The organism is Kiritimatiellia bacterium, assembly GCA_018001225.1.
Lineage (GTDB): Bacteria > Verrucomicrobiota > Kiritimatiellia > CAIQIC01 > JAGNIJ01 > JAGNIJ01.
Map to the genome: position 1 here is coordinate 1 of JAGNIJ010000007.1, position 57671 is coordinate 57671.

At 68.8% G+C, this 57671-nt stretch carries 41 protein-coding genes and 2 tRNA genes (1 of these 43 running past the window's edge); 19 read left to right on the forward strand and 24 right to left on the reverse strand.

Features of this window, described 5'->3' with window-relative positions; all coding sequences use genetic code 11:
* The 5 genes from KA248_03705 to KA248_03725 form a co-directional block, all read right to left on the reverse strand.
* Positions 1-788, reverse strand: a 788-nt coding sequence (locus tag KA248_03705; protein MBP7829003.1) for a hypothetical protein, incomplete at its 3' end; no start/stop codon positions are given.
* On the reverse strand, positions 757-2172 hold the full coding sequence (locus KA248_03710) for an MBOAT family protein (GenBank protein ID MBP7829004.1): 1416 nt from the start codon (positions 2170-2172) through the stop codon (positions 757-759). The genes KA248_03710 and KA248_03705, both read right to left, overlap by 32 nt.
* 5 nt (positions 2173-2177) lie before the next feature.
* Positions 2178-3326, reverse strand: a complete 1149-nt coding sequence (locus KA248_03715; protein ID MBP7829005.1) for a glycosyltransferase family 4 protein — start codon at positions 3324-3326, stop codon at positions 2178-2180.
* 43 nt (positions 3327-3369) lie between these two features.
* Positions 3370-6171 carry a TIGR03790 family protein gene (locus KA248_03720; GenBank protein MBP7829006.1) on the reverse strand — a complete coding sequence of 934 codons (2802 nt, stop codon included), beginning with the start codon at positions 6169-6171 and terminating at the stop codon, positions 3370-3372.
* A gap of 69 nt (positions 6172-6240) precedes the next feature.
* A complete protein-coding gene (locus tag KA248_03725; protein ID MBP7829007.1) occupies positions 6241-8319 on the reverse strand; it encodes a TIGR03790 family protein in 2079 nt (692 codons plus the stop codon).
* A 107-nt stretch (positions 8320-8426) separates the two neighbouring features.
* Here KA248_03725 and KA248_03730 point away from each other — a divergent pair, with 107 nt between their 5' ends.
* The 8 genes from KA248_03730 (at position 8427) to KA248_03765 (ending at position 19011) form a co-directional block, all read left to right on the forward strand.
* Positions 8427-9443 carry a radical SAM protein gene (locus tag KA248_03730; GenBank protein ID MBP7829008.1) on the forward strand — a complete coding sequence of 339 codons (1017 nt, stop codon included), beginning with the start codon at positions 8427-8429 and terminating at the stop codon, positions 9441-9443.
* 1 nt (position 9444) lies between these two features.
* Positions 9445-10575, forward strand: a complete 1131-nt coding sequence (locus KA248_03735) for a glycosyltransferase family 4 protein (protein ID MBP7829009.1) — start codon at positions 9445-9447, stop codon at positions 10573-10575.
* Between the two features lie 46 nt (positions 10576-10621).
* A complete protein-coding gene (locus KA248_03740) occupies positions 10622-11674 on the forward strand; it encodes a radical SAM protein (GenBank protein MBP7829010.1) in 1053 nt (350 codons plus the stop codon).
* A 59-nt stretch (positions 11675-11733) separates the two neighbouring features.
* The gene (locus KA248_03745) at positions 11734-13143 is read left to right on the forward strand and encodes a sugar transferase (protein ID MBP7829011.1); all 1410 of its coding nucleotides are present in this window, start codon (positions 11734-11736) and stop codon (positions 13141-13143) included.
* 69 nt (positions 13144-13212) lie between these two features.
* Complete coding sequence (locus tag KA248_03750; protein ID MBP7829012.1) at positions 13213-14202, forward strand: exosortase/archaeosortase family protein; 990 nt, start codon at positions 13213-13215, stop codon at positions 14200-14202.
* Positions 14166-14927: an exosortase-associated EpsI family protein gene (locus KA248_03755; protein MBP7829013.1), complete on the forward strand. Its 762-nt coding sequence runs from the start codon at positions 14166-14168 to the stop codon at positions 14925-14927. The genes KA248_03750 and KA248_03755 overlap by 37 nt, the downstream gene beginning before the upstream one ends.
* A 120-nt stretch (positions 14928-15047) precedes the next feature.
* Positions 15048-18074, forward strand: a complete 3027-nt coding sequence (locus KA248_03760) for a DUF2723 domain-containing protein (protein MBP7829014.1) — start codon at positions 15048-15050, stop codon at positions 18072-18074.
* A gap of 76 nt (positions 18075-18150) precedes the next feature.
* On the forward strand, positions 18151-19011 hold the full coding sequence (locus tag KA248_03765; protein MBP7829015.1) for a hypothetical protein: 861 nt from the start codon (positions 18151-18153) through the stop codon (positions 19009-19011).
* 29 nt (positions 19012-19040) lie between these two features.
* Here KA248_03765 and KA248_03770 read toward each other — a convergent pair whose 3' ends face one another.
* Positions 19041-19403, reverse strand: coding sequence for a hypothetical protein (locus KA248_03770; protein ID MBP7829016.1), 363 nt, complete (start codon positions 19401-19403; stop codon positions 19041-19043).
* A 97-nt stretch (positions 19404-19500) separates the two neighbouring features.
* Between KA248_03770 and KA248_03775 the strand changes: the two genes are divergently transcribed.
* Positions 19501-19593 (forward strand) — tRNA-Ser (locus tag KA248_03775).
* 511 nt (positions 19594-20104) lie between these two features.
* Here the strand turns inward: KA248_03775 and KA248_03780 are convergent.
* The gene (locus KA248_03780; protein ID MBP7829017.1) at positions 20105-23380 is read right to left on the reverse strand and encodes a hypothetical protein; all 3276 of its coding nucleotides are present in this window, start codon (positions 23378-23380) and stop codon (positions 20105-20107) included.
* A 156-nt stretch (positions 23381-23536) separates the two neighbouring features.
* On the opposite strand from KA248_03780, the gene KA248_03785 reads away from it, so the two are divergent.
* Genes KA248_03785 through KA248_03795 form a run of 3 tightly spaced genes read left to right on the forward strand, consistent with a single transcriptional unit; the run spans position 23537 to position 31679 of the window.
* On the forward strand, positions 23537-24559 hold the full coding sequence (locus KA248_03785; protein MBP7829018.1) for a LacI family DNA-binding transcriptional regulator: 1023 nt from the start codon (positions 23537-23539) through the stop codon (positions 24557-24559).
* A complete protein-coding gene (locus KA248_03790; GenBank protein MBP7829019.1) occupies positions 24556-26523 on the forward strand; it encodes a glycoside hydrolase family 31 protein in 1968 nt (655 codons plus the stop codon). Before KA248_03785 ends, KA248_03790 begins: the two co-directional genes overlap by 4 nt.
* Positions 26520-31679 carry a hypothetical protein gene (locus tag KA248_03795; protein ID MBP7829020.1) on the forward strand — a complete coding sequence of 1720 codons (5160 nt, stop codon included), beginning with the start codon at positions 26520-26522 and terminating at the stop codon, positions 31677-31679. Before KA248_03790 ends, KA248_03795 begins: the two co-directional genes overlap by 4 nt.
* Here KA248_03795 and KA248_03800 read toward each other — a convergent pair.
* The 6 genes from KA248_03800 to KA248_03825 form a co-directional block, all read right to left on the reverse strand.
* Positions 31654-32400, reverse strand: a complete 747-nt coding sequence (locus tag KA248_03800) for a 16S rRNA (uracil(1498)-N(3))-methyltransferase (GenBank protein MBP7829021.1) — start codon at positions 32398-32400, stop codon at positions 31654-31656. The genes KA248_03795 and KA248_03800 overlap by 26 nt on opposite strands.
* Before the next feature lie 90 nt (positions 32401-32490).
* Entirely contained in the window at positions 32491-33324 is an 834-nt protein-coding gene (larE, locus tag KA248_03805; GenBank protein MBP7829022.1) for an ATP-dependent sacrificial sulfur transferase LarE, read from the reverse strand.
* Positions 33321-34394 (reverse strand): tRNA 2-thiouridine(34) synthase MnmA, encoded by a 1074-nt coding sequence (mnmA, locus tag KA248_03810; protein ID MBP7829023.1) that lies wholly within the window; start codon positions 34392-34394, stop codon positions 33321-33323. Before mnmA ends, larE begins: the two co-directional genes overlap by 4 nt.
* Before the next feature lie 127 nt (positions 34395-34521).
* Positions 34522-35667, reverse strand: a complete 1146-nt coding sequence (locus tag KA248_03815) for a cystathionine gamma-synthase (protein MBP7829024.1) — start codon at positions 35665-35667, stop codon at positions 34522-34524.
* Positions 35668-35858: 191 nt separating this feature from the next.
* Complete coding sequence (locus KA248_03820) at positions 35859-37154, reverse strand: O-acetylhomoserine aminocarboxypropyltransferase/cysteine synthase (GenBank protein MBP7829025.1); 1296 nt, start codon at positions 37152-37154, stop codon at positions 35859-35861.
* 137 nt (positions 37155-37291) lie between these two features.
* Positions 37292-37367: transfer RNA gene (locus KA248_03825), tRNA-Met, on the reverse strand.
* 58 nt (positions 37368-37425) lie between these two features.
* Between KA248_03825 and KA248_03830 the strand changes: the two genes are divergently transcribed.
* Positions 37426-38361, forward strand: coding sequence for a M28 family peptidase (locus tag KA248_03830; GenBank protein ID MBP7829026.1), 936 nt, complete (start codon positions 37426-37428; stop codon positions 38359-38361).
* 44 nt (positions 38362-38405) lie between these two features.
* Here KA248_03830 and KA248_03835 read toward each other — a convergent pair whose 3' ends face one another.
* Genes KA248_03835 through KA248_03850 form a run of 4 tightly spaced genes read right to left on the reverse strand, consistent with a single transcriptional unit; the run spans position 38406 to position 41018 of the window.
* Positions 38406-38840, reverse strand: coding sequence for a DoxX family protein (locus tag KA248_03835; GenBank protein MBP7829027.1), 435 nt, complete (start codon positions 38838-38840; stop codon positions 38406-38408).
* Positions 38837-39343, reverse strand: coding sequence for a rhodanese-like domain-containing protein (locus KA248_03840; protein MBP7829028.1), 507 nt, complete (start codon positions 39341-39343; stop codon positions 38837-38839). The genes KA248_03835 and KA248_03840 overlap by 4 nt, the downstream gene beginning before the upstream one ends.
* On the reverse strand, positions 39340-40332 hold the full coding sequence (locus tag KA248_03845; GenBank protein MBP7829029.1) for a DUF1573 domain-containing protein: 993 nt from the start codon (positions 40330-40332) through the stop codon (positions 39340-39342). Before KA248_03845 ends, KA248_03840 begins: the two co-directional genes overlap by 4 nt.
* Positions 40329-41018 carry a hypothetical protein gene (locus KA248_03850; protein MBP7829030.1) on the reverse strand — a complete coding sequence of 230 codons (690 nt, stop codon included), beginning with the start codon at positions 41016-41018 and terminating at the stop codon, positions 40329-40331. Before KA248_03850 ends, KA248_03845 begins: the two co-directional genes overlap by 4 nt.
* Before the next feature lie 152 nt (positions 41019-41170).
* On the opposite strand from KA248_03850, the gene KA248_03855 reads away from it, so the two are divergent.
* Complete coding sequence (locus tag KA248_03855; protein MBP7829031.1) at positions 41171-41854, forward strand: protein kinase; 684 nt, start codon at positions 41171-41173, stop codon at positions 41852-41854.
* Between the two features lie 63 nt (positions 41855-41917).
* Here the strand turns inward: KA248_03855 and KA248_03860 are convergent, their stop codons facing one another.
* Both KA248_03860 and KA248_03865 read right to left on the reverse strand, forming a co-directional pair.
* Positions 41918-42907, reverse strand: a complete 990-nt coding sequence (locus KA248_03860) for a DUF1573 domain-containing protein (protein MBP7829032.1) — start codon at positions 42905-42907, stop codon at positions 41918-41920.
* A 5-nt stretch (positions 42908-42912) separates the two neighbouring features.
* Positions 42913-43593, reverse strand: a complete 681-nt coding sequence (locus tag KA248_03865) for a hypothetical protein (protein ID MBP7829033.1) — start codon at positions 43591-43593, stop codon at positions 42913-42915.
* A 279-nt stretch (positions 43594-43872) separates the two neighbouring features.
* On the opposite strand from KA248_03865, the gene KA248_03870 reads away from it, so the two are divergent.
* The gene (locus tag KA248_03870; GenBank protein ID MBP7829034.1) at positions 43873-45429 is read left to right on the forward strand and encodes a serine/threonine protein kinase; all 1557 of its coding nucleotides are present in this window, start codon (positions 43873-43875) and stop codon (positions 45427-45429) included.
* Here KA248_03870 and pcnB read toward each other — a convergent pair.
* Entirely contained in the window at positions 45372-46658 is a 1287-nt protein-coding gene (pcnB, locus tag KA248_03875) for a polynucleotide adenylyltransferase PcnB (protein ID MBP7829035.1), read from the reverse strand. The two genes, KA248_03870 and pcnB, sit on opposite strands and share 58 nt — an antisense overlap.
* Positions 46659-46768: 110 nt before the next feature.
* Between pcnB and KA248_03880 the strand changes: the two genes are divergently transcribed.
* On the forward strand, positions 46769-47386 hold the full coding sequence (locus tag KA248_03880; protein ID MBP7829036.1) for a CvpA family protein: 618 nt from the start codon (positions 46769-46771) through the stop codon (positions 47384-47386).
* Complete coding sequence (dnaG, locus tag KA248_03885) at positions 47383-49185, forward strand: DNA primase (protein MBP7829037.1); 1803 nt, start codon at positions 47383-47385, stop codon at positions 49183-49185. The genes KA248_03880 and dnaG overlap by 4 nt, the downstream gene beginning before the upstream one ends.
* Positions 49186-49226: 41 nt before the next feature.
* Here dnaG and smc read toward each other — a convergent pair whose 3' ends face one another.
* On the reverse strand, positions 49227-52853 hold the full coding sequence (smc, locus tag KA248_03890) for a chromosome segregation protein SMC (GenBank protein MBP7829038.1): 3627 nt from the start codon (positions 52851-52853) through the stop codon (positions 49227-49229).
* A 213-nt stretch (positions 52854-53066) separates the two neighbouring features.
* Here smc and KA248_03895 point away from each other — a divergent pair, with 213 nt between their 5' ends.
* A complete protein-coding gene (locus KA248_03895; GenBank protein MBP7829039.1) occupies positions 53067-53360 on the forward strand; it encodes an antibiotic biosynthesis monooxygenase in 294 nt (97 codons plus the stop codon).
* 1 nt (position 53361) lies between these two features.
* A complete protein-coding gene (locus KA248_03900; GenBank protein MBP7829040.1) occupies positions 53362-54480 on the forward strand; it encodes a glycerate kinase in 1119 nt (372 codons plus the stop codon).
* Here the strand turns inward: KA248_03900 and KA248_03905 are convergent.
* From KA248_03905 to KA248_03915, 3 genes are all read right to left on the reverse strand, one after another.
* Positions 54477-55526, reverse strand: a complete 1050-nt coding sequence (locus tag KA248_03905; GenBank protein MBP7829041.1) for a hypothetical protein — start codon at positions 55524-55526, stop codon at positions 54477-54479. The two genes, KA248_03900 and KA248_03905, sit on opposite strands and share 4 nt — an antisense overlap.
* 7 nt (positions 55527-55533) lie before the next feature.
* Positions 55534-56601, reverse strand: coding sequence for a sigma-70 family RNA polymerase sigma factor (locus KA248_03910; GenBank protein MBP7829042.1), 1068 nt, complete (start codon positions 56599-56601; stop codon positions 55534-55536).
* A gap of 71 nt (positions 56602-56672) precedes the next feature.
* Positions 56673-57671 carry the 3' portion of a phosphotransferase gene (locus KA248_03915; protein MBP7829043.1) on the reverse strand. It continues 906 nt past the right edge of the window, so the window shows 999 of its 1905 coding nt (coding positions 907-1905); its start codon lies beyond the right edge, outside the window; its stop codon occupies positions 56673-56675.

Genomic DNA, 57671 nt, shown 5'->3' on the forward strand with positions numbered 1-57671 from the left:
TGGAACCGGCGGTACTCGGGCGTGACGGGCAGCCAGACCAGCACCGGCCGGAACCCCTCCCGCCGCGCCCGCGCGGCGATCCGGTCCAGCCCGCTCCAGTCCGGGCTGAAGGACCACGCCAGTTGCTCCAGCCAGCGAGCCTCGCGCTCGTCGATCGTCCCCTCGAACACGGTCGTTCCGCCCGCTCCCTCTTCCCGGGTCTCTCCGGCGTCCGCCGGGGCCGAGGCCGCCGATCCCCCGCCGCCCTTTCGCCACGCGCGAGCCTTGTCCTTGAGCGACTCCCGCGCCGCGCTCACGCGGCTGATCCGGTCCAGGGACAGGTCGTACCAGCGGCCGTACCAGCGGTACACCCCGGACATGCTCGCGCGGTAGCCGCGGAGGTTGAAGTCGTCCTTCGTGACGCAGAGCGCGACCAGGTCCGGCCGGAATCCGGCCTCGTCCAGGTAATGCTCCAGCATGGAGGCCGAGCCGGCCGCCGTGCAGGAACCGTGCCGCAGCGACGCCACGCCGCGGCCCAGTTCCGCGGCGAGCCGGTCCGGGTCGACGCCGTAGGCCAGCGCGCTGTTGCCGAGCAGCCAGACCGGCGCCCGGGACTCCCGGAGCGTGCGGCGCTGTCCCTCCACCAGTTGCTCCAGCGCGCGCCCGTCGGCCAGGCGCCCCGTGCGCAGGCCCCAACCCACCGCGAGCTCGAGGGCGAGCAGGATTCCCGCGCCCAGCAGGACCGCGCGGGACAGCCGCGGGCGCTCCGCGAGGGTGCTAAAACTGAAAATAGATAAAAGGCGTTTCATTGAGCGGTCTCAAGAACAGGATGGCCGCGGCCAGGGCCGCGTAGGCCAGGCCGCGCGCGATCCACGGCCATTGCAGCAGGCGCTCGTGCGCCCGGGCCCGGTACTGGGGCAGGTCCACGAAAAGCATCAGCGTCGAGAAGAAGGCCACGCGGAACACGGGCCCGAGGTGGAAGGCGGCCCACCCGCCGCGCCCGCCGAGGATGCCGGCGAGATACGACCAGGCCGTCCCGAAATCCCGGGCGCGGAAGAAAACCCACGTCAGCAGCACCAGGTGGAAGGTGAAGACCATGCCCGCGAGCCGCTTCCCGAGCGGCGCCGGCGCGGCGGGGCGGGCCCGGCCCCGGAGGCCCAGCCAGAACTTGTGCGCCGCCAGGTAGAGGCCGTGCAGGCCGCCCCAGACCACGAAGGTCCAGTTGGCCCCGTGCCAGAGCCCGCCCAGCAGCATGGTGAGCATCAGGTTGCGGTAGGTCTTCCGCGTGCCGCCCCGGTTCCCGCCCAGCGGGATGTACAGGTAGTCCCGCAGCCACGTGGAGAGCGAGATGTGCCAGCGGCGCCAGAACTCCGTGATGCTGGCGGACAGGTAGGGCTGGTTGAAGTTCTCCATCAGCTCGATGCCCATGATCCGCGAGATGCCGCGGGCGATGTCGCTGTACCCGCAGAAATCCCCGTAGATCTGGATCGCGAACAGCCACACGCCGGCGAGCAGCTCGATCCACGTGCGCTGCGCGGGCTCGGCGAAGCACCACTCGACGTAGGGCGCCGCCGCGTCCGCGATCGCGATCTTCCGGAAAAATCCCAGCAGGACCAGCAGGGCGCCCGAGGCGAGCATCCGGCGGGTCACGCGGCGCGGGGCCGCGAACTGCCCCAGCAGGTTCTGGGCGCGCTCGATCGGCCCCGCCACGAGCTGCGGGAAGTAGCAGACGTACAGGGCGAAATCCAGCAGGCTGCGCGTGGCCCGGATCTGGCCCCGGTACACGTCGATCGTGTAGGCCATCGTCTGGAACGTGTAGAACGAGATGCCCACCGGCAGGATGATCTTCAGGGTCGGCAGGTGCGCCTGGAAGCCCAGCGCCGCCAGGAGCGCGGCGGCGGAGTCCACAAAGAAGTTGGCGTACTTGAAGAAACCCAGGATGCCTAGGTTCCCCGCGAGGCTGGCGAGAAGGAAGACGCGGCGCCGGGCCGGGTGGCGCTCCATCCCCAGGGAGCAGAAGAAATCGAGGAACGTCGAGATCGCCAGCAGGCTGCAGAAGCGCCAGTCCCACCACCCGTAGAAGAAGTAGCTGGCGACCAGCAGCATGCCGTTCTGCGCCCGGCGCTCCAGGCTGAAGTAGAGCGCCAGTACGATCGGCAGGAAGATGAAAAAAGCCCCGCTGGTGAAGAGCATCGGCGCTATCCTTGCGGGCCCCGCCCGGCAACCCGGAGGAAGAGCGCAATGTATTTGCGCGCGGTCTCCTCCCAGGAATACTCCCGGCAGCGCCGGCGGCCCTTGAGGACCAGGTCCTCCCGCAGGGCCGGGTCCCGGTGAAGCCGGACCATCGCTTCCTCCAGGCGCGCGGCGTCCCCGCTGGGAAAGATCAGGGCCGCGCCGCCCGCCACCTCCGGCAGAGAGCCGGCATCCGAGCAGATCACCGGCACGCCGCGGGCCATGGCCTCGAGCAGGGGAAAGCCGAAGCCCTCGATGCGCGACGGCATGATCATGGCCCCGCTGACCCCGTACAGGGCCTGGATGCAGGCGTCGCTGACCCGGCCCGGCCAGACCGCGTGGCCTTCCAGGCCCAGCGTCGCGATGTCCCGCATGACCTGGTCATGGAACTCGCCCTGGGGGCCCGGCATGAGAAGCGGCCAGGGGTCGGGCACCTGCCGGCGATACCCGGCGTAGGCCCGCAGGAGGATGTCCCGGCCCTTGCCCCGGTAGTCCGTGCGGGCGGGGGAGAAAAAGATCCGGTCGACCTTCAGGCCGATTTCCTGCTCGACCACTTCCGCGGGACGGTCCATGGGCGGGGCCGGCGGCAGCGGGGAAGGGCCGGGGTGGATGACCTCGGGGTTTTTCACGCGGGGGAACAGCCGCACGAGATCGTCCACCGTGGTCCGGGAGATGCCGGTGAAGGCCGCGCCCCGGCGCAGGGAGAGGGGCGTCGCGAGGTACTTGCGGTAGACCGTGCGCTTGAAATCGTACTGGTTCCTGACCAGGAAGGCGCCCATGTCGAGGAACGTCACCACGGCCGGCACGTTCCACCGGCCCGGGAAATGGGCCCCGCCGCTGGGGATCCAGAACGCGTCGAAACGCCCCCGGTGGATGGCGCGCGCGGATAGGAACTCCAGCCAGAAGGCCTTCTTGAACTGGTTGTTCAGCCAGGGGACCGGTTCCACCCGGGCGGCCGGCAGGACCTCCCGCAGGACCGCCTCCGCCTCGGTGTTGCACAGGACGGTCAGTTCCCAGCCGGGGGCCAGCCGCAGGATCGCCTCGAGAGTCTTCTCGACAAACAGTTCGGCCCCGGCCCGCCGCCCGTAGAGGGTATAGATGGCGCCCAAGCGCATGGGAGCGTTTATAGCCGAACCCCCGGCCCGCCACAAGGGAGGATCAGGGCAGGGCGACGCGGACCTTGTACAGGCGCTGGGTGACGTCCGCCGGGGGCGGCTCGGTTTCGCTGCCGTCGTCCACCCAGTTGGTCACCCCGCCGTGCCCGGGGAAGGGCGTCGGGGTCGCGACCTCCCAGGCGTTGAAGTTGGTCAGGTACCCGGTGTTGTAGAGCACCTCGTACACGCGGCCGGTGTCGGCGAAGAAGGACAGCCGCCCGAATTCAAACAAGCCGGGCGTGGGTTCCGCGAAGAAGAAGCTGGCCGGCGAATTGGGATCGGTGGCCGCCACGTACTCGCGGTAGTTGTCCACGCCGTCCGCGTCGGGATCGTTCGTGGCGTTGTACACGTACAGCCCGCCGAACGATTGCTGTTCCCAGGCGTCCGCCACGCCGTCCCCGTCGCTGTCCACCCAGGGGGACCGCCCGATGGCGATCGCGGCCGGGTCCGACAGCGCCTGCGCGCCCGTCGAGTCGCGGGCGAGGGCGCGGACGGTGACGCTGCCGACGCCGTAGGCGAGGGTGTCGGCCGCCGCGACGTAGGGAGCGTTGGTCAAGGCGGCGAAGGGGCGGCCCTCGACCAGGAACACGACCTGCGTGACCGTGCCCGGCGCGTGGCTGGCCGCGGCCTCCAGGAAGACGTTGCTTCCGAGGACGAAGGCGGCCCCGCCCGTGGGCGAGAGCAGGTGGCACGTGAACGGCGAGTTGCTGACGACGACCGGCACGAGGGCGTGGCCCTGGGTTTCCGTGGCGGCGCCGTCGCGGGCCACGAGGCGCAGTGTGTGCCGGCCGTTCGGGAGGCCGGCCGTGTCCCACGCGTATTCCGCCTCCAGCGGGTCCCGGCCCGTCCAGAACGTCAGGGTGCCCTGCGCGGTCAGGACCCGGTAGGAGCGCACGGCATCGTTGAAGACGTATTCTTCGGCGTCGTCAAACTGGTCCGAGAACGACACTCCGGTGTCGAGGCCGCTGGGGGGGAAGGCGCGGGTGACCTGGTAATCCACGAACAGGTTATAGCCCTCCGGGCCGGGCGTCCGGGCCTCGAGCGCCATTTCCGTCGGCAGGTAGGTGGTAAACGTCACCGCGCGCACCCCGTTGGTGGCCTGCAGGGCGGCGTTGGAGTTGATCAGGTTCTGCAACTGGGCGAGCACGGAGGCGGCGGTCTGCCCCTGCGCCGCGATGACCCGGTTGGTGACGATGACGCCGTTGGTGAGCGTGATCTTGCAGGTCACCGTGTCGCCCGTGTTGGCCGTGCCGGACACGGATACGTACTCGCGCGCGGGATACGCGCATTCCAGCAGGTTCGGAGACAAGGCCTGGCCCCACACCGACAGCACGGCGGCCGTGCCGATCGCCGTCTCCGCGCCGCAGGCGATCGCGGAGCCGGCCTGGCCGTAATTGGTGTAGATGAGCTGGAGGCGATCCCCATAGGCCTCGGCCCGGGCGGCCGTCTGGCTGGCGTTGACGGCGGCGGCGAGCCCGGCCACGGCGGAGTACAGCGTGTCGCCGGCGACGGCGGTGTAGGCGCAGGTCACCCCGCCCACCATCGCCCGCAGGACGTTGCCGGGCGCCGGCCCGACGTTGGTCAGGGCCGCGGTCCAGAGATCGTCCACGTACAACTCCAGGGCGCGCGCGGGGATCCCCGCGGCGTTGGTGGCGGCGGTGACCTGGACGGTGACCACGCCCGAGACCACGGCGTTGCTCGCCGGCGCGCCGACGGACACCCCCGGCGGCCGGGCGTACGGCGCCGCCAGCGGGTCGCCGACGAACAGGCCCTGGTAGGGATTGGCCACGCTCATCCAGTAGCTCTCCGCCAGGTTGAAGCCTCGGAAATACCAGAAGTACACCAGGGGATCCGGGAACTTCTCCACGTAGGCGCACGGCTCCGCCACGGTCCCGTAGCTGGCCGCGGCCCCGGCGCGGATCCAGTCCGTGATGGGCGACTGCCCGCCGCCCGGCTCGGGCAGGCGCCCGCCGAACGAGGTCAGGTGATCCGCAATCGCGCCCGGCCGGTACACGTTGGTGGTCCAGAACCATTCGGGGTAATTGGAAATGCCGGTCAGGTAGCCCAGCACGTCCTTCCGGTTCGACAGCGCGTTGCTGTAGAACTCGCGGACCTGCGGGAACCCGGTCCAGAACCGGCTTAAGAAGTTGAGACGGCTGAAGAGCTTGTAGCGGATGTTCCGCGCGCCGTCGGACGGCGGGTAGAGGAGGTAGATCGTGCCCGTCGGAGCGGAACCGTCGGCCAGCTTGCCGTTCTGGATGTTCGTGGCGGACTGGAAAAGCGTCCTGGCGGTGAGCGTCATGGCGAGGTAGAGGTTGGTCCCGCCGTACGTGTCGCGCCGCGAGAAACCGCGCTCGGCCTGGTAGTAGGCGCTGCGCGTGTTCGTCGGCATGCTGCACGTGGAGGAAATGGTCGGTGCGGCCTTGAAGCCATAGAAGAGCACGGCCGTGGCGCCCTCGTTGGCGTTGACGCGCGTGGGCAGCTCCTTGCAGAGCACGAGGTAGTCGATCTGGTTGCTCAACCCGTAGTCGGCGATGTGCTGCTGCACGCGGGCGACGATGGCCGTCTGGAAAAACTGGTTGGTGGCATCGTACAGGTACGGATCGACCGAGACGCGGCACACGTTGAGCTCCGGGATCCCGCGGGTCTGGCGGTAGAGCAGGCCGATCTCCTGGGACTCGATGCTCCGGTCGTTGACGATGACCAGGACGTTCTGCGGGCCGCCGCCGGCGGCCGCCGGCAGGACCGCCAGCGTCCAGGCCAGCAGGATCCCGGCCCGCGCGCGGTGAAGGCGATCGCTCAACATGACGCTCCCCTCTATCCTTATAGTATACCCGCCGCGGGCCGTTCCATCCAGCCTCGGTTTACGGCGCCCCTACCGCGCGGGGTCGGCATGGCGGAACACGAGCGGAAGCAGCGCGTGCCCCTGCGTTTGCACCGCCGTGCCGTCGCGGGCCACGAACCGCAGCGCGTGCGGGCCGGCGGGATGCGCCGCGGTGTCCAGCACGGCTTCCGCCTCCAGCGTTTCCCGCCCGCAGGCCAGTTGCAGCATCCCGCGGCTGCTCAAGAGGTCGATCGTGTCGCCCAGCCGCCCGCGGTAGGCGACCGGAGGGCCCAGCCCCGTGCCGGCCTGCGCCGGGAGGATGTGGTATTCGAGCAGCAGGGCCATGCCCGTGGCGCCGGGGCGGCTGGCCTCGAGGGAGAATTCCACCTGCTCGCCCGAGCTTTTTCGGTTGGCCAGCCGCACGCCCTCCTCGCCGCCCAACAGGGGATCGTCGCGGAGAGCCCGCTCCAGGCGCGCGACGACCGAGGTGGCCGCCTCACCTTCCGCCGCCGCCACGCGCGCCGTGACCACGGTCCCGGCCGCCACGGTGATCCGGCACTCGACGGCGTCGCCCTCCCGGGCGGGGCCCCGCAGCAGGAGGTACTTGCGCGCCGGGTACGTGCTGTCCAGGAAGGCCGGCGTCAGGGCGCGGATGCTCAACGCGGGCGGCGGCCCCAGCCCGGCCTCCACGCGCGCCCCGTAGCGCGTGGTCGCGCCCGGCTTGCCTATGCGCCCGTCCATCAGCACGACCCGGTCGCCGAACGGGATGGCGTTGAGCATGGGGTTCTGCCGCCGGAGGTCCCGCGCGATGCCGTCGGCCGCGGCACAGAGGTCGTCCGCGGCCCGGAGGATGTACTGGCCGGCGGTGCCGTCCACGTCGACCCATATTTCGTTCCACGCCTTCGGCGTCACGTTGGTCAGCGTGGCCGTCCAGAGCTCGTCGAGGTACAGGTCGATGGCCGCGACGGGGCGCTCGGGGGTCCCGACCGCCGTGACCCGAACGGTGACCACCCCCGATACCGTCTGGCCGGAAACCGCGCCGGACACCGTGACGAGGGGCGGCCGCGCGTAGGGCGCCATGAGGGGATCGCCCACGAAGAGCCCCTGGTGGGGATGCGCCACGCTCATCCAGTAGCTCTCGGCGAGATTGAAGCCCCGCGCGTACCACAGGAAGACGAGCGGGTGCGGAAACTTCTCGGGGAAATTGCACGGTTCGCTGACGGTGCCGTAGCTGGCGGAGGCCCCGGCCCGGATCCAGTCAAACACGGAGCTGTGTCCCATCGACGGCGTGGGCAGCATGCCGCCGAACGACGTCAGGTGGTCCGCGATGGCGCCCGGCCGGTACGCGTTGGTGGCCCAGAACCAGTCCGGGTAACTGGAGATGCCGGTCTGGTAGCCCATGACATCGCGGAGGTTGCCTTGGGCGTTCTGCTCCGCGAAGACCCGGCGCGGGAAGCCTTCCAGGAAGCGCGCCTGGAAATCGAACTCGTCGAAAAGTTTGTACCGGATGTTCCGGGCGGGGTCGCTGGGCGGCTTGAGCAGGTAGAAGGTGCCGTCGGGCGCCGTGCCGTCGGCGGCGACGGAGCGGTCCACCAGCCGCCGGGTTTCCTCGGGCGTGGGGGCGGACAGCAGCATGGCCAGGTAGGCCGGCCGGCCGGGCCCGCCCGTCGCGCGCGAAAAGGCCCTTTCCGAGAAGACGTAGGCGTTGCTCGTGCCGGGGATCAGCGCACACGGGGGGGCGCCCGGCGCGTTCTGGAATCCGAAGGCCAGGGCGGCCGTGATGCTCTCCGAATCGCTCACCCGCGTGGGCGCGCTCCAGCAGACGGCGAGGAAATCGATCTGGCGGGCCAGTCCCTCGGCCTCGATGTGGGCCTCGATGGGCCGCCGGATGTGCTCTTCGAAGAGGGCGGCCGGGATGGACGGCTCCGATGACGGCAGGCGAAGGCGGCATAACTGGCGCGGAGCGAGGCCCCGCTTCTCCATGTAGTACCGGCCCGCCTCGACGGACGCGCGGTCGCGGTCGTTGACCACGACCAGCACGTTCTGCGGGCCTCCGCCCGCGGCCGCGGACAGCGCGGCCCCGACCACCGCCCCGGCCGCGAGCCGGAGCATCTGGCGCCCGTGCCTCATTTCGGTCCCGCCAGCATACCCGCCGGCCGCCGCCCTGCAACAGGCAAAAACGGCCTTGAAAAGACGCCGAAGGCCGGGAATAGTCAGGCGGTTCTGGAGACCCCGGCATGCCGCGCAATATTGTCCAGGCGAGCTTGATCACGACGTTCCGGTGCAATGCCCGGTGCGGGATGTGCCATATCTGGCAGACCCCGACGAAACCCGAGGAGGAACTGCCGGCGAAGTATTACGAAAAGCTCCCCGAAGGCCTGCGCATCAACGTTACCGGCGGCGAGCCGACCCTGCGCGAGGACATCGAGGAGATCTTCGCCATCCTGCACCCGAAGGCGGATCTGCTGGAGTTGAGCACGAACGGGTTCTACACGGACCGCGTCGTGCGCCTCGCGGAAAAGTATCCCGACATCCTCATCCGCGTGAGCCTCGAAGGCCTGCCGGAAACCAACGACCGGCTGCGCGGGACGAAGGACGGGTTCGACCATGCCCTGCGCACCATGCTGGAGTTGAGGAAAACGAAGTGCCGGAACATCGGGTTTTCCATCGTGATCTCCGACCGCAACGCGGACGACCTGATCCCGCTGTACGAGCTGTGCGCCGCGCTGGACGTGGAGTTGGGCAACTCGGTGATGCACAATTCCTGGTACTTCCACAAGACGGACAACGCCATCGCGGACCGGGACAAGGCCGTGAAACGCGAGACGGAGTTCATCGCCGCGCTGCTGCAGTCCCGCCGCGCGGGGCTCAAGAGCCGGATCAAGGACTACGGCCGCGCCTACTTCAACCGCAGCATCCTGAACCGGTTCGCCGGCAAGCCGGCCTCCGCCTACCGGCCGCCCTGCGGCGCCGGCACGGATTTCTTCTTCGTGGACCCCTGGGGGAATGTCACGCCCTGCAACGGGTCCGCCGAGGAATGGATCATGGGCAATCTCAAGGAGTCCTCCTTCGAGGAGATCATGAATTCCGACAAGGCGCGCGAGATCATGGCCCGGGTCCGCGGCTGCACGCGCGACTGCTGTTTCATCGTCACCGACCGCCACGACATGGTGCGGCGCCCCTGGAAGCCCATCAGCTGGATCGCGCGCAACAAGCTGCGCCTGGCCTTCAAGCTGCCGATCGACGCCTCCTGACGTGAATGTCCGCGTCATAGGGCTCCGCGGGTTTCCCGGCGTGCAGGGCGGAGCCGAGAAGCACGGCGAGGAACTGTACCCGCGCCTGGCCGCCCTCGGCGTGCGGGTCACCGTCATGGCCCGCGCGCCCTATTTCCCGCCCGACCGGCGGGCCGCGGAATGGCGCGGCGTGCGGTTCGAGTATCTGCCCGCCGTCCGCCGCAAGCACCTGGAGGCGCTGGGCCACAGCTTCGCGGCCGCGCTGCGGACGGCCCGCCGCCGGCGGCAAACGGACCTGGTGCACGTGCACAACATCGGCCCCGCCCTTTGCCTGCCCGTGTTGAAGCTCGCGGGCCTGAAGACCGTGCTGACCTACCACAGCCCCAACTACGAGCACAAGAAATGGGGCCCGTTGGCCCGGGGTGTCCTGCGCCTCGGCGAGCGGATCGGCCTGCGGTTCAGCGACGCGGTGATCACGGTGACCGAGGCCGCGCGGCGCGCGCTGGCGGAGCGCTATCCCGGGCGCCGCGTGGTCCACATCCCCAACGGGGTGGCGCGGATGGAACGCCGGCCGCCGGGCGAGGCGATGCGGAGGTGGAGCTTGACCCCCGGCCGCTATTTCTTCACCGCCTGCCGCTTCGTGGAGGGCAAGGGGCTGGAGGATCTGATCCGCGCCTTCGACCGGGTCCGCCGGGACGACCTCCGGCTGGTCATCGCGGGCGCTGCCGACCACGAGACGGACTATAGCCGCGGCCTCAAGCGCCTGGCGGCCGACACGCCCGGGGTCGTCCTGACAGGGGTCTTGAGCGGGGCCCCGCTGTGGGAGCTCTACAGCCAGGCCGGCCTGTTTGTCCTGCCGTCCTACGCCGAGGGATTACCCCTCTCCGTCCTCGAGGCCATGGCCTTCGGAACCCCGGTGCTGGCGTCCGACATCGAGGCCAACCGGGAGGTCGGCCTGCGGGCACACCGGTTCTTCCCCGCCGGCGCGGTCCCGGAACTGGCCGCCCGGATGGAGGCCCTCCTCGCCGCCGGCCTGCCGCCGGACGAGGCGGACGAGTACCGCGCCCTGTTGGCGCGGCGCTACGACTGGGACGCGGCCGCGCGTAAAACCCGGGACCTCTTCCTCGAGGTTGCCGGCCGCCCCGCCGTTTGACATCCGGGGCCTTCGACCGTACGTTCCCCGCGCCATGTTCTGGTCCATGAAAGGCTACGACGTGCTGGTCAACGTCACGAACATCTGTGACGCCCGGTGCGTGATGTGCAACATCTGGAAGAACCAGGACCTCGGGCGGAAGTCCTACCTCTCCCCGGCCCTGCTGGAGAGCGTGAAGCCGCTGTCCTCCGTCAGCTTCGCCGGCGGCGAGCCGTTCCTGCACCGCGAGATCGTGGACATGGCCCGGGTGGTCCACCGGAACAACCCGCGGGCCAAGATCGTCTTCTCCAGCAACGGGTTCCGGACGGACGTGATCGTGGAGAAGGTCGCCGATATCCTGAAGTTCCATAAACACGTGCAGGTGACCATTTCGCTCGACGGCATCGGGGCGGCGCACGACCGGATGCGCGGCGTGCCCGGGGCGTGGGACAAGGTCCACCGCACGTTCCAGCGGCTCGGCGAGATCGGGCTGAAGCGGCGCAACTTCGGCTTTACGATCACCGCCGAGAACTACGCGATGCTCCCCGAGGTCTACGCCCACGCGCGAAAGCTCGGGGCCGGGCTGTCTCCCGCCGTGGCGCAAAGCTCGAAGTTCCTCAACGTCGAGGTGCCGCCCCTGCGGCCCGAAACGATCCTGCCGTACCTGGAGCCCCTCGTCCGGGATCAGTTGAAGAGCTGGAATCCCCTGGCCTGGGCCCGGGCGTTCTTCCTCTACGGGGTGCTGCACTATCTGAACACCGGCCGGCGCCTGCTGCTCTGCGACGCGTTCGAGCGGCAGTTCATGATCGACCAGACGGGCGAGATCTTGTCGTGCCACCCGATCCTCAAGAGCGCGGGCAACCTGAACGACCAGCCGCTGCCGGCCATCCTGGCGAAGCCGGAGACCGTCCGGCTGGCCCGCGACCTGCGCTCCTGCCACGCGTGCTGGGAACTCTGCACCGCCCGCTCCTCCATCCGGGCCAGCCTTTGGAAGGTGGCGCGGTGGGCCGCCTGGAACAAGGCGCTCGTGCACCTGGGGCGCTGGAGCGCCGCGCGGCCGTCCCCGCTGTTCCCGGGCACGGCGCCCATCCCGCCGCCGGCGGGGCATCTAAAGGATTGAACTGCGGGGCCGTTGTATCGTAGGGTTGCAGCCCGCAAGAGGCCAACGGCCCGTCGTTCATGCTTCACAGGACCGCCCAGTTCCGAGGACAGATCAGCCAGGCGCTCGATGCCCTGGTGACGGCCGTGGCCTTTACCCTGGCGCTGGCCATCCGCCGCGGGATGAACATGTGGCGGCCGGACCTGTTCCCGCCCTTCGACGCCCTCTGGCAGCATGCCTGGCTGTACCTGCTGCTGCTTCCGCTGTGGATCGTGATCCTGGAGTCGAACGGGTACTACCAGCACCCGTTTGCCCGTTCGCGCCTGGCTTCGCTGAAGATCCTGTTCCGGGCCAACGTGATCGGCGTCGCGGCCGTGTTCTTCCTGCTGTACCTGCTCAAGGTGAAGCATATCCCCCGGGTCCTGGTGATCATCTTTGCCGCGCTGGATGTCCTCCTGCTGTGGATCAAGGACGCTGTCACGCGGCAGGTGGTGCCCCTGTGGAGTTCACCGTCGCGGATCCTGCTCGTGGGCGCGCCCGGGGATGTGAAGGCGGTCCAGGATCAGTTGCGGCAGCAGCCGGCCTGGTCGGTGAAGGTGCTCGGCCTCCTCCGCCCGGAGGGGGCCGCCGCGGGCCCGGAGGACGGCCCGCCGGTGCTGGGGACCCCCCGGGATCTCGCCCGCGTGCTGCACGAGCAGACGGTGGACTCGGTGCTGCTGGCCCCCGGCCGGCAGACCTTTGAAGAGATCCAGGAGTTGATCCAGGTCTGCGAAACGGAGGGCGTGGAGGCTTGGCTCCTGGCCGACTTTTTCCGCACCAGCATCGCGCGGGCCTGCGTGGATCAGTTCCAGGCCCGGCCGGTCCTGGTGTTCCGGTCCACGCCGACCCTGTCCTGGGCTCTGGTGACGAAACGGGTCATGGACGTTGCGGGCGCGCTGCTCCTCCTGGCGCTGCTGTCCCCGCTCTTCCTGGCCGTGGCCCTGGTCATCAAGCTGACCTCTCCCGGCCCGATCCTGTTCCGGCAGAAGCGCTGCACGCTGCACGGGCGCCTCTTCACCATGCTGAAGTTCCGCACGATGGTGGCCGACGCGGAACAAAAAAGGGCCCTGCTGGAGGAACGGAACGAGGTCAGCGGGCCGGTGTTCAAGATCCGGGACGATCCCCGGGTCACGCCCGCCGGCCGGTTCCTGCGGCGCCATTCGCTGGACGAACTGCCGCAGCTGTTCAACGTCCTGGCCGGCGACATGAGCCTGGTGGGCCCGCGGCCGCCGATCCCGTCCGAGGTGGCGAAGTACGAGAACTGGCAGCGCCGCCGCTTGAGCATGCGGGCCGGGCTCACCTGCCTCTGGCAGGTCAGCGGCCGCAACGACCTGTCGTTCGAGGATTGGATGCGGCTGGACCTGGAATACATCGACCACTGGTCGCTGGGCCTCGATCTCGAGATCCTGGTCAAGACGCCGCTGGCCGTGATCCGCGGCACGGGTTTCTGATTCCGCCGGCCCGGTCGTTGACCCGTTGAACAAAAGCGGGTATGGTACGGTCTAATTCGTTTCCGGGCGATGTCCTACACCGCTACATCCTCGCAGCTGTGGAGCGAGCGCTGGCGCCTCGCGGCCCTTTCCCCGTCTGTCCTTCTCCAGCTCGGGCTGGCGGCGGTCCTGATCGGCCTGGCGTTCCTGATGTTCCATTTGCAGGGCAATACGGTGGACATCCGCATGTACGGCCGCTCGGCCATCCTCTGGATGACGCAGCGCTGGTCGGACCCCGGCGGGGACAACTCGCACGGCTGGCTGATCCCCTGGGTGAGCCTGTGGGCGGTCTGGCACCGCCGGAAGGAAATCCTCTCGGCCCCGCGGCGGGTCAGCGGGTGGGGCCTGGCGGTGGTCGTGCTCGCCCTGCTCGCGCACTGGGTGGGGGCGAAGGCCCAGCAGGTCCGCCTCTCGCTGTTCGCCCTCATCGGGCTGATCTGGGGCGTGCCGTTCTATCTCTACGGATGGCAGGTGGCCAAGCAGCTTCTCTTCCCGGCCGCCTTCCTGATCTTCTGCGTTCCGCTGAACTTCCTCGACAGCCTCACGTTTCCCCTGCGCCTGATGGTGACCATCGTGTCCCACCACCTGCTCAACGGGCTCGGGATCGCGGTGCAGCGGTCCGGCTCGGCCCTCCGTGCCCTGGATAGCGGGGGGATGGAGCGCTGGGCGCTGGACGTCGCGGACCCCTGCAGCGGGCTGCGCTCCATCATGGCCCTGACCGCCCTGGCGGCGGTCTATGCCTACCTGACCCAGAAAACGCTGCTGAAGAAATGGCTGCTGTTCGCCTCCTCCATCCCCCTGGCCATCGTCGGGAACATCGCGCGCATCGCGACGATCGCCCTGATGGCCGAGGCGTTCGGCCAGGAAGTGGCCGTGGGCCTCTATCACGACTACTCCGGCTTCATCTTCTTTCCCGTCTCCCTGGGCCTGCTGATCGGCCTGGGCAGCCTCATGAACAGCCACCCCAAGGAAGTGTGGTCCCGATGGAAAAGCGAACTCTTAAGCCCTACTTCGTCCTGATCGTCCTCTTCGTGCTCACGTCGCTGGCGCTGGCGCTGACGGTGGACGTGAACATCAGCGACGAGGCCGGGATCGCCGTCAAGCTGCCGGACCTGGTGGGCGGCTGGCGCGGCGAGGAGATCCTGTACTGCCAGGGGCCGGGCTGCGGCAAGGAGTTCGTGGTCGGCGCGCTGGAAAACATGGAGGCCTGTCCCCTGTGCGGGGGCCCGCTGGGGTCCATGAGCCTCGGGGAAAAAACGCTGCTCCCCAGCGACACCATCATTCTCAAGAAGCGCTACACCGATCCCCTGGGCAAGAGCCTCTACGTTTCCATTGTGCTTAGCGGCAAGGAGCGGGCCAGCATTCACCGGCCGCAGGTCTGCCTCGTGGGGCAGGGGAACGAGATCGTCGGCACCAGCGTCCTGGAAATTCCCATGGACAACCGCGGCCCGCTCGAAGTCATGGTCCTCGACATGTTGCGCCGGTTCCAGACGCCGGACCAGCGGACCATCGAGTCCACCCAGTACTATGCCTACTGGTTTGTCGGCAAGGGCCGCGAAACCCCGTACCACGTGCAGCGCATGATCTGGATGGCCACGGACCGCATCTTCCACAACATCTCCCACCGCTGGGCCTACATCGCCGTCTGGGGCCTGCGGGAGCCGGACTCCGACGCCTACCGGGAGCAGATCAAGGCCTTCATCCACGACCTGTACCCCCTGATGGCCATCGAGTCCCGCGGATGAGAGGAAATCGCCCGCCACGCGCAACGTTTCCGCCGGCCGGCGGTCTAAGCATGTCGGAGCTTGACGCGCGGGCGCCGAAAACCATAAGTTTTGCGCGGTTTTCACCGGGATCGAAATCACGTGACATCGTTTGAATCGAACCAGCAGGGCGCCGGCGCGGGGGCCGGGGCCGTGGCGGAGCAGGCCCGGCCGGATTTCCTCGACCACCAGGAAGGCCGGTTCTTCCGCCGCGCCGACTGGAGCGCCTTCTGGACGGTCCTCCTGGTCACCCTCGGGGTCTACGTGTACACCCTGGCGCCCACCGTCACGCTGGAGGATTCCGGGGAACTCGCCGTCGCCTCGGACTACCTCGGCGTGCCGCATCCGCCCGGCTATCCTATCTGGTCGCTCTTGACCTGGTTCTTCCAGTGGATCTTCCACTGGGTCACCTACTACGGCTACCCGAACCCGGCGTGGAGCGTCGGCCTGTTCTCCGCCGTCAGCGGCGCCCTGGCCTGCGCCCTCCTGGCCATGCTCGTCAGCCGCTCCGGCAGCGACATCATTCGCACCTGGAAGCGGGCCACCGAGGTGCTCGGCTACCGCACGGAAACCGTGCTGTGCTGGGCCGCCGGCGTCTCCAGCGGGCTCCTGCTCGCCTTCAGCCCCGTCATGTGGTCGCAGTCGGTCATCGTCGAGGTGTATAGCCTCAACGCCCTCTTCCAGACGGCGATCCTGCTGCTGATGTATCGCTGGATGTGCCGGCCGAAGGAAGACGCCACCCTCTATATCACGGCGTTCATCTTCGGACTCGGCCTGACCAACCACCAGACCCTCCTCTTCATGGTGCTCGGCCTGATGGCCGCCATCTGGTTCCGCGACCGCGCCCTGTTCCGCGATTGCCTCGCCGCCCTGTTCCTCGCCGTGTCCGTCTACCTCTTTGTCAGCGCCTACGGCATGAACCCCGGCCCGGACGCGCCGGCCGAAATCCTGCGGCAGAAACACCTCACCCTGACGTTCGCCCTGCTGTTCCTCTTCGCGCCCCTCGGCCTGTTCCTGATCCAGCGCCGGATCATGACCGAGTGGAAACGCGTGCTGTTCGTCATCCTGCTCGTCGGCGTGGGCCTCTCGTTCTATGCCTACATGCCCTTCGCCTCGGAGCAGAACCCGCCCATGAACTGGGGCTATCCCCGCACGTGGGAGGGCTTCAAGCACGCCATCAGCCGCGGCCAGTACGAGCGCATCACGCCGACCGACATCTTCAGCAAGAAGTTCCTCGAGCAGATCGGTTCCTACATCACCGACCTGCGCGAGCAGTTCTCCTCGCCCATCTCCCTGCTCGCGCTGCTGCCGTTCGTCTTCTTCATCAAGCTCGACCGGCGGGCGCGCACGTGGCTCATCACGGCCCTGATCTCGTTCTTCTCCGTCAGCATCATCCTCGTCATCTTCCAGAACCCGGCGCTCGACATCCAGACCCTGTTCATCGGGCGCGTGCAGTTCATCCAGTCCCATGCCGTGTACGCCATCTGGCTGGGCTACGGCCTGATCTTCATCCTCGCCTGGCTGGAGACCCTCGTGGGCGGCATGGGGGTCGCGCGCTTCCTCGGCCCGGTCTTCGCCGTGCTCCTCCCGCTCGTGCTGGTCTACCAGAACGGCTACGACGACAACCAGCTCCTCATCCTCGGCGGGACGGAGCAGCATGGGCACGACTTTGGCTGGCAGTTCGGCCACTGGCAGCTGCGCGGCGTCAACGGCATCCGCGACGACCTGGCCTTCAAACGCGCCCCGGCCGAGTTCGAGGAGCTCTGGAAGCAGTACCCGACCCCCGACTACCCCCCCGAGATGGGCACCAACGCCATCTTCTTCGGCGGCACCGACCCGGGCCGTTTCGTGCCGACCTACATGATCTACTCCGCCAAGTGCCGCAGCGACGTCTACCTCATCACGCAGAACGCGCTGGCCGATAACACCTACATGAACGTCATGCGCGACCTCTACGGCGACACCATCTGGATCCCCTCCCAGCAGGACAGCAACCTCGCGTTCCAGCGCTACGTCGAGGATGTCCAGGCCGGGCGCGTCCCCGCCGGCGCCGCCGTGACCGTGGAAAACGGCCGCGTCAGCGTCCAGGGCGTCGCCGGCGTCATGATGATCAACGGCATCCTCGCGCAGATGATCTTCGAACAGAACAAGTACAAGCACGAGTTCTACGTCGAGGAGAGCTACGTCATCCCGTGGATGTATCCCTACCTCACCCCCCACGGCCTGATCATGAAGATCAACTCCGAGCCGCTGCGGGAGCTGCCGCCCGACCTCGTGAAGAAGGACCACGATTTCTGGACCTGGTACTGCGACTACCTGCTGAAGAACCCCAAGTTCGACCGTGACGTAGTGGCGCGGAAGACCTTCTCCAAGCTCCGCAGCGCCATCGCCGGCCTCTACGCCTTCCGCGGCGCCCAGGATTCCCCGCGCCGCGAGGAGATGTACCGGGAGGCCGAGTACGCCTTCCGCCAGGCCATCGATCTCTATGACCTGAGCCCCGAGGCGAACTACCGCCTGGCCGACATTCTCATGCAGCAGCGCCGATTCGCCGAGGCGCGCGAGCTTATCGAGAACTTCCTGAAGAAGGACAAGGGCAACGACAAGCTCCGCGATTTCCTGACCCAGCTCAGCGACGCCGACAAGGCCGATGCCCGCCGGAACGAGCTCGAAGCCACGTTCAACCAGGGGCGCGGCGACCTCCAGTCCGCCCTGGAACTGGCCCGGCTGTACCGCCGCCTGAACCTCGACCAGCAGTTTGTCGGGCTGACCATGCAGCTGCTCAACGACGGCAGCCTCCCTCCCGAGTTCTACCTGGAAATCGCGAAGCTGTTCGCCGAGGCCCGGCGCGCGGACCTGCTGGCCGTGGCCCTGCAGCGATACGTCGCCCGCGATCCTTCGCAGCCGAGCATCTGGATGGACCTCGCGGCGGTCCAACTGGCCATCCAGCAGACGGAGCCCGCCCTGGAATCCATCCGGCAGGCGATCACCGTCGGCGGCGACGCCGCCCGCGACGCCATCCGGAAAGACCAGCGGTTCAACGGGCTCCGCGCGAACGCGCAGTTCCAACAGTTGGTCCCGCCGGTCCAGTCCCGGCTCCCGGCGACCCTGCCTAACCTGCCGGTCTTCTGATGCCGGCCTCTGGAGGGCGAGCCTCCGGCGAGCCGTTCGTGTAGTCCTGTCCCGGGACGCGTGGTATGTTGACCCCGTGAAATCGGGACTCCAGACCCTCCTCCTCTTCGTCGACGGCCTCGGCCTCGGCCCGGACAACGAAAGCAACCCGGTCTTCTCCGGCGCCTGCCCGCGCCTCGCCCGGCTGCTGCGCGAGCAGGCCGTCCCCATCGACGCCGGCCTCGGCGTCCCGGGCCTGCCCCAGAGCGCCACCGGCCAGACCGCCCTGCTGACCGGCGTCAACGCGCCCGCGCTTATGGGCCGGCACATCGAGGGCCTTCCGGGACCGAGCCTCAAGGACATCATCCGGGATCACAACCTGTTGTCCGCGCTCGCCGCGCGCGGCTACCGGGCGACCTTCGCCAACGCCTATTACACCCGCGATATCGAGGAGGTCCGCGCTCGCCGCTTCCAGTCCGTCACCACGGTGGCCACGCTGGCGGCCTTCGGCGCGGTGCGGGATGCCGTGGACCTCCTCGCCGGCCGCGCCGTCTACCAGGACCTCACGCGCCGCTCGCTGCGCGAACGCGGCTATGACGGCCCCCTTGTCACCCCCGCCCGGTCCGCCCGCGACCTCGTGGCCCTCGCGGGGGAGCACGACTTCACCCTCTTCGAATACTTCCAGACCGACCGCGCCGGCCACAAGGGCGACCCCGACTTCACGCGCCGCGTCTTGTCGGAGTTTGACGAGTTCCTCGACGGCGTCCTGGCGTTCCCGGGCGAAGCCCGGCTCTTTCTGATGACCAGCGACCACGGGAACATCGAGGACTCGTCCGCGCGCGTCCACACGGCCAACCCGGTTCCCTTCGTGGCCCTCGGTGCGCATGCCGCGGAACTGCGGAACAAGGTGCGAAGCCTGACGGACATCACCCCCGCGCTGCTGGACCTGTACGCCTGATCGGCGCGGGCCTCGGGGGCGAGGCCGCGCTACTCCGCGGCCTTCTTCTTGCGGGTCCTCTTCTTGGGCGCAGGTTCCGGTTCGGGCACCGGGGCGGACTTCCGGGCCTCGTACAGCGCGGCCCGCTCGGCGGCGGTGGCCCCTTCCAGGATGTTCGAGTAGGTCAGCCGATACGCTTCCTGGAGGCGGAAGCGGGTCCCCGCGGACAGCGTCTCCCACGTCAGCAGGCGCGGGCCCGCGGGCGTCGTGATTTCCACGCCCTCCGGCTTGACCTGGGAGAGCGCGCCTGGCGCCGGGACGCCATTGGCCAGGCGGATCTCCTGGGCCCCGGCGGCAGCCAGGTTCAGGCAGATCAATGCCGGAACCAACCAGCGCTGGAAGCGTGCGGACATGGGTCCCTGTTTCCAGCAACCCAGTATAATCCGCCCGGCGGCCATTGACAAGCCATCGGCGATATGCGACTTAAATGACGCTTCTTCAGCGTCCCATGGAAGGGTGGCTGAGTGGTTAAAGGCACCCGACTCGAAATCGGGAGAGCGCCCAAAAAGTGCTCCGTGGGTTCGAATCCCACCCCTTCCGCCATCATCAATCGCTTGGCACCCGTGGGTTCGATTCCGCGCGGCACGGGCAGCCGCGCGGAAGGGCTGCTGCGCGAGCAGCAGCGGGCGAAGCCCCAAGGGCCTCGGGAGAGGCCCGCAGCAATCCCACCCCTTCCGCCATCATCAATCGCTTGGCAACCGTGGGTTCGATTCCGCGCGGCGCGGGCAGCCGCGCGGAAGGGCTGCTGCGCGAGCAGCAGCGGGCGAAGCCCCAAGGGCCTCGGGAGAGGCCCGCAGCAATCCCACCCCTTCCGCCATCATCAATCGCTTGGCAACCGTGGGTTCGATTCCGCGCGGCGCGGGCAGCCGCGCGGAAGGGCTGCTGCGCGAGCAGCAGCGGGCGAAGCCCCAAGGGCCTCGGGAGAGGCCCGCAGCAATCCCACCCCTTCCGCCATCATCAATCGCTTGGCAACCGTGGGTTCGATTCCGCGCGGCACGGGCAGCCGCGCCGGCGTGCAACTCCGCGGCTGCAAGTTTTCGTGAACAGGCCCAAGTCACGGCGTTCCCCGAATTCGGAAAAAGGCGGCCGGATTGGTCATCGGCACGTCGAACAGCAGTGGCCCGTCGTTGGTCAACAGCGGCCAGCCGGGCGAAAGCCATGAATCGGACGCCGCCAGGTCCGGCGTGGTCTGCAATTCGAATCCCGCGCAGGAGCCCGGCAGGTTGATCCGGGCGAGGGCCCCGGTCCCGGCGGACTCGATCGCCACGCGCGGTGTGCCGTCCCGCACCTCGACCCGGAGGTTCGTTACCGTGGAGTGGCCCGCGAAATCGGTCAGGGTGCACTGCACCACGGACGTCCCCGCCGGGAACAGGCTGCCCGACGGCGGCTCGAACGTCACCGTGACGTCGGGGTCGGCGTCGTCGGTGAACGCGGCCTGGAAATGTACCGGCGCGCGGTTGGTCGGATCCGAAGCGGGCGTCCACGCCACGAATTGGCCCGGTCCGGTCCATTGCGGCGCCCCGGTATCCGGCGTCGCGCCCGCGGTCGTGGCGAGCGGGGACATCGCGCTCATGTTGTGCGCGGCGTCGAAACTGAACAGGGCGGCATGGACGACGGCGCTGGTGCCCGGGTCGAGCACCACGCGCTGCACGGTCCCGCTCCGCGGCGCGAACGCCGGCCCGATGGCCTGGGCCGCCCACCAGTTGATGGTCAGGCGGTTCGTGGTCGATTCCTCCGTGATGGGGCGGTCGGCCCACACGATGTGGTAGCGCGCGGCGTCCGGCGGGGCGGTCCATTTCAGCAGGACGAGCCCGCCGCCGGGCACGGCCTTCACGTCCGTGACGGCCGGCGGCGGCGTGGTGTCGGGACGCGGGGCGGCTTTCGCGTAGAGGTAGTAGCGGCCCTCGAACTGGCCGCCCCACGAGGCGAAGTTGCCGTAGGGCGCTTCGCCGCCGTCGATGCCGCCGTCCATGAAGTCCTCCAGCTGGGTCCAGTACGCCGTCTTCCCGGTGTGCCCGTAGTACCAGGCCTGCGGGTCCACCAGCGTCAGCGCGGTTCCGCTGGACGTGCCCTCGCCCCCCTCGCGGGCATTGAAGTAGTAGGGGAAATGACCTTGGCGCAGGTTCCACTCCATGAGCCCGGACAGGTACTGGAAGCCCTCGGCGTATCCCTGCGGATCGCTGTGCGCAACTTCTTCCAGGTAGTTGGCCAGGAAACGCATGAGATAGCCGGTTTGAAATCCGCCGCCGGAAGGCTCGACCGATTCCTTCTGGTCGCCGTAGTACGGATCCTGGTCCGGCCGGAGGCAGTCGCGGATATGCGCGCGCAGCCGCGCCAGCAGGTTGGTGTCGCCCGTGACGCGCCAGGCCTGCAGGGCGTGCTGCAGGCTGTGCGCCGTCGCGCGGCTGGAGTAGTCGGGCCAGGGATCGAGCCGCTCCAGTCGGACGCGGCGGAACTCGCCGACAAAACGGTACCAGTCCCGGATCCACGGGTTGCCGGAGGCGAAGTAGGCCTCGGCCACATGGTAGAACCAGCCGTGCTGGTCGTCGCGCGCGTAGTATACCGGCGCCTCGCCTTCGCCCTCGACGCTCGTGCCGGGAAGCCGCGGCGCCGCCAGCGCCGATACGCCGTGGCCCTCAAAGATCCGCCAGCACCCGCCACCGTACGGGTTCTCCGTCAGCCGCAGCCGCGGCCAGTCCTCGTCGTGACGGTAATTCGCGATCCACTCCGGCCGCACGTTGAGCTCCGCAAGGGCCTGGTCCTGGTCGGCGAAGTAGTCGGCGGCGTCGCCGCTCGCCAGCCCGCGGGCCCCGCCGTAGGCCCATCCGCCGGGCGTCGAGGCCCCGCGCCGGTAGGAGGGCTCCGGGTCGCGGAAGAGGGCCCAGTTGAAGTTGTAGCTCGTGCCGGCGAACGCCGCCGGGTCGTACTCCGGGACCCGGCGGCCGGACGGTGCCGGCAGGTTGGCCTCGGGCGGCAACACCCCACCGAGATCCAGCGTGGCCGCGGCTTCGCGCTGCCAGCCGCGGTCGGCCAGCGCGACCGGCGGACGCTGGAACGTGCGCGCGAGCGCGAGCAGGTCCGCGTCCGCGATCCCCGCGCCGTGGAAATACAACAAGCCCTCCTTGACCACGTGCTGCATGTCCTCCAGCCAGAACAACGCGTTCGTGCCGAATTGCGGGGGCTCCGCCGCGCTGTGCTGGAAGAACTGGCGGCTCCACGACGGGAACAGCTGGAGGGACACCACGTTCTGCGTATCCACGCCCAACCCGTTCGGCCAGGTCTCCCAGAACAGCCGGAGCATGATCGCCACGCCGCGCCGCCCGTCGCGCACGTCCAGCACCCCCTCCGCCCCCGCGCCGTTGGGGAAGTTGGTCGCGTACAGGGCCGCGCTGTCCGACCCGCGCCGCACCGTCATGGCCGAGTGCGATTCCTGGGCCTGGAATAGCCCGTGCCGGTTGGTCGCCGTGAACGGGGCCGCGCGCCCGATGCCCGCCCGGACGACCGCGCCGGTGTCCAGGTTCAGCGGGAAGCACACGCGCATGTCCTTGAAATAGAGCGGCCACGAGCGCGCCGCGTTCTTCGCCGAGTTCTGGAGCTGGTAATCGATCTTCAGGAAGGGCTGGCCCGCGTAGGCGTACAGGCGGGCCGCGAAGCCGTGCCGGTGGTCGTTGGTCGCGAAGAATACGGCCGGTTCCTCCAGGCGGATCACCGCCCGGAGCGGACCGGCCTCCTCGACGGTCACGGCCAGGTTGGTGCGATCCGCGTCGCGCTGGACCGGCCCCGCGAAGTCGAGCGGCGTGAGCTGGCCGCCGTGGCCGGACCCCGGCGAGATGATCGCTTCGGCCCCGGAGAACTGCCCGTCTCCGTCCTGGTCCAGCCATACGGATTCCAGGAGCGCCCCGCGCTGCCGGGAGACGACGCACCGGAGCGGCCCGGTGGTGATCGTGATATTGGTGGCGGTCTCGGCCACGGTCACGGCCTGGGTGGGAAGCCGCGGGGTTCCCTCCTCCAGGGTCACGACGCGGTTGCTCCACGCGGGCAGGTCAGGCTGGAAATGGACCAGCAGGTGCCGCAGGCTCCCGTCGCCCGGCCAGCGCCCGAGGACCTCGCACTGGACCGGCAGCGCGCCTCCGTCCTCCCCGCGCAGGGCGAAGGCCCCGGTGTTGGTGGACAGGCCCCGCGGCAGGGGAACGACCGCCGACGCCGGAAAGCCGGCCGCATGCTCCCCGGCGCACTCCATGACGCGGATCGGGATGGTGACAGAGCGGCCTTCCGCCGCGAGCAGCATCGCGCCGGCCAGGGCGGCGGCATGTAACAGGGCCGATCGCATGGGGATATACATACACCGATCGGGCCGGGCGCGGCAGGACAAACCTTTTGGCTCGCCGGACTTGAATTCAGGTGTCCATTCCTTTGCGCAACCGGTTGTACAAACGGGGGCGGACGGGGTAGGATGTGTTTCGACGGGAAGGGGAGGCGCGGGCCCATGACCTTGCAGGAAATAGCGCGGCTGGCCGGGACGACGAAGAGCACCGTCAGCCGGGTGCTCTCGGACAGCCCCCGCATCTCGGATGAAACCAAGGCCCGGGTCAACGCCATTGTCCGGGAACACGACTTCCAGCCGAATTACCTGGCCCGCGCCCTCGCCCGCGGCCGGACCGGCACCCTCGGCGTCCTCGCGAGCAACATCAGCAGCGGGTTCTTCGCCGAGGTCATGCGCGGCATGGATATCGCCGCGGGCCGGAACCGCGGCCACCTCCTGGTCTCCATCGCCCACGGCGACGAGGATTATTTCAGCCTCTTCGACGACCTGCTGACCAACGGGCAGGTGGACGGCCTCGTGGCGATCGATCCGCCGATGGCGATCTTCGGCCGGGCCCTGGCGCCCGGCCACCGGCCGCTCGTGCTCTGCGCCGCGCGTCCCCCGGACCGCGCTCGGACCTGGGACGCCGTGGACAGCGTAACCGTGGACAACGCGCGGGGCATGGGCCGGCTCGTGGCGCACCTGGCCGGGCGGGGGGCGCGTGACATCGTCCATCTCGCCGGCCCCCGCAATAACTTCGATGCGCGCCAGCGCCGCGCCGCCTTCATGAGCGCCGCGCGGCGGCTCCGGATCCCGAAGTGGCGCGTCCTCGACGGGCACCTGATCCGCGAGGATGGGCGGGACGCGATCCGGAAGTATTTCACGGCGAAAGGCCGCCGGCCCGGTGCCTTCGTGGCCTTCAACGATTCCGTCGCGCTCGGCGTGCTCGCGGAAATCCGGAACGGTGCGCGCCGCCGGATCGCGGTGACGGGCTGGGATAACACACCGGCGGCGGAGGCGCTCGACCTGACTTCGGTGGAGATGCCGCTGACCCGGTTGGGCGAGATGTCGGCGCGCCTGCTGCTGGATCGCGTGGAGCATGAAGCCTCCGCGAAAGCGCCGGGGCGGCATGTCATTCTGGATTTGGAGTTGAAGCTGCGCAAATCCTCGCGCCTCTCCGCGGGGAGGAAAGGCGGGATCCGATGAGCATGGCCAACGGGCCGGCGTGGGCCGCGGCATTTCTTCTGGCGGGAGCCATTTCGTCGTCGGGAGCGGGTTCGCTTCGCGCTGTTTTCGGGGATCTGGCCGTCACCGTGACGCCGGCGGGCCCGGACGTCTACCGGTTCGACGTGGCGCCGGCGGCGGACGAGGCCGGGCCCCTGGAGCCGGGACCAGCGGTCCTGGCTACAGGAGAGGGGCAGGCGGAAATACATTGGAAGGACGGCTGGCTGGAGGCAAGACGCGGGGACGCCGCGCCGCTCTGGCGCGGGCGGCTGTCCGTGCTGAAGGAGTACGGCCGCGCGAACGTGCCAGGCACGCGGCTGGAGTGGGAGGCCGCGCCGGGCGAGGCGCTTTATGGGCTCGGCCAGCGTTTCAGCGGGCTCAACGTCGCCGGGAAGATCGTGGACATGTGGATCCGCGACGTGCCGGGGCAGGGCGAGGCGAGCTACTTCTGCACGCCGGTCTTGTTCAGCAGTTCCGGCTACGCCCTCTTTGCCGTCGACAACCCCGAGGGCGCGTTTGCCCTCAATCCGCTGGGCCAGGGCCTGAACCGCTACGACCGCGCGGGCCGGGAGTGGACCTTCTACCTCGCCTTCGCGCCCACGCTGAAGGAACTCGTGCTGAAGCGCGCCTCCATCCAGGGCCCGTTCCGCGGCGTGCCGGACTGGGCCTGGGGGCCGTGGATCAGCCGTAACAGCTACGAGAACCAGGGCGAGGCGGAGGAGGCCATCCGGGGCATGACGGAGCGCGGCCTTCCCGTGTCCGCCATTGTCCTCGAAGCCTGGAAGGGGCCGTACGAAACGGGGGAGTTCAACCGGTTCGCGCATGGCGGGTGGAGGGAGCTGGACCGTTACTTCGCCCTCTGCCGGGAGCACGGCATTCGCACCGTCCTCTGGCAGGTCCCCGTCATCCCGCCCTCGCATCCCGGAATCGAGGATCTGGCCGCGGCCGGGATGTTCGTTCGGCAGCCGGACGGTTCGGTGAGCTGGCGCCGCGAATGGCTCGCGGGCATGGCGAACATCGATTTCACGCGGCCGGAAGCGGTGGCGTGGTGGAAGGACCAGCAGCGCGACGCCCTGCGGCTCGGCGCGCGCGGGTTCAAGGCCGACGACGGCGAGGACATCAAGGCCGATGACGTCTTCTCGGACGGCCGGCGTGGCTGGCAGTTGCACAACGAGTATTCCACGCTGTACGCGCAGGCCCTGTACGGCCTGTTCGACGAGGAGGGCGTGGACGGGATGCTGTGGTGCCGCAGCGCCAGCCTGGGCTGCGAGCGCACGCCCGGGCTCTGGGCGGGCGACCAGTACGCCAACTGGGAGCAGTATCGCTCGTTGCTTCCCGCGGGCTTGAGCGCGGGCGTGAGCGGCGCGCCGTTCTGGAGCCACGACATCGGCGGCTACATCGGCGATCCCTCTCCCGAGCTCTACATACGCTGGCTCCAGTTCGGCGCGTTCAGCCCGTTCATGCAGTACCACGGCATCAAGCCGCGCGAGCCGTGGCTGTTCGGGCCGGAGGCGGAAGCCGCGTATAAGCTGCTGGCCCATCTCCGGATGAACCTGAAGCCGACACTGATCGAGCTCGGTCGCGAGGCGGCGGCGACGGGGATGCCGATCATGCGCCCGATGATCCTGGAATTTCCGGACGATCCGCGTTTCCTGGCGGAGGATTCGCAGTACATGCTCGGCCCGGATCTGCTCGTCGCGCCGATCTTCCAGGAGGGCGCGGCGAAACGGATCGTCAAGTTCCCCGCCGGCCGCTGGCGGCACCTGCTGTCGCCGACGATCCACGAGGGGCCGGCGGACATCGAGATCACGTGCGGCCTCGTGGACGCCCCGGTCTACGTCCGCGAAGGCGCGCGGCTGAAAGCACAGTTGGCCCGGGGCGCCGCCCTGGGCCACTGGTCGCCCGACGCGCCGGTTCGCGAGCTCCGATTCAGCCGACGACCATGATGCAGAACCTTTACGGATATCCTGGAGGGCGGCGGGCCTCCGCCGCCGTCGCGGCCGGCCTCCTGCTGCTGTTCCTGGCCCCGGGCGTTCGGGCGCTCGACTGGGTCGGGCACGTTACCATCGGCCCGCAGGACGGCTTCATCGAGTCCACCAACGACGTCTGGATCAACGTCGAATCCTCGCCCGCCGGCGGCGCCACGGGCGCGCGGGTGGTCTACAGCACCGACGGCGGCGGGAGCTGGGTATCCACGAACATGTGGGCCAACGGCCGGCTCGGTGTCCATGACTGGTGGCACGTCAATCTCGGTCCGTTCCCCGGCGGCACGGTGATCCGCTACGCCGTGGAAGTTTTCGCCGACGGCGGGGGCTCGATGTGGGACCGCAACGACGGCACGGACTATTACGCCCATGTCAACGGCGGCGCCGGGTCGCGCTGGTACGGGAACACGCGCCACGACCCGCCCAACCAGCAGGTGGACGCGGGCGAGGGGGTGACCGTCTTCATCGAGACCTATCCCATCGGCACGGCGGCCACGGCGCGCGTGGTGTACAGCACCGACGGAGGGGCCCACTGGACCTCCGTGGCCATGACGAAAAACGGAACGGTTGGCGCGAACGATCTGTGGCAGGCCTCGATCGGAAGTTTCGCGGCCGGTTCGACGAACTTCTACGCGGTGGAGGTCACGTTCGGGCCGGACGATACGGAATGGGACACGAATAACGGCGCGAACTACCCGCTCATCATAAACAACCTCCATCCTGGCCAGTGGGTCGGCCTCACGCGGCACAGTCCGCATAACGGCGACATCGACCCCGGCGACGATCTCTTCGTCACCGTGGAATCCCGGCCGCGCGAGAAGGCGAGCTCGGCCAAGGCGGCGTACAGCGTCAACGGCGGCGCGTGGCAGGAGGCCGGCCTGCCGTGGCTCGCGGTATCCGGCTCGAACGATGTCTGGCGCGGCAGTATCGGCTCGTTCTCGGCCGGCGACGAGATCCGGTACGCCGTCGCGGTGAACTTCGGTTACGGCGGCGAGACCTGGGACACGGCGGGCGGCACGAATTTCTACGCCTTCGTTAACACCGCCTCCACGTCGCGCTGGGTCGGCAATACCACGACCTGGCCCGAGCCGGGGGAGATCGATCCGGAGGACGCCCTGTGGATCAATACCGAGTCGCGACCGGCGGGCGATTCCATCTCGGCCCGCGTGATCTGGTCCACCAACGGCGGCACGGCGTGGAACTCGACGCCGATGACATCGAACGGCACGAACGGGAACAATGCCCTGTGGCACGTCAACCTCGGCCCGTTCCCCGCGGGGACGACGAACGAATTTGCCGTCGAGGTCGCCTTCACGGGCGGGGGGACCCTTTGGGACAGCGCGGGCGGCGCGAATTACAAGGCGGTCGTCAACTCGCCCCGGGAACTCTCGTGGATCGGCAACACGGTCCACTGGCCGGCGGACACCAACCTGGACGCGGGCGAGGACTTCTGGATCAACACGGAGACCGAGCCCCTCGGCGCGGCGACGAACGTGCGCGTGGTCTACACGGCGGACGGCGGCGCGACCTGGCAGGAGGCGAACCTGTCCACCAACGGCGCGTCGGGCAACCGGACGCTCTGGCACGTCAACCTGGGCGGTTTCGGGGAAGGGGTGGTCGTGCGTTATGCCCTGGAGGCCAGGGATGTCTACGGGAACTCGCTTTGGGACAACAGCTGGGGCGAGGATTTCTACGTCCGCGTGAATTCACTGATCCGCGACCTGTACACGGACAAGGCGCGGTACAACCCGGGCGACACGGCGACGATCTCGGCGGAGTTGTACAACGCGTCCGGCTCGCCGGTCACCGGCACGCTGCGGCTCCGCGTGTCGCATCTGTTCGGCGAACTGGCGGTGATCGAGTCGAACGTGACGGTCGGGGCCGGTTCGGGGGTGACGGTGAACCTCCCGTGGGGAACCCCGCTCGACGACTTCCGCGGGTACGCCGTGGATGCGGACTTCGTCGCGGGCGGCGCGACGAACGATCGCCGGTCCACGGCGCTGGACGTGAGCAGCGACTGGACGAAGTTCCCGCGCTACGGCTTCTTCTCCGACTTTTACGAGGGCGAGCAGTCCTGGGACTCGGAGGCCAAGGCGAAGGAGTTGAGCAAGTATCACATCAGCGCGGTGCAGTTCTACGACTGGATGTGGGAGCATGACAGGCTGGTGCCGTATGCGGACGACGGGACGCGTCTGAACGTCTTCGAGCAGATTGACGGGCGGGTGCAATCGCTCGTGACGGTGTCCAACAAGATCGCCGCCGCCAGGGGCCGGAACATGTTCACCATGGCCTATGATTTGCTCTACGGCGACAGCGGGCGGGGCTCGGCCCCGCTGCACCCGGAGTGGGCCGCGTACAACAAGTCGTGGGCGACCGACCCGGTGGACATCCGCCAGCATCCGCTGGGCAGCCACACGATCTGGGTCATGGACTGCTCGAACGCGGATTGGAAGCGATGGATCTTCAACCAGTACAAGGACGCGCTGATCAAAATGGGGTTCGAGGGAATCCACCTCGACAACCTGGGCGGGGCGTGGAGCTACCGGTACGACTCGAACGACGGCATCTGGGAAGGCGACGCCTTCCCCTCGTTCATCAACGACTGCCGGGGCGAACTCCGCGAGGTGAACCCGGACGCGCGGCTGATCCACAACGACGTGTACGCGGGCTATCTCGACCAGGTCGCGCCGTCCGCGGTGGATGTATATTACGCTGAAGTATGGGGTTATGACCGGTACAGCGACGTGCGGGAGCTGATTCTGCGCGCGAAGGACCGGGGCCGGAAGCAGGTTGTTCTCGCCGCGTACATGAACCTGGATGACTATACCAATTACTTGAGCGAGGCCTCGGTCCGGCTGATGGACGCCTGCGTGTTCGCCAACGGCGCGTATCATATCGAACTGGGCGAGGGCGTGGAGATGCTCTCGAACCATTACTTCCCGATGCACTGGCCGCCGATGCGGCCGACGCTGCGGCGCGCGATGCGGGATTACTATGACTTTATCGTGAAGTACGAAAACCTGATCTTCTTCAACACGCTCGGGGACGTGGTGGACGGCACGGCCGCCGCGAACCTCTCGAGCACGACCCATGCGATCAGCAAGACCGGCGCGGCCGGGAGCGTCTGGGCCGTGGCGAAGATCTGGCGGGACGAGTTCGACACGCTCAACCTGGTCAACCTGAACGGAGTGGACGAGCTCTGGCGCAACCGCAGCGCCCGGCCGCCGGCGCAGACCAACATCGCGTTCAAGTACTACGTCGACAAGGTCGTCCGCCACCTCTACGTCGCCACGCCGGACGACGGGCTCGGTCGCCCGCGGGAGCTGGCCTTCACCGGGGGCACGGACGGCGGCGGCTACTATGTCGAGTTCACCGTGCCCGCCCTGGAATACTGGGACCTGGTGGTGTTGGACAAGAGGACGGACATCAAGGTGGACGGCTGGCCCGGCGACTGGACGGGCGCCGCGCCGACGAACATCCATGCCGTCACCGTGGACCGGGGCGAGTGGATCTACACGGGCGAGGCGAACGACTCCAGGACCTTCGGCGGGGCCTCGCCGGACGAGGACATTACCGAGGTCCGCTTCACCTGCGACGAGACATACCTCTACGGCCTCATCCGCATGCAAAACATCACCAACGCGGAACTCCCCGCGATCGGCATCGCCTGGAATTCGCATCTCGGCGGCGGCAGCTTCCCCTGGATCGGGGACGCCTCCACGCCGGGCGCCTCGATCGGGCTGGAGAACGGCGACCAGCACGCGACGCGCGAAATCATGATCTACTCGGCCGGCGGGACGGCGAAGATCCGGCTGTACAACGGCAGCGGTTGGTATGTGCCGAACGCCCTGGATTCCGCGGTCGCCGTAAGCACGGGCGACGATGTCCTCGAGTTCCGCATCAACCGGTACGACCTCGACCTGTTCTACCCGCAGGAGGTCACGGTGTCGCTGGCCTCCTTCCGCGGCAGCAGCAACGAGGCGGGCAGCGACGCGACCTACGACACGCCCGACGACAATAACGACGGGATTGACGTCCTGGGCGGTGACGTCGGCGTGTCGGCGAACGCGTGGGCCCGCGACCTGGACGACAACACGATGGGCCGGCATTACCGGATCCTGTTCAACCAGCAGGGCGCGGATGCTTCCGTCCGGATCGCGTGGCCGAATTTCGACGGGCAGCGGATCGACATTCTCACGAACGAGGCGTACACCATCGTGGCGCGGTTCACCGAGACGTTGTCCGCGGTCACGAACGACTTCCTGTTCGCCGTCAACGGCGTGGCGCAGGATCCGGCAGGTTATTTCTTCCAGGATGAGGTCGCCGGGGATTTCATGGGCGAGGTCCGGTTCCCGTGGGCCGACACCGGCAGCGGCATCCGCACCATCGAGGTTTCCTATGCCGCGTCGGGTTTCGACCTGACGGCCTCGCGGACGGTGAACCTGAATCCCGACACCGATGGAGACGGGATCCGGGACGCGCTGGAGGACGTGAATCGGAACGACGTCTACAACACCCCGTATGAAACCAGTTACACGAACACCGACACGGACGCCGACGGCCTGGCCGACGGGTTCGAGGACGGCAACCGCGACGGGCGGATCACGGGGGATGCCAACAATAATTATCTTCACGACTCCGGCGAGCAGTGGTGGGAGACCGATCCGCGCAAGGCCGACACCGACGGGGACGGCCTGCCGGACGGATGGGAAGTGGCTCACGGGCTGGACCCGTGGGACGACGGGGTTGCCGGGCACACGAACATGAACACCGACGCGGCCATTACCGACGACCTCGAGGGCGGGGCGGGCGACCCGGACGGCGACGGGATGTCCAACCATGAGGAGTACATCGCGGGCACGGGCCCGCAAAACCGGTACTCCTTTTTCGGGCTGGGCGGCTTTTCCAATGCGCCGGAAGGCGCGTTCTACTTCAGTTGGCCCAGCGCGACGGGCCGCGTGTACGGCGTGCAGGTTTCGACGAATCTGCTCGCGGCCTTCGAGGGCTGGTCCAATGGAATTCCCGCCACGCCGCCGTCGAATACGCTCCGCGACGGCGATCATGCGAACGACACGCGGCGCTTCTACAGGGTCAGCGTGACGTATCCGGCCCCATAGCGGCGCGGAGCAAGGCCAGCAGCGCGACGCAAGCCGTGTCCGTGCGCAGCGTGCGCGCGCCCAGGGAAACGGACAGAAAGCCGTGGGCGGCCAGCAACTCCTCCTCGTACGGAATCCAGCCGCCCTCGGGGCCGACGGCCAGGAGAACCCGGCCGGGATTCGACACCACGACCGCGTCCCGGATGGAACGACCCTCGCCGGGTTGCGCGATGAGGCGTAAACCGTCCGGGAACAAGCCGTTCAACTCGTCTTCGACCAGGATCTTGAACTGCTTGAACACGCGGACCTCCGGCAGCCGCGTGTCCCCGGCTTGCTGGAGCCCCTCGATCAGCAGCGGGCGGTACACCTCCGGCCGCAGGACGTGCGAATCGAAGTACATCTTCTCGACCTTCCACGCGTTGGTCAGGATGATCCGGCCCACGCCCAGGGCCGCCAACTGCGCCCACAGCCTTCGCAGGACCTTGGGCCGGGGCAGGGCGAGCAGCAGGTCCACGCGCGGTCGAGGAGGAACCGCGTCCTCGAACACACACGACAATTCGACGGCCTCTTTCGCGAGCGTTGTTACGGTGCCCGTGCCGGGTGGGCCGTCCAGCAGGCCGACGCGAATCGTATCGCCGCATCGGGCGTTCAGGACCTCTACGACATGGCGGGCTTGTGTCCCTGTCAGTCGGACCGAACGGTCCGCTTGCAGGCTCCCGGGCTCGATCAGCAGGAGGTTCACCTGTTTCGCTCTTTCGCGGCTGCCGTTCGCATGAACTTTCCCTGGAGGGCGGCAGGCTCCTGCCGCCGTCAAACCCGTCGCCCTCCATCTTCAAAGCACTTCGTTCAAACTCCCGGTCCGGTACCCCTGCAGGTCGAGAGCGACGAAGCGGAATCCCGCGGCCTTGACCGCCCGCGCGATCTCCGAGCGCAACGGCGCCCGGGCCGCGCGTTCGATGTCCCCGGGCGCCAGCTCGATGCGCGCGAACTTCCCGTGCGCCCGCACGCGGACCACGGCAAAACCGAGGCCGCGCAGCGCGTCCTCGGCCTGCTCCACCGCGCGCAGGATCTCCGGCGTGATGGCCGTGCCGTACGGTACCCGCGAGGACAAGCACGCGGAAGCCGGCTTGTCCGCCGTCGGCAGGCCCAGCAACCGCGAGGCGGCCCGGATATCCGCTTTGCTCCACTTCGCTTCCAGCAGCGGGCTGCGGACGTTCAGGTTCCCGGCCGCCTCGCGGCCGGGCCGGTAGTCGCCGAGGTCGTCGGTGTTGGCGCCATCCAGCACGATCCGCTTCTCGTTTTCCCGGGCGAGTTGGCCGAGCAGCGTGAACAGCTCCGTCTTGCAATGGAAGCAGCGGTCCGGGGCGTTTTTCAGGTAGGCCGGGTTGTCCATCTCCCGGGTTTGGATGACGCGGTGGCGGATGCCGATCCGCGCGGCCAGCTCGCGAGCCGCCTCGAGTTCCTTGCGCGGCAGAGAGGGGGAGTCCGCAGTGACCGCCTCCGCCTGCTCGCCCAGCACGCCGTGCGCCGCCGCGGCGAGGAAGGCGCTGTCCGTCCCGCCGCTGTACGCGACCACGACCGCGCCCAGCTCCCGGAGCAGGCGTCCCAACCCGGCCGCCTTGCCGGCCAGTTCCGGCGGCCAGGCGATGTCTGCCCACGGCGTCATGGGGTCCTCTCCGCGGCGATCCAGCCGCCGCCCAGCACGTCGTCTCCGTCGTAGAACACCGCGGCCTGGCCTGGCGTGACCGCGAATTGAGGCTCGGTGAAATCCACTTGCGCGCCGCCGGGCTTCGTCGGCCGCACGGTCGCCCGGGCGCCGGCGTGGCGGTAGCGGAGCTGGACCTCGCATTCGATAGCGCCGGCCGGCGCCGGCCGGATCCAGTGCACATCCTCAACCTGGCAGCCGGGCTTCAGCGTTTCCTCCAGCGGGGCGACGATGACGGTGTTCGTGTCGGCGTGGAGTTCCTTGACGTACAGCCGCTGCGCGGCCGCGACGGCCAGGCCCTCGCGCTGCCCGATGGTAAAGTGATAGTGGCCTTCGTGTTGGCCGAGGACGCGGCCGGCCGTGTCCGTGATGGGGCCGGGCTGATGGAGATGAGGGCGGCGTTTCTCGATGAACTCGGCGTAGCCGCCTTCGGTCACGAAGCAGAGATCCTGGCTCTCGGAATCGTGGATCACGGGCAGCTTCTTCGCCCGGGCGATGTCCGCGACCTCCGGCTTGGTCAGGTCGCCGAGCGGAAACAGGCTATGGGCCAGTTGCGAGGCGTCGAGACGGTGCAGGAAATAGGACTGGTCCTTCTTCCGGTCGCGCCCGCGGGAGAGATGCCAGCCGTCCTCGCGGCGGGCCAGGCGCGCGTAGTGGCCGGTGGCGAGGTGGGTGCAGCCGAGCGCCAGCGCCTCCCGCAGGAGCAGGCCGAACTTGACCACCTCGTTGCAGCGGACGCACGGCGAGGGGGTGCGTCCCTCGGCATATTCCTGCACGAAGGGCGCGACGATGCGTTCGCCGAAGAACCCGAGTGCGTTGAGGAGGTAGTGGGGGATGTCCAGGAAGTCCGCGATCTGCCGGGCGCGGCGCGCGTCGTCGAGCGAGCAGCAGCGGGACCCCTCGCGCCAGAGGTGGGCGGTCAGGCCGACGACCTCGTGGCCCTGCTCGGCCAGCAGCGCCGCCGCGACGGAGCTGTCCACCCCGCCGCTCATACCGACGGCGACGCGGAGCTTTGGAGTTGTCGATGTCATCGCATCCCGCACCAAGATTGCCCACCGGTGGCGTCTTGGCAAGCTTTCGGCGTCGCGGGAGCTCCGCCCTCCAAATCCCTGATCCGATTGCCGCCTGGAGGGTCGAGCTCCGGCGAGACCGTGATGGTCAGGCCAGGGCGCCCAGCGCCTGCCGCAGGTCGGCCTCCAGGTCGTCGCCGTGCTCGATGCCTACGGAAAGCCGGACGAGTCCGTCGCCGATGCCGCGTCGCCGCCTCTCGGAGGACGGGATGGAACTGTGGGTCATCTTCGGGGGATAGCAGACCAGCGACTCCACGCCGCCCAGGCTTTCCGCGAGGATGAATACTTTCAGGCACGCCGTGAATTGCTCGACGGCCGGGAAGCCGCCCTTCAGGTCGAGGCTGATCATACCGCCGAACCCGGACATCTGCTTTTTCGCCAGCTCGTGCTGCGGATGCGCCGGGAGGCCCGGGTAGTAGACGCGCTCGACGGCGGGGTGCGCTTCCAGGAACCGGGCCAGGCGCAGGGCGTTCTGCTCATGGGCCCGCATGCGGAGCGCCAGCGTCTTGATGCCCCGCAACACGAGCCAGCAATCCCACGGCCCCGGCACGGCGCCGGCGGCGTTCTGGTAGGCCTTGAGTTCCTGGTGCAGCCCGTCGTCCGAAACGATCACCGCTCCGCCGATCACGTCGCTGTGGCCGCCGAGGTACTTGGTGGTGCTGTGGACCACGAGGTCCGCGCCGAGTTCGAGCGGGCGCTGGAAATAGGGGCTGGCGAACGTGTTGTCCACCGCGAGCCGGGCCTGGCGCGCGTGGGCGACCTCCGCCAGCGCGCGCAGGTCGGCCAGGCGCAGCAGGGGATTGGTCGGGGTTTCCACCCAGAGCAGGCGCGTGCGTTCCGTGAAGGCCGCCGAGACCTGCGCGGGGTCCGCCGCGTTGACGTAGGAGGTTTGAACGCCCCAGCGCCCGAAAACTTTGTGGAGCAGGCGGTAGGTCCCACCGTAGAGATCTTCGCCCGCGACGACGTGGTCGCCGGGCCCGAGCAGGTTCAGCACGGCGTGGGTCGCCGCGACGCCGGACGCGAAGGCGAGGCCGTGCTTCCCGCTCTCGAGCGAGGCCAGGGCCGCCTCCAGCGCGGCGCGCGTGGGGTTGCCCGAGCGCGAGTACTCGAACGCGCGCGGCCGGCCGATGCCGTCCTGCTGGAAGGTGGACGTCTGGTAGACGGGTGTTATCACCGCGCCCGTGACGGGATCGCTCGGCTGCCCGTCGTGGATCGCCCGGGTCTCAAATCGCATAGGAACTGCTCCTCGGTTGGTCGTGCTCGGCGCGGGGCGCGGTCCAGGGGAAAATCAGGTCGGACCGGGTCACAATGTCCGCCCTATGGCCTGAAGGATGTTGCCGTAGGAAGCCATGACTGCAGTTCCTTCCGAATCCCCACGCCTCGCAGTTTATAAACTGTGAGGCCGTTCCCGGCGGCGGCAGGACGTCAGCCCGCCGCCTTTTTCAGCGCCTGGTCGAGGTCGGCCTGGATGTCGGCGATGTCCTCGATGCCGATGGAGAGGCGGATGTAGTCCGGGGTTACGCCTGTCTCCGCCTGCTCCGCGGCCGTCAGCTGCTGGTGCGTCGTCGAGGCCGGGTGGATCACCAGGCTCTTCGAGTCGCCGATGTTCGCCAGGTGCGAGAAGAGCTGCACGCTGTTGATGAACTTCTTGCCGGCCTCCAGCCCACCCTTGATCCCGAAGCCCACCAGCCCGCCGAAGCCCTTCTTCAGGTATTTCGACGCGGTCGCGAAATAGGGGCTGTCCTCGAGGCCGGGATAGCTGACCCAGCTCACGAGCGGATGCTTCTTCAGGAAGCGCGCCACGTCCAGGGCGTTCTCCGAATGGCGCGCCTGGCGCAGCGGCAGCGTCTCGAGTCCGAGCAGGAACTGGTGCGCGTTGAACGGGCTCAACGCCGGGCCGAGGTCGCGCAGCAGGGTCACGCGGACCTTCAGGATGAACGCCACGTTGCCCATGCCGGGCACGTTGCCGAGGGCGTCCCAGTAGACCAGGCCGTGGTAGCTGGGATCGGGCTCGGTGAATTCCGGGAACTTGCCGTTGTTCCACTTGAACTTGCCCGAGTCCACGATCACCCCGCCGATCGAGGTGCCGTGCCCGCCGATGTACTTCGTGGCGGAGCTCGCGATGATGTCCGCGCCGTGGTCGAACGGCCGCACGAGGCCCACGCCCACGGTATTGTCCACCACCAGCGGCACGCCCGCGTCGTGGGTGATCTTCGAGACCGCGGCGAAGTCCGGCACATCCAGCTTCGGATTGCCGATCGTCTCCACGTACACCGCGCGCGTCTTCGGCGTGATCGCCTTCCGGAAGGCGTCGAGATCCTGCGAGTTCACAAACTTCACGGTCCGGCCGAGCTTGGGGAACGTATAGTGGAAGAGCTGGTACGTGCCGCCGTAGAGATTGTTCGCCGCGACGATCTCGTCGCCGACGCGGGTGATCGCCAGCAGGGCGAGGGTGATGGCGGACTGGCCCGAGGCGACCGCCAGCGCGCCGGTGCCGCCCTCGATGGCCGCGATGCGTTTTTCAAAAACATCCGTCGTCGGGTTCATCAGCCGCGTGTAGATGTTGCCGAATTCCTTGAGCGCGAAAAGGTTTGCGGCATGCTCGGTGCTCTTGAACACGTAGGAGGTGGTCTGGTAGATGGGCACGGCCCGCGCCCCCGTGGTGGGGTCGGGCTGCTGCCCCGCGTGGAGCGCCTGCGTGTGAATCTTGTCGCTGCTCATGTCCGTCCCTTTCTTTATACTCTATTTAATCTATAGACATTATGAACAATATCATATTGTTTCAGTTTGTAAAGGGGAGCGCGAACTTTTTTTGGGGGATATGACACAGGTTGTTTAAAGGAAGAGCATCGGAAGGCTGGTGGCGGGGACCGGGATCGAACCGGTGACCTTAGGCTTATGAGTCCTCTGCTCTGCCAACTGAGCTACCCCGCCGACCGTGCCGCGTTAACCTACTTTACTACCGGCGCGCCTGTCAATATGCTCCCACGGCATGCGCTTGATCGCATTGGGCGTGGGACTCGCCCTGGTGTTCTCGGCTTGCGGCCGTCACGAACCCGTGGAATCCCCTTCGGATGTTCCGTCGGGGTTCAGTGGCGCCGCCGCCTTCGAGGAGGTCCGCCGCTTTGTCGCGGTGCGCCCGCGCGATGCCGCCACGCCCGGCGCGGAACGCGCCGCGGCCTACCTGCATGAGCGCCTGCGGGAACTGGGAGTGGAGGCCGAGATCGAGTCCTTCGAGGATCTCTGCCCCGTCGGCACGATGGTGTTCCGTAATGTCATCGGCCGCCTGCCCGGCCGCGGAGAGGGGCTGGTCATTCTTTCCGGCCACTACGACACGCAGGCGGGCTTGGGGGAGGGCTTCGAGGGGGCGAATGACGGCGGATCGAGCACGGGACTGCTCCTGGAACTGGGGCGCTGGATGGCCGCCTCTCCGCCGTGGCCCTGGGAAACCTGGATCGTTTTCTTCGACGGCGAGGAGGCCATGGTCCGCTATGGCCCGACGGACGGCCTGCACGGCAGCCGCCACCTGGCCCGTCAACTGGTCGAATCCGGGCGGGCGGGAGAGGTGAAGGCCGTGATCAACCTCGACATGATCGGCGACCGCGACCTGACGGTGACGATCCCGCGCAACGGCGCCTCCGGGTTGATCGCGGAGGTCTTCGAGGCCGCGCGGGCCGAGGGCGTGCGCGACCGGTTCACCCTGTACCCGCACGAAGTCGGGGATGACCACGACCCGTTTCATCAGGCCGGTATGCCGGCCGTGGACCTGATCGATTTCTACTTCGGCAGCGGGCCGCGCCGGAACGACTACTGGCACACGCCGGAGGACCGGATGGACAAGCTGTCCCCGGAAAGCCTGGACCTCGTCGGCCGCGTGGTGCTGAGGATGCTGGCGCGCATGGCGGAGAGGATGCCGGCCGATCTGTAGGGGCGCTTCTACGAAGCGCCTGGAGGCGGCTCGCAGAGCCGCCGCTACAGGATCTGGTTGGCATGCATGGGGCGGCTTTCCCGCGCCCCCCATGCCGCCAGGATCAGCACGGCGTTGCGCCCGAGGTTCCACCAGCCCATGTGCCGGGCACCCGGCTTGACGGTGAAACACCCGCACGCGGTGTCGATGCCGCGGTACAGGTTGAAGGCGATCGCCGCGGTAAAGACGATCAGCAGCCCCAGCAGGATCGTGAGCGCGGCGTCCCGCCAGCGCGGCGCCGCGACCAGGGCCACGGCGCACGTCAGTTCCAGCCACGGGAGGAAAAGAGCCGCCAGGTTGACGAGGGCGTGGGGGAGCATCTGGTAGCGGAACACGGCCACCGCGAAATCATGGGGCGAGGCGATCTTCGCCGCGGCGGCCGCGGCGAACACCGCGGCCAATCCCCAGCGCAGCGCCGGCCGGATCCAGGCGCGGGTCATGGCCGGCCCTCCACCGGCAGCCCCGCGCGGGTCCATTCCTCGTAGCCGCCGGAGTACAGCACGATGTTCGTGTACCCCTGCTGGCGCAGGAATTGCGTCAGCAGGAACGACTCGTCGCAAACCAGCCCCGAGCAATAGGTCAGGATCGGCTGCCCGCCCAGCAGCAGGACGGCGACGTTCTGGAACTCGTCCTGGATCGTATCGTAGGGCAGCGAGACGGCGCCCGGCAGGCGGCCCGCCTTGAAGTCCGCCGCGGGCCGCGCGTCGAAAACGAGATGCGTTTTGGCCTCGATGATCTCCCGGGCGGTGGCGGTGTCCGCCAGCTGGAATCCGGCCTGGAGCGCGCGGGCCTCGATGTACTGGGACCAGTCTTCCACCCAGGCGATCTTTCGGGGGTTCACCAGGTTGGCCGCGCCCGCGGCAAGGGCGGCAATGACCATCAGCGCAGCGATCCGCGGCGCCAGGGCGATAACCCGGGAGCGGATGGACGAAGGCGCGCTCACGGCGAGGGTGACACGAGGCGGATGGGAATCGTCGCCACCGGCAGTTCTTCCATGCTGGTGCGGATGCGGATCTCGGCCCCGTTGAGCTCCGGCGCGGCGGTCAGGTTATCCAACTGCACCCGGTACCCGCTCTGGCCCATCGGAAACACGGTGGCCGTGATCCCGCCGGCGGGCACTTCGACGCCCAGCAGTGAGAAGGGGACGTTGTCGGGCGAGTGGAGGACGATATGCCGCGTGAGGGGTTGGGCGTCGGAGGCGCCAAGCACGATCTCCGTCGGCGCGACGGTCAGGCCGCCGCCCACGACGCCGGTAACCGTGACCACGAGGCTGGAGTAGGCCCCCGGGTGATCGGTCGCCGCCGTCAGCCGTCCGAGAAAATGGCCGACGGAGAGGGGCGGCTGCGTGCGGACGACGAGGCGGTACTGCCGGCCCTCCTCGACGGGTTCGAAGGTCGCGCCAATCACGGCATTGTCCGAGGTGACGCCCGTGACGCGCAGGGGGGTGCTCGGCGCCGCCACGATGGCCACCGTGGAGGTGACGACCGAGTCGGCCCGGAGTCGGCCGAGGAAGAGATTGGGCGGGTTGACCGACACCTCGGCGACGGCCGAACCGGTCATGGTCAGGGTGAACGGCGACTGGGTGGAGTCGTTGGACTCGACGCGGATCTGCTTGATCTGGCCGCCGGAACGGCCGCGCAGGTCGAGCTTGGCGGTGAGCGTGGCCTCGCCGCCCGGCTCGATGGAACTGGTGGAGAGCTGGGCGACCGTGCAGTTGCACGTCGGCCGGACGTTGCCGATCAGCAGCGTCGCGTTGCCCTCGTTCCGGAGGGTGAACACGTGCTCCAGGGTCTGCGTGTTGACCTGTTCGCCGAAATTCCAATTGGCCTCCGCGCACGCGATCCTGGGGGCATAATTGGTCGGCGGAGGCTCCTGCGCGAGGCTCCAGCCGGCCAGGCCGGCGACCAGGAGGCTTGTCCAGTGCTTGGTCATGGCGATCCCCTTTCCGTTGAAATCGTTCTCACCGCGTTGTAGACCGTTTGCGCGATCGCCGCGGCGCCGGCGGCGTTGGGATGCACGCCGTCCGGGAACCAGTCGGCCCGGTCCGTCAGGGCCGCGTGCACGTCGGCCACCTGCCAGCGCTCCCCGTCGGCCACCCGCCGGATGGCGGGCAGGATTTCGCGACGGAGCGCGCTCTGCGCGTAGGCGCTCATCATTCCGTAGCAGGGGGGCGGAAGGTTCAGGATCATGGCGGGCCGGGTTTCCAGGTCCGCGAACTGCCGGCCGAGGGCCCGCAGGTCGGCTTCGTACTGCTCCCGCTCGCTCCGGTTGCGCATGTGCGAGTCATTGGTGCCGAGCATGAGCACGACCACGTGCGGGGCGAAGCGCTTCGCGGCCTCGAGCTCGGGAAGGATCCAGTAGGGCAGGGATCCGTTCCGCAGCGCGGTGGCCCCGTTGACGCCGAAATTGCGGACCTCGTAGTTCCCGCCCAGCAGGCTTTGCAGGACCGCCGGGTAGCTTTCGCGCGCGCGGTCGGCCAGCCGGTCCCCGAAGGTGATGCTGTCGCCCACGCACGCCACGCGGATCCTCCCGGCGGCGGGGGCCTCCGTTTCGCCGGCCGCGGAAAGCGCGGCCAGCAGGAAGCAGCCTATCGTTGTCGCGGACAGCCATGATTCCATGCGCGGGAACTCCGTTTGAAGATGCCCGTAGAAATATACCGGCCTTTCGCGGCGGAACAAGTGCATTCCCACGGTCCGGCCAAAGCCCGCTTGCGGAACGCGGGCCGGCCCGGTATAAGGGACGATACGCCGGGTGCCACCGGCGGGGCGCTATGCAGAAAGACACGATCCAAGTACCGGGGTACGAGATTCTGTCCATCGTGGGCGAGGGCCGCTCGTCCATCGTCTGGGCCGCGCGCGCCTCGGAGGACGCGCCGCCGGTGGCCCTGAAGTGGCTGCGCACGGACGAGGTCCCCGACGAAAGCTTCCGGTGCCGCGCGATGGAGGAGGCGCGGGCCTCGAGCCGGCTGCACCATCCCGGGATCGTGGACCTGAAGGACGTCGGCGAGGTGGACGGCGGCCTGTACTACGTGATGGAGTTCGTGGACGGCTGCACGCTGGCCGAGCTGCTGGCGCGCAAGGGCCGCCTGCAGCCCAAGCATGCCATGCAGATCGCCGAGGCAGGAACGACTCGTCGCAGACCAGTCCCGAGCAATAGGTCAGGATCGGCTGCCCGCCGAGGAGCAGGACGGCGACGTTCTGGAATTCGTCCTGGATGCTGTCGTAAGGCAGCGAGACCGCGCCCGGCAGGCGGCCGGCCCGGTAGTCCGCCGCGGGCCGGGCGTCGAAGATCAGGTGGGAGCGGGCGTCGACAATCTCCCGGGTGGCGGCCGTGCCGGCCAGCCGGAACCCCGCCGCCAGGGCGCGCGCCTCGATGTAGCGCGACCAATCCTCGACCCAGGCGATCTTTCTCGGGTGGACCAGGTTGGCGGCCCCCGCCGCGACGGCGGCGATGACCATCAGCGACGCGATCCGCGCCGCCGCGGCCGTGAACCGGGAGCGAATGGACGGCGATTCGCTCACGGTGCGGGCGACACGATCCGGATGGGAATGGCGGCCATCGGCATCTCCTCCACGCTGGTGCGGACGCGGATCTCCGCGCCGTTCAGTTCGGGCGCGGCGGACAGGTTATCCACCTGCACGCGATACCCGCTGTTGCCCATCGGGAACACCGTGGCGTTGACGCCCGGCGGCACCTCGACGCCGAGCAGCGAGAACGGGACATTGTCGGGCGAGTGAAGCACGATATGCCGCGTCAAGGGCTGGACGTCGCCCGAACCGATGACGATCTCCGAGGGCGCCACGGTCAGCCCGCCGCCCGTTACGCCGGTGACCGTGACCGAGAGGGTGGAATAGGCCCCCGGGTGATCGGTGGTGACGGTGATGCGGCCCAGGAAATGGCCGATGGAAAGCGGCGGCCGGGTCTGGATGACCAGCCGGTAGCGGCGCCCTTCCTCGACCGTCTCCGTGGTCGCGCTGACCGCGGCATTGTCCGAGGTGGCGCCCGTGACCCGCAGGGGCGTGCTCGGCGCCGCCACGATCTCTACCGCGGCGGTGACGATCGATTCGGCCCGGAGGCGGCCGAGGAAGAGGTTGGGCGGGTTGACGGAGACCTCGGCGACGGCCGAACCGGTCATGCTCAAGACGAACGGCGACTGGGTGGAGTCGTTGGATTCGACGCGGATTTGCTTGATCTGGCCGCCGGACCGGCCCCGCAGGTCGAGTTTGGCGGTCAGCGTGGCCTCGCCGCCCGGCTCGATGGAACTGGTGGAAAGCTGGGCGACCGTGCAGCCGCAGGTCGGCCGGACGTTGCCGATCAGGAGCGTGGCGTTGCCCTCGTTCCGGAGGGTGAACACGTGCTCGAGCGTCTGCGTATTGACCTGGTCTCCGAAATTCCAATTGGCCTCCGCGCACGCGATTTTGGGCGCGTAGTTGGTCGGCGGCGGCTCCTGCGCGAGGCCCCCGGCGGCCAGGCCGGCGACCAGGAGGATGGTCCAGTACTTGCTCATGAGCATCACCTTTCCGCTGAAATCGTTCGCACCGCGCGGTAGACGGTCTGCGCGATCGCCGCGGCTCCGGCGGCGTTGGGATGCACGCCGTCGGGGAACCAGTCGGCCCGGTCCGTCAAGGCCGCGTGCACGTCGGCCACCCCCCAGTGTTCCGCGTCGGCCACGCGCCGGATGGCCGGAAGGATTTCGCGGCGGAGCACGTTCTGCGCGTAAGCGCTCATCATCCCGTAGCAGGGCGGCGGCAGGTTCAGGATCATCGCCGGCCGGCCATCGAGGTCCGCGAACTGCCGCGCCAGGTCCCGCAGGTCGGTTTCAAACTGCGCGCGCTCGCCTCGGTGGCGAAGGTGCGAGTCGTTGGTGCCGAGCATCAGGACCACCACGTCCGGGGCGAAGCGCTTCGCGGCCTCGAACTCCGGGAGGATCCAGTAGGGCAGGGCGCCGTTGCGCAGCGCGGTCGCGCCATTAACGCCGAAATTGCGGACCTCGTATTCCCCGCCCAGCAGGCTTTGCAGCACCGCCGGGTAGCTTTCCCGCGCACGGTCGTCCAGCCGGTCCCCGAAGGTGATGCTGTCGCCCACGCAGGCCACGCGGAGGCGCCGGGGGCCGGCGGCATCCGGCGCGCCGGCCGCCGAGACGGCGGCCACGAGCAGGCATCCCATCGTTGTCGCGGACAGCCAGAATTCCATCGAGAACTCCCCTGAAGTCGCCGGTAGCAATATACCGTCCCTCCGCGGCGGCACAAGCGCATTCCCGGGGGGCGGCCAAAGCCCCAGCCATTCTGCTGTTGGCGCTTTTCGGCGCCCGAGTCACAGCGGGTTCGTAGCCCCCGCTGCGCGTTCAACAGACGTCCACGGTACAGCAGGCGCTATGAGCCTGCTGTTCTGCCCAGAATGAGAATGGCCGGCCAAAGCCCGCTTGCGGAACGGGGGCCGGACCGGTATAAGAAACGATGCGCCGGGGCCGCGATGCAAAAAGACACGATCCAAGTGCCGGGCTATGAACTCCTGTCCGTCGTAGGAGAGGGCCGCTCGTCCGTCGTCTGGGCCGCGCGCGCCGCGCCGGACGCCCCGCCCGTGGCCGTGAAATGGCTGCGCACGGACGAGGTGCCCGACGAGAGCTTCCGGCGCCGCGCGATGGAGGAGGCGCGGGCCTCCAGCCGGCTGCACCATCCCGGCATCGTGGACCTCAAGGACGTCGGCGAACTCGAAGGCGGGCTCTACTACGTCATGGAATTCGTGGACGGCTGCACGCTGGCCGAACTCCTCTCGCGCAAGGGCCGCCTGCAGCCCAAGCACGCCATGCAGATCGCCGAGGGCATCGCCCTGGCCCTGACCTACGCCTGGGACCGCGAACGCCTGATCCACCACGATCTTTGCCCGGGGAACGTCATGCTCGAGCGGGACGGCACCGTCCGCGTCGCGGACATGGGTATCCTGCCGCCGGGCGGCGTGGCCTACCGGGCGCGGCTCTCTTACGCCGCCCCCGAGCAGGCCGACGGCTCCGCCAGCGTGGACTACCGCGCCAACATCTATTCCGCCGGCGCGCTGCTCTACGAGATGATGACCGGGCGCAAGCCGTTCCGCGAACTCACGGGCGTGGAGGCCCTGGACCGGCAGGTGCCGGACCAGCTTCCCGATCCGCAGGAGCTCAACCGGGAGATCACGTCCGGCGTGGGCTGGCTGGTCGAAAAATCCATGATCCGCGACCCGGCCGGTCGGTACCGGACCTGGGCCGAGTGGCTGGCGGACCTGCAGGAGGTGGCCAAGGGCGGCTGGCCGTTGAGCGAGTTGCCGGTCTCCGGGCAGAGCCTGATCCTGCGCAGCGCGCTGCGGTTCCCGCCGCCGGTGAATATCGTCGAGCCTCCCCCCACGGCGAAGAAGCTCTCGCGCAGCCGCAAGCTGGCGCAGAGCGCCAAGCGCGTCCTGGTCGCGAAGCCCACGTCGACGACGTTCAGCATCCAGCCTCGCTCCCGCACGTCTTCGGAGCTGGCGCGTTCGCTGTCCGCCTTCCTGGTTCTCGGTACGATCACGGCTCTCGCGTACGCGGGATTCTGGCTCCACGGCCGATGGAAGGCCGGGGCGTTCGACGAGGAGCCCCCGCCGGCGGAACCGTCTGTCCTTCCACAGCCCGACATCCCCGAGGAGAGCCGCGCGATGTCGTTCGACGGGACCATCCGCCCGCCCGAGCCGGCCGCGGAGCCGGCCCCGGCGAAGCCCGCCGGGGCGGAGGAGATCATCACCTGGGACGATCCCGTCTTCGTCCGCGGCGCGCGCAGTTTCAACGAGGCCGTGGCCCTGTACCAGAAGTACATCCAGGACCGCAGTGATCCGGCGCTGCTCAAGGAGATCGAGAAAAAATGCCGCGAGGCGATCCGCGACTTCGAGTCCTGCCGGAACAAGGCGCCGGCGGAGGTCCGGATGGCGGAGATCCTGACCCAGGCCTATCGCCTGCTCTCCGACTGCCGTCAGATGATGCTGGTGCCCGACGTCTCTTCGGACGGCGAGGCCGCGCCGTCGCGTTGAGGCTCTTCCGCGGCGGGCGCCGGCGGGGGATTCCGCAGGCCGGCGAGAAAATCGGTCCACCACCTCACCAATTCCTCGTGCTCGCCGCGCGCCCGCGCGGAGAACTTGAAATAGACGAGGGCGTCCTTGAACACGTGGCGCGCGGCGAAGCGGCGCGGTCCCTTGCCCTGTGTCCGGGGAAAGACCGCCTGCGCCGCGAGGATATCGGCGGCCCCCCGCGCCACGTTCCGCGGGATCTGCACGCGGTGCGAGGGGTTCAGCAGTTGGTCGTGAGCCGCGCGGGCGCGCGCCGCGGTGCGGGAAAGACCGGCCAGCCCGGGGTCGGCCGCGCGGGCCTCGAAGTAGGGGCCGAACAGGAGCGCCCAGAGCAGGGATTCCCCGGGGCGCAGGCCCGCGGCCTTCCACTTGTCCACCTGGCGGAGCGCCCGCCGCATCCCGTCGCGGCCCGCCTCGCCGCCGGGGCCGTGCAGCCACGCCGCGACCTCCGGGAACAGGACGGCAAAAAGCCCCGTGTCGAACAGGCCCTGCAGCACGGGCTCCGCGCGGCCGCAGAAGAAGATCTTGAGCATCTCCTCGTGCAGCCGCTCCCGGGAGGCCTGGGCCAGGTGCTCCTTCATGTCGTGGATCGCCTGCCGGGCGGTCTCCTCGATGGTAAAATCCAGCGACGCGGCGAACCGCACGGCGCGCAGCATCCGCACGGGGTCCTCCTGGAACCGGACCCGCGGATCGCCGATTACGCGCAGCAGCCGGGCGTCGAGGTCCTTCAGGCCGCCGACGTAGTCCACGAGCGAGAAATCCGCGATGTCGTAGAACAGGGCGTTCACCGTGAAGTCGCGCCGCAGGGCGTCCTCGGGCGGCGTGCCGAACACGTTATCCCGGACGATCATGCCTTCCTTGGTCGTCACGCGCTGCGCGCCGTCCCCGGGAATATGGGCGCGGAAGGTGGAGACCTCGATGATGATGTTCGGGAAAAAGACGTGGGCGAGCCGGAATCGCCGGCCGATGAGCCGGCAGTTGCGGAACAGGCGCTTGACCTGGTTCGGGTGGGCGCTGGTCGCGATGTCGAAGTCCTTGGGCGTGCGGCCCAGCAGCAGGTCGCGCACGCCGCCGCCGGCGAGGTACGCCGTGAAGCCGGCCTCGTTCAGGCGGTAGAGCACCCGGAGCGCCTCCGGCGCGATGTTCTTCCGGCTGACCACATGCTGCGAACGGTCTATAATTAAAGGCTGCATTTCCTCGATTTCACGCGCCGGCCGAGAACCGGCTTGCCCACGGCCCCCATCTTCCTACACTGGTCCCGGGTTCGGGTCGCGCCCGGAGGCCGAAGCGCGGGAGATTCATAATGGAAAACCTGCCACAATTCAACCTGGTGGATATCCTGGCGATGATTTACATCGTCCTGGGCGTCGTGCGGGGCTTCCTGAACGGCCTGTCCGGCGAGCTGGCCCGGCTCTTGAGCGTGGTCGTCGCCGTCGCGGCGGGCATCCACTTCTACGAGCCGATGGGCGGCTACCTGCTCGAGCACACGCGCATGGGGGAGTGGGACCCGAAGGCGGCCTACATGGTTTCCTTCGGCGTGCTGCTGGCCGGGGGCTGGCTGGCCATGCGGCTGCTGCGCGTCGTGCTGCGCCACCTCATGGAGTTCACGTTCCGCGGCCGCATCGAGAAGGTCGGCGGGGCGCTGGCGGGATTCCTCCGCTACTCCGTGGAGGCCGGCGCGATCATCCTCCTGCTCGGCCTCGTCCCGCACGAGGCCCTGCGGCGGCACTTCGTGGACGAATCCTTCTTCGGCCGCCCCCTGGCGCAGTACGTCCTGCCCGCGTACGAGAAGCTCGCGGAGAAGTATCCCGCCCTCCGGATTCCGGTCCGGCGGGAGGCGGGGGTCCTGGAGGGGGAGGCCGCGGAAGCGGAGCCGCCCGCGGAGACGGCGCCGGCGGAGGGCGAGCAGGGCGACCCATGAGCCCGGTCATTTCCAAGGCCCTGCTGGAGCAGATTCGCGCCGCGAACGACATCGTCGAGGTCGTCGGCACCTACCTGCCGCTGAAACGGGCCGGCTCGTCGTTCAAGGGGCTCTGCCCGTTCCACAAGGAGAAGACGCCATCCTTCCATGCGAACCCGCAGCGGCAGTCCTTCCACTGCTTCGGGTGCGGCGCGGGCGGCGACGTGTTCCGCTTCATCATGCAGTACGACGGCGTGGACTTCGTGTCGGCGGTCCGCCTGCTCGCGCGGCGCGCCGGGATCGCCGTCGAACTCACCGAGGACGACCGGCAGGAGGGCCCGAACAAGGACCTCCTTCTCAAGCTGCTCGAGGACGTGACGATGCTCTACCACCACGCGCTGCAGAAGCTGCCGGCCGCCGAGGCGGCGCGGCGGTATCTTCAGAAGCGCGACCTGGGCGACGCCGTCGTGCGCGACTACCTGCTCGGCTACGCGCCCGAGGGGTGGGATACGCTGGTGAAGTGGGGTCAGAAGAAGAAATACACGCCCGCGCTGCTGGAGGCGGCGGGACTGTTGAGCCGGTCGGATTCCGAGGAAGGCCGCGTCTACGACCGGTTCCGGGACCGCCTGATGTTCCCCGTCCGCGACGAAATCGGGCGGATCGTCGGGTTCAGCGGGCGCCTGCTGGCCGACGACCCCAAGGCCGCGAAGTACGTCAACACGCCCGAGACCCCGGTCTTCCACAAGGGCAAGCTGCTGTACGCCCTCGACAAGGCGCGGCGCGCGATCATGGACAGCCGCGCGGCCCTGCTCTGCGAGGGGCAGATCGACGTCATCCGCTGCCACCTCGGCGGGTTCCAGAACGCCGTGGCCGCCCAGGGCACCGCGCTGACCGAGCAGCACGCCCAGGTGCTCAAACGCTACGCCGACTCGGTCACGGTGGTGCTCGACGCCGACCCGGCCGGCCAGAAGGCCTCCCTGCGTTCCGCCGAGCTTCTCCTGGCGGCGGGCTTGAGCGTCAGCATCGCCTCCCTGCCGCCGGACGAAGACCCGGATTCCCTGATCCGTGGGCAGGGCCCCGCCGCGTTCCAGGCGGTGCTGGACAAGGCCCGCCCCCTGCTGGATTTCCAGGTCGAACTGCTGCGAAAGCAGGAAACCTTCTCCGGTGAGGCGGGCCTGATGCGCGCCGCCCGCGCGGTGCTGGAGACGATCGCCAAGGCCCCGTCCGCCGTGCAGCGCGACCACCTCCTTCGCCAGGCCGCCCGCGAACTAGGCCTGACGGAACCCGCGCTGCGGCAGGATTTGAGTCGTATGATGCGTCCCGCCGGTCCCGCGCGGGTTCAGGCCGGGGACGAGCCCCCGGCGCGGGTGGAGCATCCCTTGGAGGAAGTGACCGTGCTGGAGTTGGCCGTTCGCCACCCGGAGGCGGCGCAGCTTTTCCGGCGCTATCTGCCCGCGGACGCGATGACCGATCCGGTCTGCCGCCGCCTGTACGACCTGATCCTGGTCGGCGACGAGCATCCGATGAGCGCGCTGGGGCCGGACCATCCGGAGGCGGCGCGCCTGCTGGCCCAGGTCGAGGCGTCACCCTCGCGGCTGATGGGCGAGGACAGTTCGCCGCAGGACCCGGCACAGGACCTGATCCTTCGCTTGCGTCGCAGGCAGATGGAGCGGCGCCGCGTGGAGCTTCGACAGAAACTGGGCGCCGCCCCCGAGAACGAACGCCAGGCCCTCGATCTGGAGTGCAAGCAGTTGACCCTCGACATCAAGATGCTGCAACAGGGCTGGGACCGGGCCCTGCCCATTCTCGAGTTGGACTGATCACCTTGACGCGCCCCCCCGCCGGCTTGCCCGGCGGGGTCCTACACCGTCGGCGGCGGTTCTGCCGCGGGCGCGGGGGCCGGTTCCTCTTTCGGCGGCGCCGGGGCCTTGGGTTTTTCGTGGTGCGAGAATTTCACCGAGACGATCTTCGACACGCCCTGGTGCTCCATCGTGACGCCGTAGAGGATGTCCGCGGCCCCGATGGTTTGCCGGTTGTGCGTGATGACGATGAACTGCGAGCTCTCCAGGAAGCCCTGGACCACCTTGATGAAGCGGCCGATGTTGGCCTCGTCGAGGGCGGCGTCGAGCTCGTCCAGCAGGCAGAACGGGCTCGGTTTGACCATGTAGAGGGAGAACAGCAGCGCCACGGCGGTCATCGTGCGCTCGCCACCGGAGAGCAGGGAGACGGTTTGCAGCTTCTTGCCCGGCGGCCGGGCGATGATCTCGATGCCGGACTCGAGCACGTCACCCTCGTCCACGAGCACCAGCTTGGCCGTGCCGCCGCCGAACAGCTTCTGGAACATGTCCTGGAAGTTCGCGTTCACCTTGTTGAACGTCTGCGAGAACATCTCGGTCGTGGTCTGGTTGATGCGCCGGATGAAGTCCATCAACTGCTGCTTGGCGTTCACGAGGTCGTCCTGCTGCCGGGTCAGGAAGTCGTGCCGCTCCTCGTGCTGCTTGTATTCCTCGATGGCGATCAGGTTGACGGGCCCCATGGACTCCAGCTTGGCCCGCAGTTCGGCGATCTGCGTCTCCATCGCCTCGCGGTCGGGCCGCTGGCCGTTCTCCCAGGCGGGCTCCGGGGCGGCCGCGAGCTGCTCCGCCGTGACGTGGTACTCGGCCATGGCGCGTTCGACCAGGTTCTGGCGGCGCACGCGCTGCTCGGCGAGCTCGACGTCCACCTGGCCCTTGCGGTTCCGCAGGTCGTCCATGGCCGCGCGCTGCTCGTGCAGGCGCTGGTCCCGCGCGCCCACCGAGGCCAGGGCCTCCTCGCGGCGCTTCCGCGCCGCGTCCAGGCGCTCGGCCTGGCGGGCGACCTCGTCCTCCATCGGCTGCAGGCGGGTCTTCGTTTCCGCCAGCTGCCGCTCCAGGTCGCCGATGCGCGACCGGTAGGACACGAGATCCTCGGATCGAGTGCGGATGAGCTCCTCGATCTCCTGGATGCGCGCCTGGAGGGGTTTCTGCCGCTCGACCATGTGCTCCGCGGCCTGGCGGCGCTCCGCGTGGACGACCCGGGCGTTCGTGGCCGTGTCGGCCTTCCCGGCGCGCTCGTGTTCCAGGGCGCGCAGCTCGTCGTTCCGGGCGGCCGTGGCCGCCCGGATCTCGGCCTGCCGGGCGCGATGCTGTTCCAGCTCGCCGTGAATCGCGTTCTTCCGCTCGGTGCCGGAGGAGGTCTGCTCCTGCAGCGATTGCCACTCCCAGGCGACCGTGTCCGCGCGCTGCCGGGCCTGGTCCGCCTCCTGGGCGATGATATGCTGTTCCCCCTCGCGCTGCGCGAGGGCGTGCCGGCGCTCCTCGAGCTGGCGGCGCAGGGCGGTTTCGTCGGCCTCCGCCGCGGCGATATCGTCCCGCAGGCGCGCCGCCTGCAGTTCGCCCTCGGTGTGCTGCCGCCGCAGTTCCTTCAGCTCCCGCGTCCAATCCTCGAGGTATTCCCGGCGGGCCAGCGGCGTGATCTCGTGCGCCCCCGGCATCCAGAATTCCACCAGGCCGTTCCCGCGCCGCACCGCGCCGCCGGGCGTCACGAGCGTTGCGCCCGCCGGGAGGGTTGCGCCCGGCGCGGGCAGCGCGTCCACGACGCGTGTGCCGAGGAGCAGGCGTTCGACAGCCGGCCGCCACTCGGGAGCGCACCGGACAAAGTCCGCTAGGGGCCGGCCCGGTCCGTCCGGCCAGGGGTCCGGTCCCGTCGCGGAAGCGGCCAGAGGCAGGAGGCGAACCGCGCCGGCGGCGTGCTGCGCCACCTCGCGCAAAAGCTCAAGGGCGGCGGCTTCGTCGGCGACCAGCAGGGCGTCCAGGCCGGTGTGCAGGGCGGCCTCCAGCGCGACCCGGTACACCGGGTCGGGCTGCAGGCGATCCGTCAGCGTGCCGAGCACGGCGTCCGTGCGGACGTGCCAGTCGGCCGGCGACTCGAGCAGGGCGCGCGCGCCGCCGGGCAGGCCGTCGAGCCGCGCCTCGGGCCGGTCGAGCATTTCCACCTGGGCCTCGCGCGCGGCGAGCCGCGCCTTGAGGTCGGCCAGGTTCTTCAGCGTTTCGGCGAGCCGGCGCGCGCCGTCGACGCGGGCGGCCGCGCGCTCATCGTGGCGGGCCTGGAGCGCGGCGACCTCGCCCTGCAGGGTCCCGAGGGCGCCGTTCATTTCCTCCTGGCGGGCCGCGTAGATGTCCACGGAGTGGCGCAGTTCCGCCTGCTCGGCCGAGAGCCGCTCCCGCCGGAGGGTGGCCGTGCGCTCGCCGGCCTCGAGGTCGTAGAGCTCGTTCTGCAGGCGGGAGACGCGGCTCTCGAGGTCGATCATCTCGGTGCTCAAGTCGTGCAGGGAGCGTCGCGCGGCTGCGATCTTCTCCTCGTGGGCCACCAGGTCCGCCTGCCGGGCCTGGAAGTCGCGCTCGGCGGCGTCGCGCGCCGCGACGGCGTCGGCCAGTTGCCGGCCCAAGTCCTCGAACGAGGCGCGGTGCTGCTCGAGCCGCTGCTGCGCCTCGTCGGCGTCGTGCCGGTCGCGGTCCGACAGGTTCTGCAATTCCCGGATGCGATCCTCGTTGACCTGGATCAGCTCCCGGGCGCGGTCGAGATCGGTGCGCGCCCGCATCGAGGCTTCCATCGCCTGCGCGATCGCCTGTTCGGCCGCGGACAGGGCGGCGCGGTTCTCCGAGGCCTCTCGCTCGGTCTCGGCCATCTCCGCCCGCAGCGCCTCTTCCTGCTCCAGCACGGCCGCCAGCCGGGTCTCCAGTTGCGCGAGGTCCCGGTCGAAGATCTGCATGCGGTCCCGCGTCGCGAACAGATCGAGGCCGCGCAGTTGCTCCTGGATGACCTGGTAGCGCCGGGCCTTGCCGGCCTGGCGCTGGAGGGAAATGATCTGGCGCCGGACCTCGCGGATGACGTCCGCCAGGCGCAGCAGGTTGGCCTCCGTGTGCTCGAGCTTGCGGATGGCCTCTTTCTTGTCCGCCTTGAACTTGGTGATGCCGCTGGCCTCCTCGAAGACCTCGCGGCGGTCCTCGGGGCGCGAGCTCAAGATCTGGTCGATGCGGCCCTGCTCGAGGATGGAGTAGGAGTCCGTCCCGATGCCCGTGTCCATGAACAGCCGCTGGATGTCCTTGAGGCGGCAGGGCGTCTTGTTGATGAAGTAGCTGCCCTCGCCGTCGCGGAAGACGCGGCGGGTGACGGTGATCTCGTTGTACTCGGTGCCGAGGACCTTCTCGCAGTCGGCGAAGGTCATCGACACCTCGGCCATGCCCATGGGCTTGTGGCTGTCCGTCCCGTTGAAGATGCAATCCTCCATCTTCGAGCCGCGCAGCGCCTTGGCGCTCTGCTCGCCGAGCACCCACCGGATGGAGTCCGCGATGTTGCTCTTGCCGCAGCCGTTCGGGCCGACGATGGCCGTCATGCCCGGCTCGAAATCCAGCTTCGTGCGGTCGGCGAAGCTTTTAAACCCGATCAGCTCGAGATGCTTCAGATACAAGGTGTTTCCCCTTCATGCCCGGCGAAAAACAGGGGGCCGGACCCTGAAAAATCAGGCTGTATTCACTACCATGTGCGGCACAGGCGCGCAACATCAATGCAGCGCCCGATCCCGTGATTTGTCGAGGAATTCCGCGGGATTGGAGGTTGAAGCCGCGGCGGCCTTCTCCCACAATGGGCGCCGGGTTCCAGAATCCAGAGCATGGAGGGCTCTATGTACGTTACGCTGGTCCACGTGAGCGTGAAAAAAGAGGCCGTGCCGGCCTTCATCCTGGCCTGCCGGGCCAACCACGAAGCCTCGACCCGCGAGCCGGGAAACCGTCGATTCGACGTCCTGCAACTGCAGGAAGACCCGACCCGCTTCGTCCTCTACGAGGCGTACGCGTCCCGGGAGGATGCCGCCGCCCACAAGAACACGCCGCACTATGCCGCGTGGCGCGACGCCGTGGCGGGCTGGATGGCCGAGCCCCGCAAGGGCGTCGTGTACGACGGCCTCTTCCCGGCCTGACATGAAGGTGGTCGTCGCGCCGGATTCGTTCAAGGGCAGCCTGTCCGCGGCCCGCGCGGGCGGGATCGTCCGCGCGGCTCTCCGGGCCGCCCGGCCCGGTCTCGACGTGGTCGTCTGCCCGATGGCCGATGGCGGCGAGGGCACGGCGGAGGCCCTGATGGCCGCGCGCGGCGGAACGTGGATCGCGTGCCGGGTCGCTGGGCCGCTGCCGGATCAACGGGTCGAGGCCGGCTATGCGTGGATGGAAAGCGCGCGCGAGGCGGTGGTCGAGATGGCCGCGGCCAGCGGCCTGACCCTGGTCCCGCCCGGCGAACAGGATCCCTTGAAGACGACGACCTATGGAACGGGCGAGCTGATGGCCGCCGCGTTCGGCCGGGGCGCCCGCCGGCTCCTGCTCGCCGTGGGCGGCAGCGCGACGGTGGACGGCGGGGTCGGCGCGGTGACGGCGCTCGGCTGGCAATTCCTGGACGACCGCGGGAAGCCGGTCGGCCCCGGCGGCGGGGAGTTGGAGCGTATCCGGACGATCCATCCGCCCGCCGCCTGGTTGCCGCCGCCGGTGGATGTGCTCTGCGACGTCACGAATCCCCTGCTTGGGCCGGAAGGCGCCGCGCGTGTTTTCGGCCCGCAGAAAGGCGCCACGCCGGGGATGGTGGAACAGCTCGAGGCGGGCTTGGCGAATCTGGCCCGGCGGGGGAGGGAGCAGGTCGGCGTGGAGATTTCGACGCGGCCGGGCGGCGGCGCGGCCGGCGGCCTGGCCGCGGGTGCGGCGGCGTTTCTGGGCGCGCGCCTCGTGTCCGGCACGCGGGCCGTGATCGAGGCCACGGGGCTGGCGGAGGCGCTCGCCGGGGCGGACTGGGTGATCACGGGGGAGGGGCGGCTGGACGAGACCTCGCTTCGCGGCAAGGTGGTGTCGGGCGTGATCGAGGTCGCGCGCCGGGCCGGCGCGCGCGTGGCCGTGCTGGCCGGGCGGGTCGGCCTGTCGCCGGAAGCCTGTCGCGGCGCGAGGATCGAACGGGTCGAGTCCTGCGCGCCGGCGGAGATGCTCACGCCCGAGGCCCTGGCGCGGGCGGAGGAGTTGTTGCGCACAGCCGCCGGGAGGTTGGCCGGGCAACTGGACTAATTGTTGGCCTCCTCGGATGCGGCCCCGGCGGGAGCGGGCACGGGCGCGCCCCGGCGGTCGGGGTGCTCGAAGTAGGCCGCGAAGAAGTCCGCGATCGCCGGGTCCTCGATCACCACGCAGGCTTCGTTGCGCCGCTCCAGCGCGTCGTATCCCCAGTTGGCGGAGCCGATGACGACGCGGTCGTCGGCCAGCACGACCTTGGCGTGCGTGGTGATGCGCTCCGGGTCGTCGTAGACGGCCACGCCCGCGGCGGCGAGGTAGTCCCGGGTCGGCGCGTTGACCTCGTTCAGCGTGGTGTTGTAGTCGCTCAAGTCGAGGATGACGGCCGTGTCCACGCCGCGGGCGTGGGCCGCGGCCAGCGCTTCGACCAACTGGTTGACCTTGCTGCCCTCGTACTTCGGATCGTACTTGACGCCGTACATGATGACCCGGATCCGCCGGGCGGCATCGTTGAACAGGGAAAGCACGGCGGGGAAATACTGGCGGTTCACGAGGGTGCGCACCGGGCCTGATTCGACGGCGGGCAGCTCCGGCTCCGCGAAGCTGTCCTCCCGCAGGGCGGCGATGTAGCGCGTGAAATAATCCGCGAGGACGGGGTCGTCGAGCAGGACGTTGGTCTCGTTGTTGTTGCCCATCGAGTTGCCGGTCCAGTTCGTGGAGCCGAGCAGGACCTTGCGGCCGTCCACGACGATCAGCTTGGCGTGCAGCATCTTGCGGGGCGTGTCGAGCCGGACCTCGGCGCCCAGGTCTTCCAGGCGCTGTCGCCCCTCGGCGTTGAAGTCGATGCGGTCCTCCAGAAGGCCGCGCACGCGCACGCCGCGCTCCACCGCGCGGGCCAGCTCGGCCTCGATGCGGCGCACCGCCGCGTCGTCGTGGTGCTCCAGCTGGAGGAACTCGATCGTGTTCGTCGCCCCGGCGATCAGGGCGAGCACCGCGGGCAGGTACTCGCGGTTGACGACCGGCGTGACCGCGGGCGCCGCGCCGGCCCGGAGGGCGAGCGCGAGCAGGAGCGACAGGAGCAGCGGGGCCGGGCCTCGGGGTTTCACGCGGGCCTCACATCCGGGGGTTCGCGACGCCGCGCCGGAGCATCTGGCGCAGCTTGCGCAGGGCGTCGTCCTGGATCTGCTTGATGCGGGCGCGCGTGAGGTTGAGCATGGCGCCGGTCTCCTCGAGCGTGCGGCCCTCGATGAACCGCAGGCGCATGATCAGCTTCGAGCGCGCGGGCAGCCGCTCGACGGCCGTCCAGATCTCCGAGCGCTGCGCCGCGTGGGAGGCCTCCTCGGCCTCGCTGTCCTCCACGATGTCGTAGAGGTTGGATTCGTTGTCCGCGAACATCGCGTCCAGCGAGACCGGCGGGCCGGGCTGGTGCTCGAGCTGGCGGACGTACGGGCGGATCTTCGCCACCCGCTCCTCCGTCAGGCCCGTCAGGTTCGCCAGCAGGGCGTCGTCCGGCGGTTCGCCGCGGTCCTTGGGCCAGGCGTCGAGGATCTCCTTGAGCGCCAGCATTTCGCGCGAGGGGCGCATGCCGATGCTGCCGGAGCGCACGTGGTCGCGGAAGTAGTTGCGGAGGCGGTTCTGGACGGCCTTCTGCGCGTAGACGTAGAACGGCGTGCCGCGCGTGAAGTCGAATTTCCGGATGGCGTTGGACAGGGCCTTCGAGCCCTCCTGCAGGAAATCGCCCAGCCAGACCTGGCCGATCCAGAAATAGGGCTTGATGCAGCTCACCACGAGGCGGCGGTTGGCGATGAACAGCTCTTCCTCGGCGGCCTCGATCTGCGAAATGAGTTTGCGCGCCTGGACGCCCGCCTGGCGCCACTGGGCGGAGCTTTTCATGCGCCGGCGGGATAGCTGCCGGATTTGCGTGGCGCACCAGTGGATCTCGGTGAAGAGGGAGAGGGTCTGATCCGGCGTCAGCAGTTCCACCGTGCCGCGCTCGATGAGAAATCGGCCGACGGCCTGCATGTTCGAGTCCGGGCTGGAATAGGTCCGCTTCTGCCGGACGGGAGCCGGGCAGCCGCCGGGCTTGCGGAACTCGGGCCGGGAAATGACCTTGAAGGGAAGGCTGGCGGCCAGCGCCTTCAATTCATCCCTGTATTGCCCGCCTGTTTTTATCATGACCATGATGGCGCCCGGTACACACCCCTCCCTATCCGCACCTGAAGCATAAAATGTGCCTGCCCTCCGCCACTCTGTCAACGGCCGGGTGACTCGATTTCGGCCAGCCATCCTTCGACGCCGCCGGACAGTATCGGCAGGGCCCCCGTCCGCGACAGGGCCCGCCGCAACAGGCGGAGGGCCGGCGGGATGTGCCGGTGGAACGATTCCAGGCCCGGTTGAGCCGACAATCGCCCGTACGCGCCCAGGGCCTGGACCAGTCGCTCGACGGCGGCCGGCCAGAAAAGTTCGATGGCGGCCGGGTCCGCGGGCCGTTCCGCGGCATAGCCGGCCAGCAGGCGAAGCTGCAGCGGCTCCGGCAGTTCCACGTAGGGATCGCAGAGCAGCGAGGCCAGATCGTAGGCCGCGGGGCCGTACCGCATGCCCTGGAAGTCAATGAAGACCGGCTCTCCGCGCTTCCACAGGATATTGCTCGATTGCAGGTCCCGGTGCAGCAGCACCCGGGGCGCCGCGTCCAGCCGCGCGGCGACGCCGGCCAGCTCGCGGCGGATGGCGCGGATCTTTCCGGGCCACGCCCGGTTGTCTTTTTTGAGGAAATGAGTGACGAACAGCTCGCGCTCCCAGCGATACAGCGCCGGCGAGAACGGGGGCATCAGGCGAAGACGGCCCTTGCGCGCGGCGCCTGTCCCCGCGTCGTGCAGCCGCGCGACCTGTTTCAGCACCTTCCGGTACAGGTGCTCGACTCGCCGCCCTCGGTCTTCCGAGACGAGACGCTGGAGGCAGGCGTCCCCGGCATCCTCCAGCAGGGCCAGGTTGGATTCCGGCCGGTCCAGGAGAACGGCAGGAACACGGAATCCGATGCCGGCGAGGAATCGGGCATGGGGAACGTGCAATGTGTTTTCCGTGCGAGCCGGGTCGTACCGCATCAGGATGACGCTTCCCCGCCCGCGGCGAAGCCGCGTAAACGCGCGGGCCGAACCCCGCGGCCCGAAGGGAAACGCCGTGATTTCGTCCGGCGGCCAGCCGTGTTCGCGCGCGGCCCGCTGCTCGGCCGGGTCAAGGACCCGGTCCCCGCG

Bases quoted from the DNA above. Each gene is read 5' to 3' on its own strand.
- KA248_03710 (MBP7829004.1), bottom strand. From the start codon at position 2,172: ATGCTCTTCACCAGCGGGGCTTTTTTCATCTTCCTGCCGATCGTACTG.
- KA248_03715 (MBP7829005.1), bottom strand. From the start codon at position 3,326: ATGCGCTTGGGCGCCATCTATACCCTCTACGGGCGGCGGGCCGGGGCC.
- KA248_03720 (MBP7829006.1), bottom strand. From the start codon at position 6,171: ATGTTGAGCGATCGCCTTCACCGCGCGCGGGCCGGGATCCTGCTGGCC.
- KA248_03725 (MBP7829007.1), bottom strand. From the start codon at position 8,319: ATGAGGCACGGGCGCCAGATGCTCCGGCTCGCGGCCGGGGCGGTGGTC.
- KA248_03730 (MBP7829008.1), top strand. From the start codon at position 8,427: ATGCCGCGCAATATTGTCCAGGCGAGCTTGATCACGACGTTCCGGTGC.
- KA248_03740 (MBP7829010.1), top strand. From the start codon at position 10,622: ATGAAAGGCTACGACGTGCTGGTCAACGTCACGAACATCTGTGACGCC.
- KA248_03745 (MBP7829011.1), top strand. From the start codon at position 11,734: ATGCTTCACAGGACCGCCCAGTTCCGAGGACAGATCAGCCAGGCGCTC.
- KA248_03750 (MBP7829012.1), top strand. From the start codon at position 13,213: ATGTCCTACACCGCTACATCCTCGCAGCTGTGGAGCGAGCGCTGGCGC.
- KA248_03755 (MBP7829013.1), top strand. From the start codon at position 14,166: ATGGAAAAGCGAACTCTTAAGCCCTACTTCGTCCTGATCGTCCTCTTC.
- KA248_03770 (MBP7829016.1), bottom strand. From the start codon at position 19,403: ATGTCCGCACGCTTCCAGCGCTGGTTGGTTCCGGCATTGATCTGCCTG.
- KA248_03780 (MBP7829017.1), bottom strand. From the start codon at position 23,380: ATGCGATCGGCCCTGTTACATGCCGCCGCCCTGGCCGGCGCGATGCTG.
- KA248_03785 (MBP7829018.1), top strand. From the start codon at position 23,537: ATGACCTTGCAGGAAATAGCGCGGCTGGCCGGGACGACGAAGAGCACC.
- KA248_03790 (MBP7829019.1), top strand. From the start codon at position 24,556: ATGAGCATGGCCAACGGGCCGGCGTGGGCCGCGGCATTTCTTCTGGCG.
- KA248_03795 (MBP7829020.1), top strand. From the start codon at position 26,520: ATGATGCAGAACCTTTACGGATATCCTGGAGGGCGGCGGGCCTCCGCC.
- larE (MBP7829022.1), bottom strand. From the start codon at position 33,324: ATGACGCCGTGGGCAGACATCGCCTGGCCGCCGGAACTGGCCGGCAAG.
- mnmA (MBP7829023.1), bottom strand. From the start codon at position 34,394: ATGACATCGACAACTCCAAAGCTCCGCGTCGCCGTCGGTATGAGCGGC.
- KA248_03815 (MBP7829024.1), bottom strand. From the start codon at position 35,667: ATGCGATTTGAGACCCGGGCGATCCACGACGGGCAGCCGAGCGATCCC.
- KA248_03820 (MBP7829025.1), bottom strand. From the start codon at position 37,154: ATGAGCAGCGACAAGATTCACACGCAGGCGCTCCACGCGGGGCAGCAG.
- KA248_03830 (MBP7829026.1), top strand. From the start codon at position 37,426: ATGCGCTTGATCGCATTGGGCGTGGGACTCGCCCTGGTGTTCTCGGCT.
- KA248_03835 (MBP7829027.1), bottom strand. From the start codon at position 38,840: ATGACCCGCGCCTGGATCCGGCCGGCGCTGCGCTGGGGATTGGCCGCG.
- KA248_03845 (MBP7829029.1), bottom strand. From the start codon at position 40,332: ATGACCAAGCACTGGACAAGCCTCCTGGTCGCCGGCCTGGCCGGCTGG.
- KA248_03850 (MBP7829030.1), bottom strand. From the start codon at position 41,018: ATGGAATCATGGCTGTCCGCGACAACGATAGGCTGCTTCCTGCTGGCC.
- KA248_03855 (MBP7829031.1), top strand. From the start codon at position 41,171: ATGCAGAAAGACACGATCCAAGTACCGGGGTACGAGATTCTGTCCATC.
- KA248_03860 (MBP7829032.1), bottom strand. From the start codon at position 42,907: ATGAGCAAGTACTGGACCATCCTCCTGGTCGCCGGCCTGGCCGCCGGG.
- KA248_03865 (MBP7829033.1), bottom strand. From the start codon at position 43,593: ATGGAATTCTGGCTGTCCGCGACAACGATGGGATGCCTGCTCGTGGCC.
- KA248_03870 (MBP7829034.1), top strand. From the start codon at position 43,873: ATGCAAAAAGACACGATCCAAGTGCCGGGCTATGAACTCCTGTCCGTC.
- pcnB (MBP7829035.1), bottom strand. From the start codon at position 46,658: ATGCAGCCTTTAATTATAGACCGTTCGCAGCATGTGGTCAGCCGGAAG.
- KA248_03880 (MBP7829036.1), top strand. From the start codon at position 46,769: ATGGAAAACCTGCCACAATTCAACCTGGTGGATATCCTGGCGATGATT.
- dnaG (MBP7829037.1), top strand. From the start codon at position 47,383: ATGAGCCCGGTCATTTCCAAGGCCCTGCTGGAGCAGATTCGCGCCGCG.
- KA248_03895 (MBP7829039.1), top strand. From the start codon at position 53,067: ATGTACGTTACGCTGGTCCACGTGAGCGTGAAAAAAGAGGCCGTGCCG.
- KA248_03900 (MBP7829040.1), top strand. From the start codon at position 53,362: ATGAAGGTGGTCGTCGCGCCGGATTCGTTCAAGGGCAGCCTGTCCGCG.
- KA248_03910 (MBP7829042.1), bottom strand. From the start codon at position 56,601: ATGGTCATGATAAAAACAGGCGGGCAATACAGGGATGAATTGAAGGCG.